Below are 57,671 nucleotides of genomic sequence, written 5' to 3' on the forward strand. Positions count from 1 at the left end.
ATCGTAACCAGTAACTTGCCGTTCTCTCAATGGTCGAATGCGTTCGCTGACGATACAACACTAACGGCGGCATTACTGGATAGGCTTCTTCATCACTCACACATCGTACAAATCAGCGGAGAAAGCTATCGATTACGAGGAAAAAAGGCGGCTGGAACCATACCAACTGTACTAGAAAATCTATCTGAAAGTAGAAGTTAATTACGTGGGTGGGTCAGTTTTACTTCGGCGATAACGTCGATAAGTGGGTCAATTTTAAACTGGCGTTGACAGGAGTATATGGAAATCTTATCAAGCGCGTTATTCACACGACAAGGTTAATCACTCATTATGAAACACGACATAAATAAGGAGAGGGAATGCCACACACGAGCAAAGTCGTGCCGTTGACAGCCCAGGTAAATGTTACCGATCAAGTTAGCGTCATTCATCATGGTGGTAAGTCGTCGGTCACGGGCTCTTGCCATGAGTTAACGATAAATGGGCACTCACTGTTGATTGATTGTGGTTTGTTTCAAGGTAGCGACGCGGCTAATCGCTCGCTCGATATTGAGTTTAATACTGTCCATATTCAGGCGTTAGTGCTTACTCACGCCCACATCGATCATATAGGCCGGCTACCTTGGTTAGTGGCGGCGGGCTTTCAAGGCCCGATTTATTGCACGCACGCGACGGCGCACTTAGTGCCGTTGATGCTAGATGATGGCTTAAAGTTGCAATTAGACTTAACGCGCCAGCAACGAGTGCGGATTCTAGAACGAATTAAACGCCAGCTACGGCCAGTGGATTACGCAACCTGGGTGCCAGTAAAAGCGCGGCGACAAGGCTATTTTACCTACCTGCGTTTTAGCCCTGCAGGGCACATTTTGGGGAGCGCGTACGTGGAAATAAAGCTCCCTAACCATGAAATAGCGGTGTTTTCCGGCGATCTTGGCCCGAAGAATACGCCATTACTGCCCGATCCTCTGCCGCCAAAGCGCGCCGATTATCTGTTTATTGAAAGCACCTATGGCAATAAAAAGCATGAAAGCGTGCACGCGCGAAGTGAGCGACTACTTACAGTGATCGCTAAGAGTCTAAAAAACGGTGGGGCGATCATTATCCCGGCGTTTAGCGTGGGACGAACCCAAGAGCTGTTGTATGACATCGAATCATTGCTGCATCAGCAGCAGTTATCTCAGTCGCTGCCAATCATCATTGATTCTCCCATGGCGGCAAAAATTACCACGGCGTATCGGCAGTACCGAAAATTGTGGACACGCGAGGCAAAAAGTAAGCGCAATGCGGGGCGTTATCCGCTTAATTTTAGTCAGTGCGTGGTAATAGATAGCCATAAAGCGCACGCCGCTTTGGTGAATCGGCTCGCGTCTACGGGCGAGCCTGCCATCGTGATTGCCGCGTCGGGTATGTGTATGGGCGGGTGCGTGATGGATTACTTACAAGCGCTTCTGCCCGATGCCCGTAGCGATGTTATTTTTACTGGCTACCAAGCGAAGGGGACATTAGGGCGGTCATTGCAAAAGGGCGAAACTGGCGTGTGGATAGAGAACGCGAAAGTGACTGTGCAAGCCAGTATTCACACTATGTCGGGGTATTCGGCGCACGCTGATCAGCGTGATTTGTTGGAGTTTATTATTGGCTGTAAAAGCCATTTAAAACAGCTGCACCTCATTCATGGTGAAACGCGGAGTAAAGACGCGCTGGTGGAACAGGTTGCGCCGCACTTAGCGCCTTCCGCAATTATCTTCAACTAGCGCCGTTTACGAACGTTTTTTTGCAAGCGTTTTTGTTCGCTTTTTTTCACTAGCGTGTGATGGAGGTATTTTTGATGAAGTGGCATGAAGACAGAGAGTCGCGCTGCGAAGCATTTAGTAGACGGCGTCTTTTTAGGTAGAACGTCTCTCTTAATCTAGATAAGACAGTACGCTAGAAATTTAGTTAGTGCTCGAACTATTGTGAGATCTTCAATGTTAGCGCAATGTCATGGCGTGGTGGTGTGTCCCCTTATTACGGTATTGTTCAAAAGGATGTTAGAGAGAATTTAGCTAAGGGGTTAGATTAAAGTTGCATTTAATCAATGCTTTAAATTGCGACTAATACAAGATAATGTTTTGTTGTGACAAGGTTTATGCAGTGCATGTGAATGATATACCTTGATTAACGAAGGTAAATTACTTAGAGTACTAACCGTTTATTTGCATGGAAACACCTTAAAAGGACAAACAATATGGATCCCATACTGGAAGTTAAGGGACTGTACAAAGTGTTTGGAGAAGACACTGACCGCGCATTTTCAATGATCAATGAAGGTGCCGACAAAGATGAAGTGTTTGAAAAAACGGGCTTAACCATTGGCGTTAATGACGTTTCTCTTAGCATTAATGAAGGCGAGATTTTTGTTATCATGGGGCTTTCTGGCTCTGGTAAATCGACGTTAGTACGCCTGCTTAATCGACTCATCGAACCTACTCGTGGCAACGTGCTACTTAAGGGCAAAGACATTGCCCACATCTCTGAAGATGAACTTCGCCAAGTCCGCCGTAACAACATCTCTATGGTATTTCAAAACTTTGCCCTCATGCCTCATATGACGGTGATTGAAAACGCGGCTTTTGGTTTAGAGCTTGCGGGAATTGAGCTTGATAAACGCCGTGTGTGCGCATTAAGTGCGCTTGAGCGCGTAGGGCTCGGCGCATACCCAGAATCGTACCCAGATGAATTATCCGGAGGCATGAAGCAGCGCGTAGGCCTTGCTAGAGCGCTGGCGTGCGATCCCGATATCTTATTAATGGATGAAGCGTTTTCTGCGCTCGATCCTCTTATCCGTACCGAAATGCAAGATGAGCTGATTCGTCTGCAAAACGATGACAAGCGTACCATTGTGTTTATTTCTCACGATTTAGATGAAGCGATGCGCATTGGTGATCGTATTGCCATTATGCAGCATGGTGAAGTGGTTCAAGTCGGTACGCCAGACGATATTCTTAATAACCCGGCCAATGATTACGTCGAAGCTTTCTTCCGAGGCGTCAATGTGGCTAGTGTGCTCACAGCCAAAGACATTGCCCGTAAAAAGCCGGCTGCGGTATTTAAAAAATCTGAACATGACGGCCCAGCATCAGCTTTGCAGATCCTAATGGATAACGACAGGGACTATGGCATCGTTGTTGAGAAGACCAGCCATTATTCTGGCATTGTTTCTGTGGATTCTTTGCGCTTAGCGCACAAAGAAAACCGTACGTTAGTGAGCGCTCAGCTTGAAGCAGGGTTAACCCTTAAGCCTAATCAGCCAATCAATGACATTCTAGGTGCCGTTGCAAGCGTGCCGTATTCGGTGCCAGTGGTGGATGAAAGTGGCCACTACTTTGGGGTTGTGACCAAATCACGACTGCTTCAGACATTAGATAAGGGATAAATCATGTCATCAGAAACAAGTAACGATCCGTGGTCACAGCCTGCCAGTCAGCCCGCTGCGGATCCTTGGGGTCAAACGGCGGAGTCTCCGGCAGCTAATGACTGGTTAAGCAGTGAAGTGGTAGAAGAAACCTCCTTCGACATCTTAAACCCTTTTGAAGAAGCCGTGCTTCCTGTCGATAACTGGGTTGAATCAGGATTAAACTGGCTGGTGGAACATGGCCGTCCGGTATTTCAGGCCATTCGCGTGCCGATCGATTTTATTCTAAGTTCATTTGAGACGGCACTTGTGTCTACGCCTGCGCCATTTATGTTGGTGTTGTTGTTTTTATTGGCGTGGCAATTTTCAAATTTAAGACTGGGTCTTGCAACCGCCGTATCGTTTATCTTTATTGGCTTAATTGGCGCGTGGTCTCAGGCGATGGTGACGCTCTCGCTGGTGATGACCTCGGTGTTTTTCTGCCTGCTGATTGGCCTGCCTTTAGGGATTTGGCTGGCTCGCAGTAATACCGCGGCTAAATTTGTGCGGCCTATCTTGGATGCGATGCAAACTACCCCTGCCTTTGTTTATCTGGTGCCTATCGTCATGCTGTTTGGCATTGGTAACGTACCGGGTGTGGTCGTGACCATTATTTTTGCGCTGCCACCTGTGGTTCGCTTAACGATTTTAGGTATTCAACAAGTACCGGAAGAGCTAATAGAAGCGGGTCACTCGTTTGGTGCCAGCAAGAAACAGATGCTTTATCGAATTCAGTTGCCACTCGCGTTGCCAACAATAATGGCAGGCGTGAACCAAACCTTAATGTTGTCGCTGTCTATGGTGGTGATTGCTTCTATGATTGCGGTGGGCGGTTTAGGACAAATGGTACTGCGCGGCATTGGTCGTTTAGATATGGGGCTGGCGGCCGTTGGCGGTCTTGGCATTGTTATTTTAGCTATTTTGCTGGATCGCATTACTCAAGTATTGGGCGTTAATGCAGGCAATACAAAGTTGCGTTGGTACCACACGGGACCTGCGGCAATCTTATTGAAAATTTTTACTCAGAAGCGTACTCAAAACACTGAAATTTTGGAGAAATAAATGAAGACTTCATGGAAGAAAAGCTTAGCGGTTGGCGTTGTGTCTGCCTTAGCGGTATCTAGCAACGTATGGGCTGAGAAGCTGCCGGGCGAGGGCGTAACGGTCCAGCCTGTACAATCGACGGTTGCTGAAGAGACGTTTCAAACCCTAATTGTTAACCGTGCACTTGAAGCGCTAGGTTACGATGTAAAAGACACCAAAGAAGTCGATTACAACGTGGGTTATACCTCTATTGCTAAAGGTGACGCAACGTTTCTAGCGGTGGGTTGGTTCCCACTCCATGGCGATAAGTACACGAAAGCTGGTGGTGATGAAAAGTTCTACCGTAAAGGTCAATACATCAGTGGTGCGGCGCAAGGTTACCTCATTGATAAAAAGACCGCCGAGCAATACGGTATTACTAACATCGGTCAATTAAATGATCCAAAAATTGCCAAGCTGTTTGATGCAGACGGTGACGGCAAAGCAGACCTGACAGGTTGTAACCCAGGTTGGGGCTGTGAAATGGTGATTGAAGAGCAGCTTACTGCGTTTAAATTACGCGATACCGTGAGCCACAATCAAGGTAACTATGCGGCGATCATCGCTGATACGATCTCACGTTACAAGAACGGCGAGCCCGTACTTTACTTTACGTGGACGCCGTATTGGGTAAGTGGCGTGTTGGTGCCAAATAAAGATGTGGTATGGCTTGAAGTGCCATTCTCGGCATTGCCGGGTGAGCGTAAGGGCGTGGATACCACATTACCAAATGGCAAAAACTACGGCTTTGAAATGAACGCGATGAACATTATCGCTAATAAAGAGTTTGCTGAGCAAAACCCAGCAGCGGCTAAGCTTTTTGAAATTATTAAACTCAACATCAATGATGTGAGTGCGCAGAATATGATGATGAGCAATGGCAAAAATAGCACTGCAGATATTGAATCGCACGTGAATGGCTGGATTAAAGCCAACCAAGCTCAATTTGATGCATGGGTAGCGGAAGCGAAAAAAGCAGCGCTGTAGTGCTTTATTATATGCTGTAAATGCAATCAGCGATCTAATATAAAAAGTACCACTTAGTAAAAAACCAGTGACGTAAGGTCGCTGGTTTTTTTGTGGACAACTTATAGAACTGGTCTTATTAACACGTTGTTTATCGTAAGTCGTTTTTTACTCGTGGTGTGTTTGCGTTCTATCCTAGGACCTAGGTTCCAGGAACCTAAAACCTAGTCCGGCATGGAGCGGCGCATGTCGTCAGACTTTTTGAAAAACCAAAATGATCCAATGCAAAAGAAAAGCGCACAAAGTGAAACGAGGATGATTTGGATATTTTCTGTAATCAGTAGTGAGCCAATAGCGAGCATGGCCATGGTAATCACGGCGAGTTCAATGAAGCGCCCTGCGCCTTTGTTTTTGTGACGAAATGATGCATAACGAAGTGTAAGTGCAAATCCCATGGGTGATAGACTCCTATTGTTTGTAACTGCTCACTTCCTTGGTGCAGCCTTTATGAGTGATTAATATTATTAATTAGTAACATTATTAGAATACGGCAGTCAGAATCGATTCATTAACTCAACTCGCTAAAAGTGGAATGAATCTCTAATTTATAACACTATCAGTTAGAGGTGCTGCACAATAAACAGACAAGACAATAGGTGGGTTGTGAGTGAACACATTGCTTGGTTACCAGTGCAGGTCGAGGTCTTGTCCTGCGATTATTCCCACCTCTATGGTTTGCCAGCGCTCAATGATCTGAGAGACGTCTTGGGCGCTTAATCGCTTCTGTTTGATTTGGCCCTGCTTTGTTTTGAGCTCAAGTACGAACTGGCTGGTGGTTGGCGTTGAGTCATTGTCGATGCTTTTCCAGCATACGCTAGACGCTTTAGGATCTTCTATTGGTCCCCAAGCAAGGGCAAATCGGGTATCGGGTAGGTTTACCCATAAAGTCAGAGAGCTACAATCCATAAATCTTCCTTGATAACGGTCTGTGATGAGGCGATGCGCTATCGCCTTTATTATATTGCCTATGCGGAAATGGCTATTCTTCGTGTTGTGTGTGTTAGATTTGTTGCGTAATTGTTAATGTAGCGCCTTTGGCTTTTATTGTCTAGTTAAGCAGGGTGTCAGAGTCATTTGACTCTGACACCAAAGTTGGGGTGGTTCTCGATAGCAAGATCAAAAAGGACATCATAGGCGAGGATTCTTTTGTCTTGGGTGTTTGCAAGTGCGAGATACTGGGAATGAGGCGTTAATATGGGTAATGACTGAGCGCCTTCCTTCAACTAAACTTATCTGGTAAATACTGGTGTTAAGCATCATTTTCGAGTTAGGGATAAGGTATCGCACTCCACAGTGAAGTCAGGTACAATTTGGGCAGTTTAACCTTAGTTTTTAGTGTTTAATCTAAACACTAAGGCTTAGTTTTTAATCGCTGGAATTTAGCCTTTGGGAGCGTAACCCAAGGGCGGTAGCGTGCTTAATGATAAGGTAGGGTTTGAGAGTATAGGTCACTGGCGGCACGGGTGCGGTCACGGAACATTCATGAAAGTGCCAATGTTTAAAGGCTTGCGTATATTGAAGAAGAGTAAATGACTATAGTTTTGCTCTTTCTAATCATTAGGTTTAAATAACAAATATTAAAATAGGATTTAAAATGTATTTATTTACGAGTGAAGTGGTTGCTCCTGGCCATCCAGACAAATGTGCAGACATCATTTCAGACTCTATTGTTGACGCGTTAATCATCCATGATTCGCAATCTCGAGTTGCGAGTGAGGTGTTTGTTGCGGGTAAAAATATCATTATTGGTGGTGAAGTAAAAACAACAGCAAATTTATCACAAGCCGACTATGAGAAGATCGTTAAGGATGCATTGGTAAAAATTGGCTACACAGGAAAAAGTGCTTTCACGAAAGAACAATGCTTACACCCCGATGATGTCAATGTGCAAATATTGTTAAATCAGCAATCTCCAGACATCAATCAAGGTGTTGACCAAGAAGATGGCGAAACAGGTGCCGGAGACCAAGGTATCATGTTTGGTTATGCTATTGCAGAAACGGCTGATTTTATGCCTTCTGCTATCTCTTATGCTCGTATGCTTAGTGATAAGGTATATCATTATGCGTTAAACCATGATCATAAACTTGGTGTTGATATTAAAACACAAGTAACGATTGATTATGGTAATAAAGAGAACTTTGAAAACGGTAAGCCTCAAAAAATCCATACTATCGTTGTATCTGCGCCATCAGTAGAAAATATGCCAATTGAAGAAGTGCGTAGCCTAATTCAGGGCTTAATTGATGATACCGGTTTGCCAACTGATCTTTACAACCCTCAAGATACTATTATTCATATCAACCCAACTGGTCGTTACGTGAACCATAGTTCACTTCATGACTCAGGGCTAACAGGTCGTAAATTGATTGTTGATTCATTTGGTGGCTATGCTCCAATTGGTGGTGGTGCGCAATCCTCTAAAGATTACACTAAAGTTGACCGCTCTGGCTTATACGCAGGCCGTTGGTTGGCAAAGCATATTGTAGCAGCAGGCCTAGCCACAAAATGTATTGTCCAGCTTTCTTATGCAATTGGTGTGGCCAAACCAACGTCAGTATCAGTTGATACCCAAGGTACATTCACAAAAGTCGATGATGATGTGTTGTCACAATTCATCATTGATACCTTCCCTTTAACTCCTAACTGGATTACTAAGAAATTCAATCTTGATAAACCAAGTGCTGAAACCTTCCTATATGCTGATGTCGCATCTCGTGGTCAAGTTGGTCAAAGTGACTATCCTTGGGAACAATTAGACGAACTGGATAAATTTCAGTCAATGTGATTCATATAATTATATAAAGGGTTTCGTAATGGGCGGAAATAAATCAGATGAATGGTCAGATATCATTACATCGGATCAGAAATTAATAGATTTAAAGCTGAAAGAGGTGTGGAAATACAGAGACCTACTTTTTATGCTGGTAAAAAGAGATTTTGTATCGGTTTATAAGCAGACCATTTTGGGGCCTCTTTGGTTTTTTATTCAACCGATTTTAACGACCATCACATTTACAGTTATATTTGGTAACCTAGCAGGGATCTCTACAGATGGGTTGCCGCATATTTTATTTTATTTGGCAGGTATAACTTTTTGGAATTATTTTGCAGTATGTTTAGAAAGGTCATCAACCGTATTTAGAGATAATCAATCGGTATTTGGTAAAGTTTACTTTCCTCGATTAGTAGTTCCTTTGGGTCTAGCTGTGTCAAATTTGATCAAGTTTTCAATTCAGTTTGGATTGTTTGCAGCTGTACTTTGTTATTACATTTTATTTACGGAGGTGGAGATAGATATCAATTATGTTGCATTCATGTTCCCACTGCTCGTGATTATGATAGCAGGGATAGCACTTGGAATAGGAATGATCATTACATCATTGACGAATAAATACAGGGATTTAGTCTTTTTAATTACCTTCGGTATCCAGTTGTTAATGTATGCCACACCAGTAATATACCCATTATCTTCGGTGCCTGAAAAAATGAAAATATGGTTGGTTTTAAATCCTTTAACTTCAATTATTGAAACATTTAAATTCGGATTTCTAGGTAAAGGTACGTTTGATATATTATATTTAACTTACAGTTTTGTATTTATGTTAGTGATAGTGTGTGTTGGTACTATAATTTTCAACAAGACAGAGAAAAACTTTATGGACACGGTTTGAATATGACTAATAATGATGATGCCGTAATTAAAATTGAAGGTGTAAGCAAGCGCTATAGATTAGGTGAAGTTGGTACAGGGACTATCTCCCACGATTTGAATCGTCTTTGGTGTAAATTAGTAGGAAAGGAAGACCCTTACTTAAAAGTTGGTGAAGTTAATGATAGAACAAAAAAGGGAACTTCTGACTATGTTCAAGTACTCAATGGAATAGATCTAGAAGTAAAAAAAGGTGAAATATTAGGTATTATTGGTAAGAATGGGGCAGGAAAATCTACGCTTTTGAAAGTGTTGTCCAAAGTTACTGGACCGACAGAAGGGACAATTAAGACTAAAGGTAGAATAGCCTCGTTATTAGAGGTTGGTACTGGATTTCACCCTGAATTAACAGGACGTGAAAATATCTATATGAACGGAACTCTTATGGGTATGTCACGTAAAGAGATAACCTGTAAGTTAGAAGAGATAGTTGAGTTCGCTGGAATAGAGCGTTATCTTGACACGCCAGTTAAGCGCTATTCATCTGGTATGACAGTTAGACTGGGCTTTGCAATTGCTGCGCATTTAGAACCAGAAATATTGATAGTTGATGAAGTATTAGCTGTTGGTGATGCTGAGTTTCAAAAAAAAGCAATTGGTAAAATGCAGGATGTTAGTGAGAGTCAGGGAAGAACAGTGTTGTTTGTTAGTCATAATATGGCTGCAATGAAAAAGATGTGTACGAAAGCAATTCTCTTAGAGCAAGGTCAAATAGTTGCTGAGGGTAAAGTTGATGATGTAATTGATAGATATCTTGCTAATCAAGTTTGCCAACTTGGGAAAAATAAACAAGTTGTTAAAAGTTCAAAATATATAAGAGATATTAGCTATTTATTAGATGGAAATGAATTAGATAACTATAGCTTAAAGGCTGATGACACTCTAGAGATTCTCGGTAAGTTTTATGTAGATGAAATACCGGATAGATTTGAACTAAGGATCTTAATTAAAAATAAGGCCGGAGAGGTTGTTGCTGCTTTGTCATCAGGTTTAATGAATGGTGTCTATTTCAAAAAAACAATTGATGATGAATTTCATGTCTCTATCGATATCTCTGGTCTAACGCTAGGGGTATACTCTATAGATATTGATGTATATATTCCATGGGTTGAAACATATGAGATATTAGAAAACATATGCTCATTTGAAGTGGCTAGTCATGATATAAACAATACGGGGTTCTCCTATTCGACTGTATGGGATCCAAAACTATTTTTAAAAAGCACCTGGACCAAAAATGATTAATAAAATTATAAATAGAATGAGAGGTTTTAATAAGCCTAATGCAAAAAGTAGTTATTCTCAGTGTGGAGAGGATATGATTGTTGCATTTGTTTTCGAAGTTCTTGGTATTGATACTCCATTTTATGTGGATATTGGTGCACATAACTCAGAGTTTATTAATAACACAAAGTATTTTTATGATAAAGGTGCAACTGGTATAAATATAGAGCCAGACCCAAGCCTATACAATTCTTTTTGCAAGGGAAGAGCACGCGATATCAATTTGAATATTGGCATTGGTCTCGAAAAATCAGAAATGAATTTTTACAGAATGAATGCAAGCGCCTTAAATACCTTTTGCAAAGAAACTGCATATTCTTATGCTGAGAAAGGAAAGTATGAGGTTGAAGAAGTAATTAAGGTGAACGTTGATACAATTAATTCCGTATTTAACCAATACTGTAATGAAAAAGGGATTGATTTTTTATCTGTTGATGTTGAAGGGCACGATGAATCAATCATTCGATCCATCGATTACTCTCGATACTCACCTAAGGTTATTATAGTAGAAACAGCTGAATTCTCAGAGTCAGGAGTTACAAAGAAAAATACAGATATCGGAGATTTTCTATTAAACAAAGGGTATTTCCTTTATGGCGATACTAACATTAATAGTATCTTTGTTTTGAGAAGTCTATGGGAAAGTAGATAAACACTAGGTTTAGAAATAGCATGGATAAAGTAGGATATAATGACATCATAATTCCAGCTATTGAATATATGTTTTTAATTCCAGATTTAAATATGATGATATAATTTAAACTTCGATTATCAATGGCCTACGGTTATTGTAATTTGTATTTCAGTCTATATGTTATGTGTTTAACTGTATTGTATTTTCTATATGACTTGCGAGTTCATGATTTCCCTCCGCTACAGTGAGTAAGTTAAGCTGGAGTTGATGACTTATTTATAGCACCTATAGGACAAGTGGGATATTTATTCAAGGCGCATAGGTTCTATGGTTTTATTAATTAATATGTTCTAAATTGCGAGTTGATCGATTTTCATGCATCCATGACCGACTGTGAGTGGTATAGTTATTCATTTTAGAATAATTGCCAAGTTTATATGATTACGTTGCGGGTGTTTTTTATTAAAAAACAGAACAGTAGATATTTGGTTAGATAAATGGTCATTACTAAAATAAAAAATCGCTTTATAGCAAAATTTAACAAAATTATTTTTGAAAAGTTTCCACTGTCAGTAGTTGAGAATGGTGAGGCTCGAGAGCGATGGCTTGAATGCCAATTAAAATCTCTTCCTGATGGTATTCGTATACTAGATGCTGGTGCTGGTGAACTAGACAAAAAAAAATACTGTGATCACTTAGAATATGTATCACAAGATTTTGCCCAATATGATGGTGTTGGCGATGGTAATGGCCTGCATATGGGGACGTGGGATCAGTCTAAAATTGATATAGTGTGTGATATTATAAGTATGCCTATTGAAAATGATTCGTTTGATGCCGCGATATGTATCGAGGTTTTGGAACACCTACCAAATCCTGTAGCTGCAATTACAGAGTTGGTTCGAATTCTAAAACCAGGCGGTATATTAATTATTACAGCACCTTTTAATTCGTTAACACATTTCGCACCCTATCATTATTGCTCTGGTTTTAATAAATATTGGTATGAAGAGCATTTCAAAAAGTTGGGAGTCTCTGAAGTGAAGATATCGCCACATGGTAATTACCATGCTTCAGTTTTTCAAGAACTTGGTAGAGTTCCAAGTATCTTAGATGAATATAACCTACCGCCTTTGAGTAATGTTGAAAGGTGGGCGCAAAGAATTTTATTGTCTCGTTTATCTAAAGTAGCGAATAGAGATATGGATAGTCATGCGCTAGCATGTTTTGGATACAATGTGGTTGTAAGAAAATGATTATTTCAAGTTTACAGGGTGGCTTAGGAAATCAGATGTTCCAGTACGCGGCTGCGTACTCTTTATCGATTGATAAAGGTTGTGACGTTGAGTTAGACTTGTCTTGGTTTGATAGCCAGCAAGCGACAACATATCGTTCTTTTGAACTGAATGTGTTCGGAGCTAAATTTGAAGAGGTCAAACACCAAGCTAAGAGGGGGTTTGTTGAGCACTGTATTTTTAAAATTAGGCAGTGTTGCTCTAAACATTCTTTGAAGGTTATCAATGAGCCACATTTTCATTATTGGCCGGATATTAACAATATCGCTCTCGGATCAAAGCTTGTAGGATATTGGCAGTCAGATAAGTACTTTTCACATAATAGGAAAAGTATATTAGATGAATTTACTTTTCCAAAGATTACGGAAGAACACAACGTTTATTATGCTGACAGGATTTCTAGTACATTAAATTCAGTCAGCTTACATGTTCGTCGCGGCGATTATGTGTCTGATGCTAGTACTAACGCACATCATGGATGTTGTAGTATGGGGTACTATCAGCGGTCTATTAGTAAACTCGATTCTCAGCTTGACGATACTCACTACTTTATTTTTAGTGATGATCCTAAATGGGTTCAAGATACATTTAAACTCGACAATATGACAATCGTAGTCGGTAACAACGACTCCCTTTCTTATCGAGACATGCAGCTAATGTCTATGTGTAAGCATCACATCATAGCTAATAGTTCATTCTCGTGGTGGGGAGCTTGGTTGGGTAATCAAGCAGGGTTAACAATTGCTCCTAAAAATTGGTTTTTGAAGTCGGATATAGATACCAGTGATGTCTACGCAGATTCATGGTTGGTAATATGAAAGGAATAGTCGATGTTTCAGTGATCATCCCTGCTTACAACGTAGAAAAGTACATTGAAGATTGCTTAAGAAGTGTTCTCTCTCAAACAGTAAAGCCCAAAGAGATAATTGTTGTAAATGATGGATCCAGCGATACAACACTCGCTCTAGTAAAACAGTATGAAAATGAATACGATAATATTAGGTGCATTAGTAAACAAAATGCTGGTTTATCAGATGCTAGAAATAGTGGCATTCGAGTAGCAACTAGCAAATATATTGCCTTTTTAGATTCTGATGACTTGTGGCACCCGACGAAGTTAGCTAAACAGTTAGATTTATTTGATGATGATAATCTTGAATTAGGTTTGGTCTATAGTGCCTATGAGCTCTGTGATCAAAATAGTCAACCTACTACCGGAATCATTATTGACCCTTGTATCAAGGGGGATGCGCTAGAACACTTAATTGAGAAAGGGAATTTAATTTCGGGTAGTGGTTCGGGTGTGTTAATTAAACGCTCTGTATTTGAAGATGTAGGTGAGTTTGATATTAGTCTCCGATACGCTGAAGACCTGGATATGTGGATTAGAATTGCTGAAAAGTACCACGTCGACTTTGTAGATGAGGTATTAGTTATTATTAGGACACATTCGGATAGCATGCAAGCTCAGTATACATCTCATTATACTAAGTTTTTAGCTAATTGGCCCCTGTATTCTAAACACTCTGGTTATTTTACACGTAAAGATATGCTAAAAAACCTTCGATTTAACGCGGTTAATGCAGCACTAGAGAGCACTTTACGAGGGGTACACTACCAAAAAATGACTCCCATCAGGCATATTAAAATGCTTATGCTTGGAAAGAATCGATTTTTCAATAGTTCATTTACATTGTATATTGTCTTGATGAAATGTCTTGCTAGAAGAGTTGCGAATAAACTCCACGTCATTAGGGAAATGTATTTTGCCAAAAATTAGTGTAATTCTTCCGGTATATAATGGTGAAAAATATTTATCTCAAGCTATCGAGAGTGTATTAAGTCAGTCGTTTTGTGACTTTGAATTGATCGTTTTAAATGATGGATCCACCGATAAAACTCAAGATATTATTGATAGTTATTGTGGTGATTCTCGATTAAAGCCCGTAGCTCATGATAATATAGGTTTAGTCAAAACTCTAAATAAAGGTTTAGAGCTTGCTAAAGGAAAGCTTGTTGCTCGAATGGACGCCGATGATATATGTCATGCCGAACGTTTTGAAGTTCAGTATATGAAGTTTTCTAGTGATTATTCATTGTCTGTTTTGGGTTCGGCAATTCAGCTAATCGATGAAGATGATGAGAGAATCAGATGTGTTGATTATCCTAGAACAGAGGGAATAGATTCTTTTATTAGAAAAGGTAGCCCTGTTGCCCACCCGGCAGTTATGATGAAACTTGAAGATATTAGAAGTATTGGAGGCTATAGAGAAGCCTTCGATTGTGCAGAAGACTATGATCTTTGGTTTCGATTACATGATGCTGGCTACAAAATTGACAATTGTCCTCAAGTTCTTATGGATTATAGACAGACGCAGTCGGGTATCTCTTTTTCTCAAAGTAGCAAGCAAGCAGTAGTTACTAGACTAGTAAAAATGGCCCATGATATGCGGATTACTGAGGGAAAGGATTCATTCGATAGCACCACGACGACGAGCATAGATTCTTTAAAAATAGGTTTGGGTAAGTATATTGGTATTGTGGAATTTGCACGATATGAGTTGATATGGTTTAAAACATATAACATAAGCTTTGAACATATGGAGGATGTAAATTCTCGTTTTAATAGGTGTTGTAAATCACTTCGACCTGAATCAAAATCTTTATTTTTATTAAAAAGATCAACTGTGTATTTCAATTCCGGATATTATACGAAGTTCTTTCTGGATTTTATAAGATCTTTTTGTTTTAGCCCAAAAATGTTTTTTTTACAATTGAAAAATAGGCTCTAATTGTTTATTGTCTGCTGGCCTAAATTAAGTGATTAGTTTGTATGAAAAATAAAATACCTTTAGTTTCAGTGGTTCTCCCTGTTTATAACTGTGAGGATTATATAAGCGAAGCAATTCAGAGTATATTGAATCAAACATTTACTCGATTTGAATTAATTGTTGTTGACGATGGTTCCAATGACCGCTCATTAGAGATTGTAAATGGCTATCTATGCGACCCAAGAGTTATTGTGAGATCCCGAAAAAATTTAGGACTAGTAGCCTCATTAAATGAAGGTATAGAGATTGCGAAGAGTAATTTAATTGCTCGAATGGATGCAGATGACATTGCATTACCGAATAGGCTGCAAGTTCAATATGATAACATGTGTAGCAATCAAGATATTGCTGTGCTAGGGAGTTTCATACAAGTTATTAGCGAGTCAGGTGATGAGCGAGAAATTATAACTTACCCAAATGGAGATGCGCTTAGCAAAGAAATAATGTTTAGCTCACCAGTTGCTCACCCTGCAGTTATTATGAGAAAAGATATTATAGTTTCTCTTGGTGGCTATCGAGAAGCTTTTATTCATGCAGAGGATTATGATTTATGGCTTAGGATCTATGATTCGGGTTATAAAATATCAAACTTGAAACAAGTATTGCTTCGTTACAGACAGACAGAAAGTGGCATCACTAGAAAATTCTATCAGTCTCAGGCTATTACGACTAGAGTTGCTCAGCTGGCACACCACATGAGGATAAAGTATGGCACGGATTCTTTTAATGGTAGTGAGCGAGTAGGTTTGAAGCAATTATCTGAATATGTAGGCGAGTTTATTTCAGAAAATGAATTCTATCACTACGAGTTATTGGCTAATGAAAATATGGTAAAAGAATATTCAGATATTTATGGATTAGCAATAAGCAATAAAGCTAAGTCATTATACTTCTGTCGACTAGCAAGAGATATCTACTCTAGTAATATACTTTATTCCATAAACTTTGCCATCCGTGCATTTTATTGCTCACCTTCTTTATTTATATCCAGGTTTCTTAAGTTAATTAATAATTAATGACTTATCACTGTAGCAGTACTTAGAGATAAATACAGTTGCAATATTATTTATATTAAGGTTTAAGATGCTTAAGAATGATACGAATAAATTTGTTGTTTTTGTAGATAGTGTTGGCGGTATGGGTGGAACGCGTAGTTTTCTCCTTAAGCTCCTTGATTACTATTACCAAAATGATTTTCAAACACTATTGGTGATCCAAAAGCAGCAACTGGATAGTCGTCTTCTTGATTATTGTGAAGATAGAAATATTCAGTTGTTAAAGCTTCCAACAAGAAGTGATATATTTAAGAAAACCTATTTTTCAGTATTATATGATGTATATGCATATTTTCTATTACGGTGTATATGCAAGCCTAAAGTTATTCTTGCAACGATAGGAACTCCTCGTCTTTTTAGTGGGCTATTCTTCTTTTCTTCACCCTTAATTTACTTCCTTCATACTTGCCCCAATCCAGCTACGATTAAAGTAAGTTTTATGGATAAACTAGTAAAGTTATTTGTCAGTAAAAAAAAGCGGTTTATAACAGTCTCCCAATACGCAAAGAGTAAAATTAATGCGAACATGCTGATTGACCCCAAATTTATAGATGTCATTTATAACTCTGCGCCGATAAGTCCTTCGATAGCCGATACTAAATTATGCAAGGTAGTTCTTAGTGTCGGTCACCTTAATGATTACAAGAACCCATTCACGTGGTACAAAGTTGCGAAGGAAATTGTAAAAACAACAGAAAATGTAAGATTTATTTGGGTGGGAGAAGGGCCTTTATTGACTACTTTAAATGAGCAGGTTATTAAAGATGGTCTTTCAGAGCACATCGAATTATGTGGTCTGAGACATAATATGAGCGAAATCTATCAGCAAGCTTCAATTTTATTTCATCCAAGTTATGTTGAAAGTCATGGTATTGCTATCGTCGAAGCAATGTCGTTCTCTTTACCTTGTGTTGCTTCAAATGCAGGAGGGATTCCGGAGTCTATAATTCATAACGAGACAGGTTACTTATGTGAACCTAATGATAGCGATGACTTTGTCATTAAGATTAAAGAACTACTTAGTAACGAAGATAAAGCTATTTTATTTGGAATTAATGGTAGAAGTAAAATGATGAACGAATTTAGTGAGTCAAGTCAAGAAAATGCAATTATTAATATTGTTTCTGATTTAAGTCGCACTTGATTTGTATTTATAGTAATTAGTCCACTGGATGTAGAGCCCAGAGCCCAGAGCCCAGAGCCCAGAGCCCAGAGCCCAGAGCCCAGAGCCCAGAGCCAGGGGGAATCCGCGAGCATACCCATGTCGGAAGGGGAGATGGCATATTAAAAAGTTCTACTAGCTGAAAATTTGAACTTTCAGATTAGTTAAGTTCGTAAGAATATTTAGTACTTAATAATATCAATGATTTATTATGTTGATGCGATTTTCCTATCGGTCAGAGATGATATTTTTGATTAGCTTTCAGCCCTATGTAGCAAGAGTATGCATGAATTTTACGAGATATGAACACATATATAAATGATCGTCAATTCGTCTACCGGTTAGTTCAACAGCGTTTGCGATCTTACCTGGGGCCGTGAGACGGATAAAATGTCTTTGAGCTTATCAAAGATGGGAAGCATAGTTACAGGTAGACTTAAACGTAAACGGATGAGCAGCGCTATGGATGAGAACTACTGGAGTAATGTTCTCGTAAGCCTTACGTGACGGAGATGTTCATGCAATGGTTCTGATATATTTCTAAATTATAGGTTAATAAAAATGATAACAGTGATTACATATGGGACGTTCGACTTATTCCATGTGGGCCATGTTCGCTTATTGAAACGGTTAAGTGAACTAGGGGGTAGACTAGTGGTAGGCCTTTCCTCTGATGAGTTTAATAAAATAAAAGGAAAAAAATCTTTCTTTTCTTATGAAGAAAGAGCGGAAATAGTGGCCGCTTGTAAATACGTTGACGATGTATTCCCTGAGCATAACTGGGAGCAGAAACTTGAAGATATAAATCGATACCAAGCAGATGTTTTCGCTATGGGAAACGATTGGGAAGGGAAGTTCGATTTTCTTAGTGATTATTGTAAGGTGGTTTATTTACCGAGGACAGAAGATATTTCTACGACAGAAATAAAACACAAGTTGGCGATGTTGGACTCCAAAATGTTAGATGACATCGAAGGAGCATTGCACGATGTTATAGACATTGTAAAAGCAATGTCTATAAGCAAGTAATATAATAATGTAAATATTATTATAAGAGGATTGGTTAATGTTTAATTCTGATATGGTTCAGGATGACCTAAAAAAACTAAAAGTTGACTTATTGATAGCTATTATATTCTTCCCTGTGTATTCTATTTTGTATACGCTAGCTAAGAATTACAAAAGCATCACTCCAAATGTTATTACATGTTTTGGTTTAACTGCATTTTTAATTGGTTTGGTTGTAAGTTGTTTAACTGGCAGTAATGTTTATACAGGAGTTGGGCTATATGTTTTTGCAGGTGCAGATATAGCTGATGGTTACGTGGCAAGAAAATTAAATATGGCGTCTCCTGTAGGAGCTATATTAGATTTGCTTTCAGATAGGTTGGTATTTGTTATTCTGTTTTTTTATGTGTTCTTAACGCTTGTCAATACAGATTCAAGTCTAAATAGTATGGTTTACTTTGTATTGTATTCAGTGTTGTTTTTATATCTGGACTCATTGCTTCTAACTAAGATATTAGCAGGTAAAGTGTTGAAAGAACACGTAAGAAAGAGCAAAGCTAATGATTTTAATAAAAGAGTTTCATTTATGGAATTTCTTTTTAGAGCAGATTTTAGATTCTCATCTTATGTACCTATGATAGGTTGGTTAGTTACAGGGAATGAGGTTTTTTTATTGTTCGCTGTTATCTTTGTATTGTTTTCTTATATGGTGTTTTTCGTTAACTCATCGAAAGAAATATTTAAGATTAAGAAGTGATGATTATGGATAGTGTCAATGATAAGTAAATGTAGTCCTTTGGTTTCTGTTGTTATCCCCAATTACAATAATGAGAGGTTTTTAAGCGATTCGATTTCAAGTGTGATTAATCAAACATATAAAAATATAGAGATAATTGTTGTTGATGACTTCTCTACTGATGATTCGATTAGAATTCTTGAGGGTTTTTCCAATAGATATGAAAATTTCAAATATGTTGTGAACGATAAGAATATGGGGGTTTCTTTCTCTAGGAATCTTGGTATTAAAGTTAGTAAAGGGGAATATATTTCCACATTAGATTCAGATGATATTTACTATCTTGATAAGATAGAAAAGGAAGTGGCAGTTGTTACTGGTAACTCAGGAAAAGGGAGAGATGTAATCGCTTTCTCTAATACATATATTGTTGATGAGGACCTTAAATACCTCTATAAAGTTATACACTGGGCGACCTTACATGAAGGTGATATATTTGAAAAAATGCTGTATCGTTCGATACCATTTGGACGGGATTTATTAATTAGCAGGGAAATTATTGATAAAGTCGGTACTTTCAATGAAAAAAGAAGCCTATATGAAGACTGGGAGCATAAGTTAAAGTTAGCTAAAGTCTGTGATTTTTATTTTAGTGGCTCTAATGGTGTTAAATATAGACAAATTGGAACAGGTTTGTCGTCTGCGGCACCTGAAAAACATAAGGAAGCAATGAAAAGTATATTTACAGATTCATCTTCTGGTGGAAACTTAAGTTTATTTACATTGATTAATAGTAAAGGCATAGGGTCTATTATAAAGCGCTTAATGCATTTGCGTTTTATAAATGAAGTGCTCATGAAATTGTTAAAATGGGTGGTATAAACTTTAAAGGTATCAGTTCTTGGATTTATAGCTAGTTTTATATGGTTCTCCCTAATTGTAGAAGCAATGAAAAAAAATGGGATTTGATTTTATGCTGTCAGGTTAGGGATATTTGTCAGGACTTCTAGCTGATAATTATCATGTGGTGCTTTGGTTGTTGCTAAGCGATACAAAAAGCTTTTATCTCTACGTGTTGGAAAAATCAAGTGAAAATAAATCTTAATCAGAGTCATAATTGTTCTATGAGTATAAAACCATCGGAATCAACCTGCCCATTAGTATCAGTAATTATTGCGGTATACAATGGTCAGGTGAATCTAGAAAGTACGCTAGTATCGATTTTTAACCAAACCTATCAAAATTTAGAAGTTATTGTTATCGATGGTGGAAGCTCTGATGGTACAATCGATATTATATCAAAATATCGACGTAGAATTAGTTACTATATTAGCGAGCCTGATAAAGGAATAAGTGATGCTTTTAATAAGGGGGTTAAAGCGGCCAGGGGGACATACATTAACTTTCAAGGCGATGGTGATGGTTTCTGGGAAAAAGACTCTTTAGATAAGGCCATGATGGAGGTGGATCCAAAACTCGATCTACTGGTGGGCTGCCGTATAGCAAGGGTCAGTGAAGATGGAGCGGTATTGTTTATTTCGAATCAAATGAATCACTTTTCTAAAACTTCACTACTGTTCCGGATGTCACTACCTCATCAAGGACTACTGACTCATAAAAAATTCTTCGAAGATTATGGGTTATTTGATGTGAATAATAAATTTTGCATGGACTATGAACATTTGTTACGTGCATATCATGATTTTCCGCGCGTTAAGCTACAAAATGTCATTTTGGCCCAGTGGCGAGCTGACGGATTAGGAAATAATCGTGAATTAGATATTTACAAAGAATATGATGCGATTAAAAGAAAACATAAATTGGCACCTAGTTGGGTTCTTTCATTAGTCAACTATTGGACACTGTTAAAGTATAATATAAAAATGTTATTACAGATGTTAAAAATATACAGAATGACATAGTAATGGTTTTCGGATTTTGCAGTGATGGTTTACTTGTTTTCTCACCATTTTGGTTGTCTGTTTATATGTCTGAATATAACCTATTATTCTGATGGATTTTCTTCACCCGTGATTGAGTTTTCTAGAGTGGCTTCTATAAATATTTTAGGAGTGTGCTCTTTAAGGTGGTTTTTTTAGTATGTTTGATTATCTTATTGTCACTCATCTGCCTGTATTTTATAAAGTTAATCTTTACAATAGATTATCAAATTACCTCAATATCCATGTGATATTTATTGGGGCTGATACTAATGAAAAAAGATCTGATGACTTTAACATCCTACGTCAATCAAGATTTTCTTACTCTCTGCTTCATAATGGTAGCTTTCAGAATAGAAATGTATTTAAGACATGTTGGAAGCTATTACGTTTGATGGCGTCAATAGAATTTAACAAAATTATTGTTGGTGGTTGGGACTTACCTGAATTTTGGCTGTCTACTATGTCCTCTAGAAAGCATAATAACTGCCTATCTCTTGAGTCCACTATTTTAGACTCTTCCATTAATGGTTATAGAGGTTCTATTAAAAGGTTTTTTCTATCTCGAATATCATCAGTATTTGCATCAGGTCAACTTCATATAGATCTGTTGAGTAGTCTTAATTATTCAGGGGTTGTCAAAAAAACCTTAGGTGTGGGTATTGTTAATGATATATCAGCATCTTTGAGAACTAATTTGTTAAAAGATAATTATGGCCGGAGGTTCTTGTATATAGGAAGGCTTACCCCGGTTAAAAACGTATCAGCTTTAGTTGATTTATTTAATGATTTGCCAAGCTTTCACCTTACAATTATTGGAGTCGGCGAAGACGATAATATGTTGAGAGCTGTTGCTGAGAAAAATATAGAATTTAAAGGTGCGGTAGATAATAACGCATTAGGTGCTTATTTCGCTAGTCATGACTTTCTATTGTTGCCAAGCTTACAAGAGCCTTGGGGGTTAGTTGTTGAAGAGTCTTTAAATTATAATACCCCTGTGATTGTCTCTGATCGATGTGGTTCTGTTGATTTAATTGATAATGGGCGAAATGGTTTAGTATTTTCACCTGTAAATGACTCTGAGTTAGAATCCTTGATTACCTCCATCGATCAAAGTTTGTTCATGAAACTTGTTGAGGGTGCAACGGAGTATTCGATTAAACAAAAAGATGACTGTCAAGTTAGGCAGTATGTAGAGTTAATATGACAAGGATCACTATTGTAAATTTTTCAGATTCTAGAGGTGGGGCGGCAATAGCTGTTAGCCAGTTAGTAAGTAGTTTAAGAAAAAGACAGGATGTTAATATACGGTTTGTTGTTGCCGAAAAAAACAGGGGCGATTCTCTCTCGGAAGGTCCTAGTTTTTTTGAATCTAAGCTACATTTTATAAAGAGAATTCTTGCACTTTTGTTCAGTAAGTTACAGAGATCTAAGAATAATATTAAGCATTCTCTTAACATTTTTGGAAGCTCTCATGTAGTCGATAAATTAAGGGAAGGAAGTGATATTATCCATTTTCATTGGATTAACAATGAAACTATTTCACTTAGTCAGCTTTTGTTTATCCTACGAAATAGATGCGACACAAAAGTGGTTTTCACTTTACACGATGAGTGGCTTTTTTGCGGTTCTGAACATTACGACTTGATTGGCAGTAATCGTTATAAGCAAGGCTATGAACCAAAGCAAGTTACAACTAGACTAGCTGATATTGATCGGCTTATCTTTTCTTTAAAGAAAAAACTCATACCGTATTTGTCTTCTCCTGGCGTGGTCATAACGGCCCCTTCTCGCTATTTAGTTGAAATGGCGAAAGACAGTTTTCTACTTTCTAAGTCGAATGTTCACTTAGTTCCTAATACCATTAACTTAGACGTTTTTCACAAAACGGAAAAAAGTGAGTGTAGAAGGTACCTTGGTATTCCCGAAAACAGATTCGTTTTGTTGTTTGGAGCCATAGGAGGAGGGAGTGTCATCAAAGGTAGTGATTTACTGGTTGCTACACTCAACTTATTGAAAGACTCTGTAGATTTTAGTGATATCTTACTTGTCACTTTTGGGGGGCAAACCGCCGGCGCCTATATGTTAAATGGCTATGAGGCGTTTGAGCTTGGTCATGTTTCAGAACGGAGTACTATGGCCGCCGTTTATAGTAGTGCAGACCTGACTATTGTGCCTTCTCGGAAAGAAGCTTTTGGTCAAGTTGCCGCAGAAAGTCTCGCATGTGAAACCGCAGTTGTTGCGTTCGATAATTCTGGGGTTGCAGACATCGTTCAACATGGTCTGAACGGCTATTTGGCAAAAGCATTTGATACGGATATGATGGCAGGATCAATTGTAAAGTTTATGGGCTTGAGTCACGAGCAGCGTCAACATATGGGCAGATTGGGTCGAGAACACATACAACGTAATTTCTCTGAACAAATTGTTTGTGAAAAGTGGCTTAAAATATATAAAGAATCATAGGGTACGAAGAATGCAAAAAATAGCATTAATTACGGGAATTACTGGCCAAGATGGCTCGTATTTAGCTGAACTATTGGTTGAAAAAGGCTATGAAGTTCATGGGATTATTCGTCGCGCTTCTTCTTTTAATACTGAGCGTATTGACTCAGTGATCGCACAATCGGATAACGTACATTTGCACTATGGAGATTTAACCGATTCTTCAAACCTTATTCGTCTAGTGAAAGAAATTCAACCAGATGAAATTTATAATCTTGGTGCGATGTCGCATGTCGCAGTTTCTTTTGAATCACCTGAATACGTTGCAGATGTTGATGGTATGGGGACCATGCGGTTATTAGAAGCGATTCGTATTAATGGTTTAGAAAAGAAAACTCGTTTTTATCAGGCATCAACGTCTGAGCTTTACGGAGAGGTAAAAGAGATCCCTCAGCGTGAAACCACACCTTTTCACCCTCGCTCTCCTTATGCGGTAGCAAAAATGTACGCCTACTGGATCACGGTAAACTACCGTGAGTCGTATGGCATGTATGCGTGTAATGGTATTTTATTTAACCATGAGTCACCTCGCCGGGGTGAAACGTTTGTTACCCGTAAGATCACCCGAACTTTGGCAAATATATCGCAAGGTCTAGAAAGATCATTAGAACTCGGCAATATGGATGCGTTGCGTGACTGGGGGCATGCTAGAGATTATGTTCGTATGCAATGGATGATGCTTCAACAAGATATCGCGGACGATTTTGTTATTGCAACGGGCAAGCAAATTTCGGTACGAGAGTTTGTGCGTATGTCAGCGAAGGAAGCCGGTATTGAGCTAGAATTCACCGGTGAAGGTGTTGATGAAATCGCGACTGTTATAAAAGTTGATGCAGACAAAGCACCGGCTGTGACCGTTGGCGATGTTATTGTTAAGGTTAATCCTAAGTTCTTCCGTCCTGCAGAAGTTGAAACACTACTTGGCGATCCAACAAAAGCAAAAGAAAAACTAGGTTGGGTGCCAGAGATTACTGTAGAAGAGATGTGCTCTGAGATGGTTCAAGCCGATGTGGTAAAAGCAAAGCAGCACGTAATCTTGAAGCAGCATGGTTTTGATGTGTCTATTTCCCTGGAAAGTTAAGCATTATGACGGAAGTAATGAAAAAGCGTGTCTTTGTGGCGGGCCATCGCGGAATGGTTGGTAGTGCGATATTAAGGCAACTTGAAGCACTGGGTGGGTATCAGCTTATTACTCGTACTCGTGACGAGTTAGACTTGCTGAATCAGCAAGAGGTCTATGAGTTTTTCCAAAAAAATGATATTGACCAAGTCTACTTGGCCGCAGCTAAAGTGGGCGGTATTGTCGGTAATAATACTTACCCTGCTGAGTTCATTTTTGAAAATCTTACCATTCAAAATAACATTATTCATGGTGCTCATTTAGGTGGCATTCAAGATTTACTGTTTTTGGGTTCTTCTTGTATTTACCCTAAATTAGCAGCGCAACCTATGAGCGAAAGCGCGTTGTTGACTGGTACTCTAGAGCCGACCAATGAGCCTTATGCTGTCGCAAAAATCGCTGGTATTAAAATGTGTGAGAGTTACAACCGTCAATATGGTCGAAACTATCGCAGTGTTATGCCAACTAACCTTTACGGTGAAAATGATAATTTCCACCCTAAGAATTCGCATGTTATTCCAGCGTTGTTACGCCGTTTTCATGAAGCAAAATTGAACGATGACGCCGAGGTTATCGCTTGGGGAAGTGGCACACCTATGCGCGAATTCTTGCATGTGGATGATATGGCGGCAGCGTCTATCTTTGTCATGAATTTGGACGACAAAACTTACTCAGAAAATACAGAACCAATGTTAAGTCATATTAATGTTGGTACTGGAGTCGATTGCACGATTCGAGAGTTGGTGGAAACCGTTGCAAATGTGATTGGTTATAAAGGAACCATTACATTTGATACTTCTAAGCCAGACGGTGCACCGCGTAAGTTGATGAATGTATCTAGGCTCGCAAGTTTAGGCTGGACTTATGACGTTGAACTTGAAGAAGGTCTCCAGAAAACCTATCAGTGGTTTTTAGACAATCAAAATGATTTCAGAAAGTAGTGATGTTAGAGTTTGATATTTTTAAATCAGTCGTTGCTTCTACACCTCTGATTTCAATGGATATGGTGGTAACCAATGATTCTGGGCAAGTATTACTTGGCTACCGCAATAATAGACCAGCAAAAGGGTATTGGTTTGTCCCTGGTGGTCGGATTCTCAAGGATGAGCGCTTTGAAATAGCGTTTGGTCGTTTGTCTGAAGCAGAATTGGGACAGCGCTATGCGCTCTCCCAAGCTCAATTTTTGGGTCCTTATGAGCATTTATATCACGATAACTTCAGCGGAGAAGCGTTCTCTACACATTATGTTGTTCTCGGTTATAAGGTCGCTTGGAATGGCGATATTTCTGACTTACCCACCGAGCAGCACTGTGACTATCGTTGGTGGGATGTCTCTGATTTACTAAGCTCTGATCAAGTCCATGAGAATACTAAAGCTTACTTTCGCTAGAATGATACTTTCGATTTGTAATCAGCGTAGCAGAGAGCACTCTTCCTATCTGTTTTTACCAACAGAGAACAGTGTGAGTTCGCAAGCGACGTCACTCAATTTTATACAACTGAGCATATCCTGAAAATATCAGTAATATGCATCGAGCGTGTACATGGCTTAATACCCGAAAGGTAATAATATGATACTTCCAGTAATTATGGCTGGCGGCTCAGGAAGTCGTCTTTGGCCACTTTCTCGTAGCCTTTTCCCAAAGCAGTTTATTAGCCTAGCAAGCGATTTGACCATGCTTCAGGAGACGATAAAGCGTCTCGATGGTGTCGAACATTCTGCCCCGATAATAATTTGCAATGACGAGCATCGATTTTTAGTGGCAGAACAGCTTCGTCAACAAAACGTTGAGTGCGAAGGTATCATCCTTGAACCTGTGGGTCGTAATACCGCACCGGCTATTGCTCTTGCCGCGCTTCAGGCGGTTCAGCGAGACGGGGACCCATTGCTATTGGTTTTAGCTGCAGATCATGTGATTCAAGATCCTGCAGCATTTATTGATTCTGTCGAGCAGGCGATTTCCCCAGCAAAAGAGGGCAACCTCATTACTTTTGGTATCGTGCCCAGTAAACCAGAAACAGGCTATGGTTACATTAAGCAAGGTCAGCGATGTGGCAAGGCTTTTAAAGTGGATCAGTTTGTGGAAAAGCCCGATCTAGAAACGGCGCAATCCTATTTAGATAGTGGGGAGTATTATTGGAATAGTGGCATGTTCCTATTTAGAGCCTCTCGTTACTTACAGGAATTAAAAGCCTTTCGTCCCGATATTTATCATGCTTGTGAAGCAGCGATAAATGGAGCGCGACATGATCTGGACTTTACTCGACTTGATGAAGAAGCTTTTTCAGCTTGCCCAGATGAATCGGTGGATTATGCTGTGATGGAAAAAACCAATAGTGCTCTTGTGGTTCCTATGGATGCAGGATGGAGCGATGTTGGCTCGTTTAGCGCTTTATGGGAAGTTTCCGCTAAGAACTCAGATGGCAATGTCACAAAAGGTGATGTGCTGACAGAGCAGACACGGGATAGTTACATATACGCTCAAAATAAGCTCGTATCTACTGTTGGCGTTAGTAACCTTGTTGTTGTGGAAACCAAAGATGCTATTTTGGTCGCTGATAAAGACAAGGTTCAAGACGTAAAGAGCATCGTCAATGCCTTGAAAAAAAATGGTAGAAGTGAAGCGCTTCAACATCGAGAGGTGTACAGACCGTGGGGGTCACATGACGAAATTGCCCAGGGTAACCGATATCATGTAAAACACTTGCGCGTTAAGCCAGGAGAAAGAACCGCACTTCAACTGCACCATCATCGGGCTGAACATTGGGTAGTCGTACAGGGGACTGCAAAAGTCAGTAACGGCGATAAAAGCTACTTGTTGAGTGAGAATGAATCGACCTATATACCTCTTGGAGCCGCGCACCGCATAGAAAATCCAGGAAAAGTTGATCTTCATCTTATCGAAGTGCGTTCTGGAAGTTATTTAGAAGAAGACGATATCGTACGTTTAGAAGAGTATGGGGTTGGTTATTGATGAAGGTTTCAATAATCACGGCGACTTACAATAGTAGCGATACAGTGCTGGATACGCTTCAATCTTTGAATGAGCAAACTTACGCGGATATTGAATATATTATTATCGATGGTGGCTCAACTGACAATACTTTATCAATTATAGAAGCAAACAGTAATAGAGTGGCGACTATCGTATCTGAAGAAGATAAGGGTATTTATGATGCCTTGAATAAAGGTATAAATGCGGCAACAGGCGACATTGTTGGCTTCTTGCATTCTGACGACTTGTTGGCATACCCTGATGCGATTAAGGAGTTGGTTGAAACGCTGGAACATGAAGGCACTGAAGCGGTGTATGCTGATTTAGAGTATGTGTCAAAAGATGATACTTCAAAAGTCATCCGTAAATGGATATCTGGAGAGTTCGACCAGCAAAAACTGCGTTCTGGCTGGATGCCACCGCATCCTACTTTTTTTATGAAAAGAGATTTATACCTTAAGTATGGCGTGTTCGATTTAGAACTTAAAATTGCTGCTGATTATGATTCACTGCTTCGTTATTTATGGAGCAATAATGTGACGGCTAGTTACTTGCCTAAGGTTGTGACTAAAATGCGTTTCGGCGGTGCTAGTAATGGTAGTTTAGTGAACATTATTAAAAAAACCAAAGAAGACATTCAAGCATTAAAAAATAATCAGCTTTTTTGGCCGTCGGCACTGCTGATTAAGAATGTCTCAAAGATCCCACAGTTTTTAAAGAGGTAATCAATGTTAGTTTCGAATGAGGTGATTGCCGGGTCTGGTATTCAGTTTGGTACCAGTGGTGCGCGTGGTTTGGTCGAGCAGTTTACCCCAAAAGTTTGTGCTGCATTTGCGCATGCATTTCTCGGAGGTATTAAAGAGCGTTTTGATTTTCAAACTGTCGCAGTCGCTATTGATAACCGTCCAAGCAGTCCTGCAATGGCTCAAGCAACTATTGCCGCCATCAACGCTATGGGGCTCGAAGCTGTCTATTATGGGGTGATCCCGACGCCAGCACTCGCATTCTCTGCGATGCAAGATTCTATTCCTTGCATCATGATAACTGGCAGTCATATTCCTTTTGATCGTAATGGTATTAAGTTCTATCGTCCCGATGGTGAGATAACCAAGGCTGATGAGAAAATGATTCTTAATGCCGAAATGGAATTTGACGCGCCAATACTACAAGCCCTAAAAACTTCAAATCGTGCAGCAGAACAGTATGTCCAAAGGTATACCGAACTCTTTGATAAATACTTACTTAATGGTAAACGAATCGGTATTTATGAGCACTCTAGTGCTGGTCGAGATTGGTATCAAGGGCTTTTCGAGGCGTTAGGTGCTGAGGTTATATCGTTGGAACGCACCGATGAGTTTGTGCCTATCGATACCGAAGCAGTTGCTGAAGTTGACAAGGAAAAAGCAAGAGCATGGTCAAAAGAGCATAGTTTAGATTTTATTTTTTCAACCGATGGTGACGGTGATAGACCTCTGGTCGCTGATGAAAACGGAGAGTGGCTGCGAGGAGATATTCTTGGCTTGCTTTGCGCAGAAGCGATGAAGATAGAAGCACTCGCATTGCCAGTGAGCTGTAACACGGTGATTGATTTGTCACCACAATTTAAAACTATCACTAGAACCAAAATAGGTTCTCCATATGTGATAGAAGCATTTAACGAACTGACGAAAAGCCACCAAAGTATCGCTGGCTTTGAAGCCAATGGTGGCTTTTTGCTTGGAAGTGATGTTGAAGTCAATGGTAAGGTACTAAAAGCGTTGCCTACGCGTGATGCCGTATTGCCTGGGCTGATGCTTTTGTCACTAGCAAAAGACACTGGAATAGCTGAGTTGGTTAAAGCGCTAAAGCCTCGCTATACAGATAGTGACCGTATTCAGAACTTTGCTACTGAAAAAAGTCGGGAAATCATTGCCATGGCTTCTGGGCAAGAGCAGCGTTTAGTTGATGCTCTGGGATTTGATGGTGTGGCTATAGTGAGCGTTGATACTACTGACGGTCTGCGTATTACGCTAGAGAGTAATGATATTATTCATTTACGTCCTTCTGGTAACGCGCCAGAGCTACGTTGTTATGCGGAGTCATCAACGGGAGAGAAAGCTCAGCAGTTAGTTGAGCAAGTACTGCTAAACATTCAGTGTATTAACGTGAGTGACTGGTAACAATTAATGGCAATTTTTAAGCTTACCAATTGTATTCAAAATTACGCTTGGGGCAGTATTACTGCTATGTCTGAATTGTTCGGATTTGAAAATATCGAGAACAAACCGCAAGCAGAGCTTTGGATGGGGGCACATCCTAATGGATGCTCGAGGCTTGAGCAAACAGATATTTTGTTGGCTGACTATATTAGCCAAAACAAGAACTTAGTATTAGGGAGTTATACTGCTGCGCGGTATGGTGAATTACCCTTCTTGTTTAAAGTACTTGCTGCTCATCGACCACTTTCAATCCAGGTTCATCCGAATAAAGCCAATTCAGAGCGTGGCTTTGAGCGAGAAAATGAACAGGGTATTGCACTTGACGCTGCGAAGCGTAATTACAAAGATCCCAACCATAAGCCTGAATTGGTGTATGCGCTAACGTGCTATAAAGCGATGAACGGTTTTAGACCGATAGAGCATATTCTTGCGCTGTTTGAAGAGGTTCACCTCTCAACGCTTTATTCTGAACTTTCTTCGCTAAAAGCTATGCCGACGGCTGATGGGCTACAAAAGTTCTTTACCTCACTGATGACCCTTTCTGGAAAGAGAAAAGCAACGGCGCTAAGTGAAGTTAAGGCTGCTTTTGGTCGTTCAGGTTTATCGGCGATGGCTCAAGAAGCTCTTATCTATAGCCATAGTTTCGCAGAACATTATCCGGATGATATTGGTATTTTAGCGCCACTGACCCTCAATATCGTGGAACTAGAGCCAGGAGAGGCGATGTTCTTGCACGCTGAAACGCCTCATGCCTATATGCAAGGTACTGCGCTCGAAATCATGGCGAACTCTGACAACGTTCTTCGTGCAGGTCTAACTGCAAAACACATTGATGTCCCCGAGCTTACAGCGAATACTTGCTTTGAACCGATTGATCCAGAGCAATTAAAACTGTCTCCCATCAATAGGGAAGATCGAGTAAACTTCCCTGTACCGATTGATGATTTTGCTTTTGATATACTTCATGCCGAACCTAACGTAAAAACGTTGTTTGTCCGAGGGGCAGAAATCGTGTTCTGTATTGAAGGGGATATTCAGATATGTTCTGCTGGAACGACCTTGATTATGAAAGCTGGCGAGTCGGTTTTTGTGCCATTTAGTGCGGTGTCATATCAGTTTAACGGGAATGGGCGGCTCGCACGTACATATAACTAGTTGAATATGAGTAAAAGAGATGAATCATGAACACATCCAAGCTTCAAGGGGATGTGTGCATCGGTCGCAACAGGGGTAAGTGCAGACTTCAAGAGTATTGTGGTGTTGATGGCTATGCTTGATTTTTTTGTCCTAATATAACAGTCATGTGCATGACTGTTATATTCTTATGGCACTAAGAAGTGAAAATTATAATTTGTCATCGGTTCTGCCGTTTTGTTTGTCTAATTTATTCAAAGCAATTAGGTATAAAATAAAGCAAATGACAAATAGCACAAACATGAGTGACTCTGATATTTGTAACCACTCCCCCGTAATACCTATACCAGCAAAGACACTTGCACATAAGCATATCAACATTAAAGTTTGAGTAGACGAATACCCACATCGCTGAAATAAATGGTGTAAGTGCTCACGATCAGGCTTGAAAGGCGAATCCCCTCTCTTTGTTCGCCTTATCATAACTGCTGCCATATCCATCAAAGGAATGGCGATAAGCCATAAGGCAGTTACAGGCTGCATTAAAGTATTTGGTTCGCCCTGGCTTGCGGCTAGAAGTAACCAAACAACAGAAAAGCCTATCATCATACTTCCCGCATCACCCATGAACACTTTTCGCTTCCTCTCAAAGTAACCCAAGTTTAAAGCAACATAAGGAATGAGCGCGGCAATAAAAACAAGGCAGAGAGCGGCAAATCTGCTTTGTCCATCGGCATACATGAGTATTGCTAAACCGCTAAAAGTAACGATGGACAACCCACCAAGAAGCCCATCAATACCATCAACCATATTAAAGGCATTGATAGCGCCAATGACGGCGATAACGGTAACGAAGACCCCTAAAAATGGACTGAGGTTCACATCACCAAAAGAGAGTAAGTCACCTAAGGTTCTAAGTTGAAGGTCTGAGAAGTAAACCATGCAGAGCGCAAGGACTGCCTGCACTAACAAGCGCAGCTTGAAACTGACGTCATATTTATCATCAAGGGCACCAAGTATGACAAGTGCGCCAAGTAATATCAGCAAGAGATTGCTGTTAGGGATGAGGCCTGGTTTTAAGTATAAATATTGCGATACGGCAATATACACGGCAATGCCACCGACGAGGGGGACTTTCCCTGTATGTTGCTTTCGTGCCGAACTGATATCGATTAAGCCAATTTTCCTTGCCCATTTTCTTAACACGAATAGGGCAGTTAACGATACAAAGCTAACGTAAAGCAAGTCAATCAGCATTCTGTTCTTCTAATTAAATCATCTTGTGGATATATTACACATGAATTGATAACGATTAAAGAGTGTTGGGTTGCGAGTATTAGTGACAACCTATAGAATTTTCGAATCAGGTTAAAATTAGAGAACTCAAATGAAAATTGCTGTTGCAGGAACTGGCTACGTAGGCCTATCTAATGCGATGTTGCTGTCTCAAAATCATGAGGTAGTGGCGGTCGATATTAATGAAGAAAAAGTGGCGCTGTTATGTAACGGTCAGTCTCCAATCGTCGATACTGAAATTGAGGCGTTTCTCAAACGTGATGATTTGAATTTTACCGCGACGTTGGATAAAACATTGGCTTACTCTAATGCCGATTATGTGATTGTCGCGACGCCTACGGATTACGATCCTCAAACTAACTACTTTAATACTGGTTCCGTAGAAGCGGTGATTAAAGATGTGCTTGCGGTGAACCCGAGCGCGGTTATCGTGATTAAGTCTACGGTGCCTGTTGGTTACACAGTGCGTGTGCGTGAAGAGTTGGGTTCCGAGAATATCATTTTCTCGCCAGAGTTTTTGCGTGAAGGCAGTGCGCTGTTTGATAACTTGAACCCTTCTCGAATTATCATTGGTGAGCGCAGTGAACGCGCAAAAATCTTTGCTGATCTCCTGGTTGAAGGCGCGCAGAAAGAAAACATCGATGTACTGTTTACTGACTCAACGGAAGCGGAAGCGGTAAAACTGTTTTCTAACACCTATCTTGCGATGCGTGTAGCTTACTTTAATGAGTTGGATTCTTACGCAGAAGCGGCAGGTTTAGATACTCGTCAAATCATTGAAGGGGTGGCGTTAGACCCTCGTATTGGCGGGCATTACTGTAATCCTTCGTTTGGTTATGGCGGTTATTGTCTGCCAAAAGACACCAAGCAGCTGCTAGCGAACTACCAAGAAGTGCCAAACAATATTATCGGCGCCATCGTAGACGCTAACCGTACCCGCAAGGACTTTGTTGCTGAATCGATTATGAAGCGCAATCCAAAAGTGGTGGGCGTGTATCGTTTGATCATGAAATCGGGCTCGGATAATTTCCGTGCGTCGAGTATTCAAGGCATCATGAAGCGTTTAAAAGCCAAAGGCATTGAAGTGATTGTTTACGAGCCGGTGTTAGAAGAAGAACATTTCTTCCATTCACGTGTGATTCGTGATGTGGCTGCGTTTAAGCAAGAGGCAGATGTCATCATCTCTAACCGTATGTTGCCAGAGCTTGAGGATGTGGCTGAGAAGGTATACACCCGAGATTTGTTTGGTAACGACTAGTTATTGCTAAAGAGACGACTAGCTATTGCTACAGAGATTAGCCGCTAGTTTCGACTGATATAAAAAACGAGAGCGATGTGCTCTCGTTTTTTTTGATTCAATTTTTATCATTTCTGCGTAGGCAGGGAGCTTGTACTTAGCTTTACGGCTTACTCTTCCGCGTCTTTTTCTTCTATCTCTAAGTTCACATCAAGCGGCTCTTGAGACAGGATGATCCCCGTGTTATCTGCGTACACATAATCTTCCGGTAGGAAGGTTACCCCACCAAAGTTAACTGGTACGTCAATCTCGCCAATTTCGCTCTGCGCCGCACCAACAGGGATAGACGCTAGGGCTTGTATGCCAAGGTTCATCTCTTCAAGTTCATCGACTTCACGGACGCAGCCATAGACAATGATGCCTTCCCACTCGTTATCTTCCGCCAGCGCTGCAATTTCTGCATCAATGAGTGCTTTACGCAGTGAACCACCGCCATCGATTAATAGGATTCGACCTACGCCATCTTGCTCTAGGATGTCGCGGATCACGCCATTATCCTCAAAACATTTTACCGATGTTACTTGACCAGCAAAGGAGGCACGACCGCCAAAATTGCTGAACATAGGTTCGACCACGTCGACTTGGTCTAGGTAGATATCACATAGTGCTGAAGTACTGTATTCCATGGCGATTCTTCTGTTCAGTTAGCAAAGGGTATGTTTCGAGTATATCGGGTGACTAAGTCAATGCAATGACAAGGCGCAATTAAGTCATCAGAGTTTGAGCTATAACAATTCCAGAAAACAAGATATTAGTGACAAGTGAACATTTTACCACGACTGGCATCATGGGGGCGATCTGAGCAGGCTCAGTGGCACGCCATACGGCACTGGCATGGCGCCCAACAACGATAGCGCTCAGCGCAAAGGGCAGAATCACCCAAAGCGGGGCAGAATGTGTCAGGGATTGGGCGATTAAATACAGAGCAAAGGCAATGATGGCGCTGCTGAGTAGCAAGGTATGGTAGCGCTTAGCTCGTTGTGCGCCCAAGCGAACGGCCACGGTGCGCTTTCCACATGCGTTATCATTGTCAATATCGCGCATATTATTGACGTTTAACACTGCGACCGCGAGCAACCCACAGCCAATGGCTGGCAGTGCTAACAACGAGTCGATGTGACCTGTGTGTAGAAAATAGGTACCAGAAACGCCTAGTAAGCCAAAAAAGATAAAAACAGAGATGTCCCCAAGGCCGACATAGCCATAGGGCTTATTGCCAACGGTATAAGCAATGGCAGCAATGATGGCCAGTACGCCAAGGGCGATAAAGGCGAGAATGTTTTGCAGTGAATCTAAGGCGTGAAAGATGAGCCCAAGACCGGCGAATACCGTGAGCACAATATTAAAGATGATGGCTTTTTTCATCTCTTGCTGTGTCACTTCACCAGATTGAATCGCACGCACCGGTCCTAAGCGATTTTCGTTGTCTGTCCCTTTAACAGCATCGCCATAGTCGTTGGCTAAGTTCGACAGTATTTGCAACAAGGTGGCGGTGACGAGCGCCAGTAAGGCGATACTCCAAGACATGCTACCCGTTGAAAAGGCGAGGGTACTGCCAGTGACGATGGAAACCAAAGCGAGGGGCAGTGTTTTTGGTCGGGCTGCATCGAGCCAGATTTGGACTGATTTATTCATAATTGCTTATTTCTGATACGCGTACAAAGGAGTATACGCAATTTTGGCAGAGCACCAAATTCTCAGCGACAAATAAAAAGTGAGGTTAACAGTATGCCGTTAACCTCACTCCATTATTTATTGCACTTGCAAGGATCTACATAAATTTAGATACCGTGCGCATGGTCGATATTTGAGATTAAAGAATGAATCGGCTCAGATCTTCATCATCAACAAACTCGCCAAGGCGTGAGGTGACGTAAGCGGAGTCAATGACTAAGCTTGCGCCAGATTTTTCTGTCGCATCGAATGAAATCTCATCCATTAAGCGTTCCATTACTGTATGCAGTCGGCGAGCACCAATGTTTTCTGTGGTTTCATTAACCTTCCATGCCGCATCGGCAATTTGCTGGATGCCGTCTTCGGTAAACGAAACATCGACGTTTTCGGTCTTCATTAGCGCGGTATATTGCTCGGTTAACGACGCTTTTGGCTCGGTAAGGATACGTTTAAAGTCGTTGCTGCTTAGTGCTTCAAGTTCAACACGAATTGGCAAGCGGCCTTGTAGTTCAGGGATCAGATCAGATGGCTTAGCCACTTGGAATGCGCCCGAGGTAATAAATAGGATATGGTCCGTTTTTACCATGCCGTGTTTAGTTGACACCGTGCTGCCTTCAATCAGTGGAAGCAGGTCTCGTTGCACCCCTTCACGTGACACGTCAGGGCCTGAAGCTTCGCCGCGCTTACAGATTTTGTCGATCTCATCGATAAAAACAATACCATTGTTTTCAACGTTATAGATGGATTGCTCTTTCAGCTCTTCTTGGTTAACCAGTTTTGCCGCTTCTTCTTCAGTTAGAGCTTTAAAGGCATCTTTGATTTTCAGCTTACGCTTTTTAGTGGTATCGCCACCTAGATTTTGGAACATGCTCTGTAGCTGGTTGGTCATTTCTTCCATACCAGGAGGCGCCATGATTTCCACGCCCATTTGCGAGGCTGCGACATCAATTTCAATTTCTTTGTCGTCGAGCTTACCTTCGCGCAGTTTTTTACGGAACGTTTGGCGAGTATTGGAAGCGGTGTTGTCTTGTTGTTCGTTTTGTCCCCAAGCATCGCGTGCTGGTGGTAGTAGGGCGTCAAGAATACGCTCTTCAGCTTGTTCTTCGGCGCGGAATGTCACCTTTTCCATTGCCTGCTGATGAGTCATCTTAATGGCCACATCGGTCAGATCACGAATGATGGTTTCGACTTCCTTACCCACGTAACCCACTTCGGTAAATTTCGTGGCTTCTACCTTGATAAAAGGCGCGTTGGCTAATTTTGCAAGACGGCGAGCAATTTCGGTTTTACCGACACCGGTAGGACCGATCATCAGAATGTTTTTTGGAGATACTTCAACACGCAGACTTTCTTCAAGCTGCATACGACGCCAGCGGTTACGTAGTGCAATCGCTACTGAGCGCTTTGCGTTATCTTGACCAATAATATGGCGGTTAAGTTCGTGAACAATTTCACGAGGGGTCATTTCAGACATCATTATTCCTTACAAATATTGGACACTATTTTTGTTTTTATGGCGTTACTTTTCGCCGCTTTCTAGTTCTTCAATAGTGTGGTTGTGGTTAGTGAATACGCAAATGTCACCCGCTATTTTGAGCGACTTCTCCGCGATTTCGCGAGCATCAAGATCGGTGTTTTCAAGCAAAGCCATCGCTGAGGCTTGAGCAAAGTTACCACCAGAGCCGATAGCAATAAGGTCATTTTCTGGCTGAACTACATCGCCGTTACCAGTGATGATAAGCGAGGCGGTTTCATCGGCAACCGCCAATAATGCTTCTAATTTACGTAAGGCGCGGTCGCTACGCCAATCTTTAGCCAGTTCCACCGCGGCCTTAGTGAGATGGCCTTGGTGCATTTGCAGCTTGCTTTCAAAGCGCTCAAATAGCGTGAAGGCATCCGCAGTGCTGCCAGCAAAGCCAGCAAGAACCTTGTCGTTGTAGAGGCGGCGAACTTTACGGGCATTGCCTTTCATTACAGTATTGCCAAGGGACACTTGTCCATCACCAGCAATCACAACTTTGTTATTTCGACGTACAGATACAATAGTAGTCACGGTGTATGCCTCATAAATTTTAGATTTTATTTCCAGTATGAAATGGATATGCGGACGAGCGAAATGAATTTCAAGGGAAGAGGTGGGGTTATTGGAAAAGCGGTTCTATGGTTCTATGGACCTGTGGTCCTTTTGTTAGTGTGATTTACGGTGTGCAACGGCTGGTTTATTCATTAGGAGTGATAGTTCTGTTTATAGCATCCCTCCAGCAGGGGGAGGGATACTTTTGATTAGGTTTTTTAGCTCATCACGGTTTGCAGTTCAAACCGTAGCGTGATTTGTTAGAACCATAGAACCATAGAACCATAGAACCATAGAACCATAGAACCATAGAACCATAGAACCATAGAACCATAGAACCATAGAACTACTGCGTTTCCTTCCAAATCGCGCACGGCTCTATCTTAGCGCGTTGTAATTTGTGTTTATCTCGCTCGGCATCGCGTTTGAGCTTGTATGGCCCAAGGACAACGCGGTACCAACTGCTGTTCTCTTTCTTTCTGATCTTACTAGAGAGACCTTGGAAGGCGATATCCAATTTACGAGCGTCAGCTTGCGCCATAGTTTTGTACGCGCCGCACTGCATGATGTAAGGGATAGCTGAGACGACTTGCTCTTTTGCTTTCACTTCCACTTCACGCTTTGGCAGGGTATCAACGTAATCCCACTTTTCTTCAGGAGGCGGCGGGATAGGCTTGGCCTGCTTTGCTTTAGGCTTGCTGACTGTTTTCGCAGGTGGTGTCGGCTTTGCTGGCTCGGGATCTTGATTGAGCAGATATAAGCCGTAGCCAAATCCGCACGTCAAAATGATGGCAAGCAGTCCGCTACGCCATGGTTTTTTGCCGGATGGTTTCTTTTTTGCAGGACGACGGCCAGTATTCGCACCTTTGCCTCGTCTAACGTAATCTCGGTTTGCCACTGATGACACTTCTAATGTTGAAGTAAATAACTGACCTCATGGTAAATACCACGAGGTCAACTTGCAAGTCAGCAAATGGTTGGTTAGATGATTCTTGGAGGAGCCGCACTGTCGCGTATCACAAGTTCGGTATCCAGTAGGCGAGAGCCTGCTCTAACGTCTACACCTTGCAGTACTTCTAGCATGGTATACATGGCTTGACGGCCAATTTCATATCTAGGCTGTGAAATGGTCGTCAGTGGTGGATCGCAGTATTGAGCGAACTGAATATCATCAAAGCCGACAAAGGATAAGTCTTGCGGGACGCGCAAGCCAAGCTTTTTGGCTTCTTGCATTGCGCCAATGGCCATAATGTCGTTGTGACAGAAAATAGCGGTGGGTGGCTCGGGTAGTGCTAATAACGTGCGAACAGACTTGGCGCCCGCTTCAAAGGTAAAGTCCCCTTTTACGGTGTAAGAAGGGTTCATTGGCACGCCTGCGCGACGCAGAGCCTGTTGGTAACCTTGTTGTCGGAAGCGACACAAAAATGCGGTGTCGGGTCCAGATATTTGCGCAATACGCTTGTGGCCCAGTTGCGATAAGTAGTTCACCGCCTCAAAAGCGGACGTCAGGTTGTCAATGTGAACCGTTGGCAACTCCAGTTCAGGCGCAAATTCGCACGCCATCACAATGGGAGGGAGGTTTTTTTGCTCTGGCTTACTAATGTCAAATGGAAGATCCGTTCCGAGCAATAGCATGCCATCAGCTTGCTTGGTGAACACCAAATTAACAAAGGAGTTTTCGCGTTTTTGCGATTGTCCACTGTCGCCCAATAGCACTAAATAGCCATGCTCGATTGCTGCATCTTCAATACCACGGATGATCTCTGAAAAATACGGGTCGCATATATCAGGTACAATAGTGACGATGGTTTTCGATTCGTTACGACGCAGGTTTCGAGCTAGGGAGTTTGGTGAATATCCAGCTTCTAATACCGCCTCTTCCACTCGCTTTCTCGTACTTGATGAGACCTTTTCAGGGTTCATTAGTGCACGTGAAACGGTGGCGGTAGAAACCCCTGCAAGCTGGGCAACATCCTTCATTGTCGCCATACAATACTTTCCTCATGTTTTGCTAATTTAATGAAATACCTATTTCACTGATTGCTTTTCAGTGCACTTTTTGGCGGTTTTCGCCATCACTTTGCTATTCAAGTTATCTTTCTTGTTATGCCATTTTACTGAGTTTTTAATCAACGAATTGTCGTCAATTAACTAGGATGGCTAGGATAAACAAAGCGAATAAACAGGTCTTGATTATCATGACGCATTAATGGAAATTATTCATTTCCAAACAAAAAGTTACGGTCCATTTAACAGAAATTGCATCATAGTTGTGAAGTGTATCACATCTAAAGCTGGTGATATTTTTAAAAGTAAACGTTTGCGATGGTCTAGCTAAGGTCTTGCGGCTCGATATCCATCGACCAGCGCACTTTTTTCGCTAATGGTAATTGAGAGATCACCGGCTTCGCACTGGAAATGATGTTTTGCATCACGCTACGTGACGGTACCTGCAAAATCAGTTGCCACCGTGACTTACCCGCTCGTTTGGCGATAGGGGCTGGGGTTGGACCCAGTACCAGGCAGCTATTATCAAACAGTGGATGCGCTTCAAGGGAGTAGCGAACCTGACGTAGAAACGTCTCCACATCTGCGGGGTTATTGGCTTCACAACGGATTAACGTAAGGAAGCTAAATGGTGGCAGGTGTGCCTGTTTTCTTTCTTGCAGAACGGTATCGGCAAAGTGTCGGTAGTCCTTGTTGAGTAATGACTGCAGTAAAGGGTGATCGGGGTGGTGGGTCTGCAGTAAGACTTCTCCTGGTTTGCTGGCGCGCCCAGCTCGTCCAGCCACTTGAATAAATAGCTGTGCTAAGCGCTCTGACGCGCGAAAGTCGCTGCTATAAAGTGATCCGTCTACATCAAGTAACGCAACGAGCGTGACGTTGGGGAAGTGGTGTCCTTTGGCCAGCATTTGCGTACCAATAAGGATTTGGTATTCGTTTTTCTTTATCGCATCTAGCGCTGCTTCAAGGCTGCCTTTTCGGCGCGTACTGTCTCTATCAATTCGAATGGTTTTGTATTCAGGAAACAGCTCGCCGAGTTGAGATTCCAATTGTTCAGTGCCTACACCGACTGTAACCAGTTGATGCGAGCCGCAGCCTTGGCATTGGTGGATAACGGGGTGTTGGGAGCCGCAATGGTGACAACGAATTTCATTGCTGGCCTGATGATAGGTGTAATAGGCATCACAGCGTTTGCATTCGGCGATCCAGCCACACTCATGGCACATTAAAGCCGGGCTAAAGCCTCGTCTATTGAGAAACAGCATTACTTGATTGCCAGCGTTTAAATGGCGACGCAATTGCGCAATCAACGGTGCGGAAAGCCCGCTTTCTAAATACTGACCTTTTACATCGATTACTTTATTAGTGGTGGGAACCGCAAGCCCTGCACGTTGACTCAATACTAAGTGGTGGTATTTACCACTTAACGCATTTTGCAGCGTTTCTAATGACGGGGTTGCAGAGCCAAGAATAATCGGGATCTGTGCTTTGTTGGCACGCATAACCGCCACATCGCGGGCATGGTAGCGTAGGCTGTCCTGCTGCTTATAAGAGGTGTCATGTTCTTCATCAACAATAATGATACCAAGATCCGCAAAGGGCGTGAGTAATGCCGAGCGTGTGCCGATAACAATACCCGCGACTTTATCTCTGGCGCTGAGCCAAGCATTTAAGCGTTCGGTATCATTAAGCCCTGAATGGATGACTTCTACGGGCACATTAAAACGCTTACGAAAGCGGTTTATCGTTTGTGGCGTTAATCCAATTTCTGGTACCAGTACGAGAGCTTGTTGGCCTCGTTCAAGCACGGGTTTGATCATATTTAGATAGACTTCTGTTTTCCCAGAGCCTGTCACGCCTTCTAGTAAGTAGCAGCCAAAGTCGGTTTGGCTGTTTACCGAGGCAATCGCGATAGCTTGTTCTTCATTGAGTCGAAGGTCGGGCGGAGTATTGGTCAAGTCGCTTGGCCACTTGAACGTTGGCGCCTGTTTTTCATGAGAGCGAACCCAACCTTTCTCATCTAGTGTTTTTAGCACTGTGCTGCCGATGTCATTATCTAATAGCGCTTGATGCGAACAGGGGCCACTTTCTAGAAAATGCATCGCTTTGGCTTGTTTAACGGCTCGGCCAAAACCATGCATTAATTGATTTTTGCCCGCTTCTGTCAACTGCCACTCAACGGTGGTGGCAAACTCAGCGGGTTTGCCTTTTCTCAGCGCCGCCGGTAGAGCGTTGTGTAACGTATCGCCTAATGGGTGCTGGTAATAAAGGCTGCACCAAGTAATAAGTTCGTATAAAGGTTGTGACCAAATCGGACGGCTATCAAGCGCGGCTTTTATCGGCTTGAGTTGGTCAATGGGAAAGTCCGACTGATGACTGAACTGAGTCACAATACCGACGAGTGTTTGACGTCCAAACGGCACAGATACGCGCCCTCCCACCACTGGAAAGAGGTGAGTAGGAACAATGTAGTCGAACTGTTTATCTAGTGGCACGGGTAGTGCGACACGAGCAACGTTTGGGCGCATAGTAAAATCGGTATTGATAAAATAGAGGGCTATTCTACCTAGCTATGTTGGGTTCGATAAACAGTTAATTGAATAAACTGAATGAAGCCACCTAAAGGTGGCGAAAAAAGTGGCAATTTTAGTTGATTCAATCTCGACTATTCATTACTATACTGCGCCTTGATGGTATGGCTTATTTGCTCCTTTGAGTGTAAAAAGCGGTAACACAGGTATTTTTTTCACTACGTGTGGTGTCCGGCAAAGATTCGGATAGCGACACGGCCTAAATTTGAGGTTTCCCATGAAAGTTGGTATCCACCCAGAATACAAAGCTGTAACAGCAACTTGTTCTTGCGGCAATACATTTGAGTTCAACTCTACGCTAGCGAAAGATTCAATTCACCTAGACGTATGTGACAAATGTCACCCATTCTACACTGGTAAGCAACGTATCGTTGATACTGGTGGTCGTGTTGATCGCTTCAACAAGCGTTTCGGCGCACTATCTAGCAAGTAATTATTTTACTTACGTAGATATAAAAAGGGCGCTTCGGCGTCCTTTTTTGTTTCTGTCATTTATCTTTGCTGTTTCTTTTTTCCCTTAGCTTGTCCCATCCCCTCTTTTATATCCCTTTAATGCATAGCGTGTTGTTATAGCTTGACTGACCACTAGTATAAATACCGATGTATCCGTTCAAAACTGCTGATAACTAGCGTAGTATGATTGGTTAAAGTTGCGACGCACTGAACATAACATGCGCGCGCTTGTCCCCCTTTTAGGCGAGCGAAATACGCTTATTAAGCGGGTTATACTAAAACAAGAAACCATCACACTCAGTCTTTCATACTCGAAAAAGCAGGATCACATACCATGTCCGATGACCACCAAATCGATGAATTCCGCCAACAAGCTCTGGATTATCATGCCTACCCAACCCCTGGGAAAATTGAAATCGCTCTAACGACTCCCGCAGATTCTGCCAAGGATCTTGCTCTCGCCTACAGCCCTGGTGTGGCTGAGCCGGTGCGAGAAATCGCGCAAAACGCGGAAAATGTGTATAAATACACGGCGAAGGGCAATATGGTCGCAGTGATTTCAAATGGTACCGCGATTTTAGGGTTAGGTAACTTGGGCCCGCTTGCTTCGAAACCGGTTATGGAAGGTAAGGCGTTATTGTTTAAACGTTTTGCTGGGTTAGATTCTATTGATATTGAAGTGAAGCATCGCACAATAGATGAGTTTGTGGATACGGTAGCGAATATTTCAGACACCTTTGGTGGTATCAACCTAGAAGACATTAAAGCGCCAGATTGTTTTGAAATTGAACGTCGCTTGATTGAACGTTGTGACGTGCCTGTTTTCCATGACGATCAACATGGTACGGCGATTGTCACTGCGGCTGGTATGCTGAATGCGATTGAGCTGCAAGGCAAAGAGCTAAGTGACGCTACGATCGTTTGTTTGGGGGCCGGCGCCGCCGCGACGGCGTGTATGGAGCTGTTGATCAAATGTGGTGCGATGCGTGAAAAGATCTACATGCTGGATCGTAAAGGTGTGATTCACACGCGCCGTGAAGGTCTAAACGAATATAAACAGATGTTCGCGAACAACACGGATAAGCGTACTCTTGAAGATGTGATTGAAGGTGCCGATCTTTTCCTTGGTGTATCGGGGCCTGATCTACTTCCTGCAGAAGCATTGACACTCATGGCAGAAAAGCCAGTTGTCTTTGCATGTTCAAACCCAGATCCTGAAATTAAACCAGAACTTGCCCATGAAGTTCGTGATGATCTCATTATGGGTACCGGGCGCTCGGACTACCCGAACCAAGTCAATAACGTATTGTGTTTCCCGTTCATTTTCCGTGGCGCACTAGATGTACGAGCCAGCGAAATTAATGATGCGATGAAACTTGCCGCTGTTGAGGCTATTCGTCAAATCGCCAAAGAGCCTGTACCTCAAGAAGTATTGGATGCGGCTGGTGTCTCGGCGTTGTCATTTAGCAAAGATTACATCATTCCAAAACCAATGGATCCACGTTTGTTACCGCGAGTAGCAAGAGCGGTAGCGGTCGCGGCAGTAGAGTCCGGCGTGGCAAGAATTGAAATGCCTGAAAATTATATGACTGAGTAGCTCGTTGAGACTTTGGAGATAGTAGGGTTTGGGGATATTAGGGCTTTGGGAAAAAAAGTACCTAGCTCCTAGAATTTGCTTCAAAAAAAACGTTGCTCGAGAGGGCAACGTTTTTTTTTTCTTCCTAGGTATTAGGACCCAGTTTCTAGATTTTATTCTTCATCAAACGCTTCGAACTCAATCCCCATCGCCGTCATCATCGCTTTTACTTCCGTAGGGATATCATCTGGGCGGTCTTTTCTCAGGTCTTCATCGGTCGGTAGTGGCTGACCGGTATAGGCATGCAAAAACGCTTCACACAATAATTCGCTATTGGTAGCATGGCGTAGGTTATTGATTTGGCGGCGAGTTCTTTCATCCGTCAATATCTTTAGCACTTTTAACGGAATGGATACCGTGATCTTCTTAACCTGCTCACTTTTCTTGCCGTGCTCCGCGTAAGGGCTAATGTATTCGCCATTCCAATCTGCCATTGCACACCTTCGTTTATTGATCGTAAATTTGTTTAATAAGAAAGGTGCAATTTTAGCGGCATTTACTGCCATAAGCAAAGACATATAGACGTCTAGAAGTGTTGACGTCTCACAAAATGGACAGTAAAGTGGGGCTTAGTTTAACGGACTGTTAATTTTTTCAAAGATTGATGCTTTTCCCTGTCGGTTCAAGCATGATGAAAACCCTATTTAGTCTTCACTTTGCGCGCGTTAATAAAGGATGTTTCTATGAGCAATCGGAAGCCAGCGACCATCGCGGTACGAACGGGTATCGAGTCAGATACTCAACACCACGCTGTCGTACCCCCTATCTACCTTTCTACCAATTATGGCTTTCCTGCTTTCGGCGACGTGCCTAAGTACGATTATACCCGTTCTGGTAATCCCAACCGTGGTTTGCTAGAGCAAGCATTATTTGAGTTGGAATCAGGCAAAGGGGCGGTGGTGACCAATTGTGGGACATCCGCATTGAATTTGTGGGCATCGGCATTTCTTGGGCCTGACGATCTTATTATCGCGCCACATGACTGTTATGGCGGCTCTTATCGTTTGTTTAATACTCGCGCTCAAAAAGGCGATTTCAAGGTTCAGTTTGTCGATCAAGGTGATGATGCGGCATTAGATGCGGCGATCGCTAAAAAGCCGAAGCTTATTTTACTTGAAACCCCCTCTAACCCGCTAGTTCGCGTGGTGGATATTGCTCGAGTATGTGAAAAAGCCAAACAAGTTGGCGCGCTGGTGGCCGTTGATAACACCTTTTTGACACCGGTATACCAAAAGCCTTTAGAGTTGGGCGCAGACTTTGTTATTCATTCAACCACCAAGTATATCAATGGTCACTCAGATGTGATTGGCGGTGTGGTGATCACCAAAACCGAAGAGCATGCCGAAGAGTTGGCGTGGTGGGGCAATTGCATTGGTGCCACGGGTACACCGTTTGATAGTTACATGACGCTACGTGGCATTCGTACTTTAGGCGCGCGTATGCGTGTTCATGAAGAGAGCTCACAAGTGATTCTCGATTATTTGCAAAATGAAGCCTTGGTGAAAGTTATCTATCATCCAAGCCTACCAGAGCACCCAGGTCACGAGATTGCTAAAAAGCAGCAATCGGGCTTTGGCTCTATGTTGAGCTTTGAATTTGCCGGTAGCTTTGAGCAACTCAAGTACTTTGTTGGTCAACTTGAGCTATTTTCTCTTGCTGAGTCATTGGGCGGCGTGGAAAGTTTGATTTGTCACCCTGCTTCTATGACCCATCGCGCAATGGGTGAAGAAGCGCTTGCAGAGGCGGGCGTGTCACAACAACTCTTGCGTTTGTCTGTAGGCTTGGAAGATGCGCAAGATTTAATTGAAGACTTACAACAGGCTTTTGATAAAGCAAGAACGTTTGAAGGGTAACGACGGCAATGAGTAATACTAACGTACCAACAACGAAGCAATTACATAAATTTGGTGGCAGCAGTCTTGCTGATCCTGAGTGCTATCGCCGTGTGGTATCGATTCTAAAAGATTATTCTCACTCTGATGACCTTATTGTGGTGTCGGCCGCAGGAAAAACCACTAACCGTTTAATCGACTTTTTAGACGCGTTAAACAAAGACGGTCGCGTGGCTCATGAACATCTCCAAGCGTTACGACAATTTCAATTGGAGTTGGTTGAGGCGTTGATTGAAGGTGAAGATGCCGAGGCGTTACGCGCCCAGCTAGCGGATGAATTTAGTGCACTAGGTGAACAAGTTGCGCCATTAACCGAAGCTCAAAAAGCCGCCGTGTTAGGTCATGGCGAGGTGTGGTCCTCTCGATTGCTAGCTGCATTGTTGAGACAGCATGATTTACCGGCCGTCGCGCAAGATGCCCGCGCATTTTTGCGTGCTGAGTTTGGCGCTCAGCCTGAGGTGGATCGCGCTCAATCCTATCCACTGATCAAAAGTGTTTTAGCTCAGCATGCGCATCACCGTGTGGTGATTACTGGCTTTATGGCACAAAACAGTGATGGCGAAACGGTGTTACTGGGTCGCAATGGCTCGGATTATTCGGCGACCGTGATTGGTGCGTTAGCGGAAGTGGCGAGCGTGACTATTTGGAGTGACGTGGCTGGTGTCTACAGTGCTGACCCTCGAGTGGTGTCTGATGCGTGTTTGTTGCCGTTATTACGACTAGATGAAGCGAGCGAATTGGCGCGTCTAGCGGCGCCAGTATTGCACAGCCGTACCCTTCAACCCGTGGCGCAAAGCACCATGGATCTGAACTTACGTTGCAGTTATTTACCTGAATCTGGATCCACGCGAATTGAGCGTGTTTTGGCATCAGGTCGCGGTGCCAAAATTATTACTTCATTAGAAGAAGTGCTACTCATAGAGTTGTCATTTGGTAACGGTCATGATTTCGAACGTGCCAAAGCGGAAGTATTAAATGGCTTAAAGCGAGCGCAACTCGAACCGTTAGCCTTTGAAGCGCAGGCCGACCAATCGCGTTTGCGTCTAGCGTACACCCCAGAGATTGCCTCAGGGACGCTCAATGAATTGCAAGATTTGGCGATTGAAGCGGAAATTAAGCTGAAAGAAGGCTTTGCCATGCTTGCGGCGGTTGGCGCTGGTGTGACGAAAAATGCCAATCATTGCTTTGGCTTTTACCAACAGTTGAAACACGCTCCGGTGGAATTTTTCTGTGAAGCGGATTCAGGCCTGAGTTTAGCGGCTGTACTGCGTCGATCCGATGTGATGCCGATGGTGAAATCGGTTCATACTCAACTCTTTCAAGCTCAGAAGCGTGTTGCCGTTGCCTTATGTGGTAAAGGTAATATCGGTTCTTCATGGTTAGAGCTTTTCAAGCAGCAAAAACCTGAACTCGAAAAACGTCGCGGCATGAGCTTTGATCTCGTGGCGGTGGTCGACAGTCAAAGCTATTGGTTTGATGAAAACGGTCTGGATGAACTTACCGTGCTCGAGCGTTATAAAGATGAAGCGATAGCCCATGAAGGCGATCGCTGGCTCAAGCAAATTGCCGCACTGCATGGTTATGATGAAGCCGTCGTACTGGATGTGACGGCGAGTCCAGTACTGGCACAAAAATACGTATCCATTGCAGAACATGGCGTTCATCTGATTTCTGCAAACAAAGTTGCGGGCTCAGCACCAAGTGCTGATTATCATCGCGTGCAAGATGCTTTCGCGAAAACTAGCCGTCATTGGCTATATAACGCGACCGTAGGTGCGGGTTTACCTATTAACCATACCGTGCGTGATTTGCGCGAAAGTGGTGATGATATTGTGGCGCTGTCGGGAATTTTCTCTGGCACCTTATCTTGGTTGTTCCAGCAATTTGATGGCAGCGTGCCATTTGCTGAGTTAGTCGACTTAGCGTGGCAGCAGGGGTTAACTGAACCCGATCCTCGCTCGGATTTAGATGGCTCTGATGTGATGCGAAAACTGGTTATTTTGGCTCGTGAGTCGGGCTTGGATATTGAACCCGATAGTGTTGTGGTTGAGTCTTTAGTTCCAGAGGCACTACAAGAGCTGACACTGGATGGTTTCTTTGAGCAGTCTGGGTTACTGAGCGAATTGCTTCAAGAGCGTCTAGACAAAGCACAGAGAGAAGATAAGGTGCTACGCTATGTGGCGCGCTTAGATCGCTTTGGTAAGGCTCGTGTCGGCATTGAGGCGCTATCTAAAGAGCATGCGCTTGCTAACCTTTTGCCGTGTGACAACATTTTTGCGATTGAAAGCAAGTGGTATAAAGATAACCCATTAGTGATTCGAGGTCCTGGCGCAGGACGAGAAGTGACGGCGGGAGCGATTCAGTCGGACTTAAATTTAATATCGAGTTTCTTCTAAATCCGGTGTTGCTGCTTCTCAATAGGGAGTTGCTTCTCCTAAATTGATTGTTGCTGTTTCTAAATTAATTGTGCTACTTCTAAATTAATTGTTACCTCTGTTCAATCCCCCCTTTTATTTTCGTATACAGGGGGGATTTTGTTTCTAACGTCACGCATCTTCAATTTCCCTAACGTTCAACATGAAAAAAATTCATTGTGATGCTATTGACTTTAAATGCCATTCATTTCATTCTACAGACATATAGACGTCTAAACGTCAAAAAATTACAAATTTAGATTTATCACTTTTAATGACAGACAGGTTTTAGTCTAAGGTTGGCTGGGATAACCAACTTTGGCAATTTAGGGAGAGAACCATGGGATACACGCATGCTGGGCACATTGATGCCTTAAACCAAAATATTGCTGAGCTTTCGGACAATATTAATGTTTCTTTTGAATTCTTTCCGCCAAGCACACCGAATATGGAAGAGACGCTTTGGAAGTCTGTCCATCGTTTGAAAGCGCTTAAGCCTAAGTTTGTTTCTGTAACTTATGGCGCTAACTCAGGTGAGCGAGATCGTACGCACTCCATCATTAAAGAGATAAAAAATGAAACGGGTTTAATCGCTGCTCCTCACTTAACGTGTATTGATGCTTCTCGCAGCGAGCTGATTGATATTGCTGATGACTACTGGGCGAATGGTATTCAGAGCATTGTCGCTTTGCGTGGTGACATCCCAGAAGGCGGCGGTCAGCCGGATATGTATGCTTCTGATCTAGTTGAGCTACTTAAGTCGCGTCATGATTTTGATATTTCGGTGGCAGCCTTTCCGGAAGTACACCCAGAAGCCAAAAGTGCTCAATCTGATTTGCTGAACCTAAAGCGTAAAATTGATGCGGGTGCTAACCGTGCGATTACTCAGTTTTTCTTTGATGTTGAGAGCTACCTTCGATTTCGTGACCGCTGTGTGGCCGCTGGCATTGATGCTGAAATCGTTCCAGGTATCTTGCCGGTGTCTAACTTTAAGCAAGCGTCTCGTTTTGCGGCAATGAATAAAGTAAAAGTGCCTGGCTGGATGCAGAAGCAGTTTGAAGGTCTAGATGATGACCCAACAACGCGCCAGTTAGTGGGAGCAAGCCAAGCGATCGATATGGTTAGAACGTTGAGTCGTGAAGGAGTAAAAGATTTCCACTTCTACACGCTTAACCGCTCAGAGATGACGTATGCACTTTGCCATACATTAGGTGTGCGTCCACAAGGGGCATAGTGCACGTAAGCATTGCCAATTAATCGTAGAGTCATTGGCAAAAGTAGGTAGAAAAACAATAAAAAAGCGCGGGATGCAAATCCAGCGCTTTTTTTGTTTTTAGTAGCCTAGGCTTAAAGGCGTTGACCTAACCAAGTACTAGCTTCAAAGCATTGCATTAAGCGATAGCTTCAAGCTCAGCCAGTGTCTCTTCTGCCCAGTCTAACCAAGCTTGACGTGAGAATAGGTTACGACGCAGTGTTAGGCGCTCTAAACGAGCATGAGTATCTAGCGTGCTTGGTGTTGCGTAGTACGCCGCTTCAATTTCACGGTAGTGCGCAACCAGCTTTTTAGAGTCTTCAATCAGCTCTTCTAGTTGTAGACGAAATGCGGCTGAAGGTTGAACCGCACAGGCTGCGAGTTTCGCTGAGAACTCGTCACGGACTGTAGGATGAACGGTTGGTTGTTCAAACCAATCACTGAGGGTTCCACGTCCAGATTCGGTAATGGAGTACACCTTACGATCAGGCTTGCCGTCTTGTGGCTCTAATTTGCAAGTCACAAGACCTTTGTCTGCCATTTTGTTTAATTCACGGTACACCTGTTGGTGGCTCGCTTTCCAAAAATATCCGATGCTTGCAGAAAATTCCTTAGTGATGTCGTAGCCAGTCGCGTCGCGAGTGCTTAATACAGTAAGGATAACGTGTGGTAGTGACATGATAAAAATCCAGATCAATAACTTAATAGTAATTATGGCGCTTGTTACCGTCATCTAAGTTGTGACGCGGCCAAAGCTAACGTTCATCAGTTGAAAAGTTAGAATGGTCTTGTGTAAGAAGCATGGTCTGTGTGGTTAACACAGTCGCCTTTATAAGCCTTTGTCACCTAGGAGGTTGTATGAACACACAACCCATGTCGCCGATAGTTACTTTTATTATTTTTATCGGACAACAGGATTTAATTATATAGAACTTTATAAGCATTAAGTGGAATAGAGGCTGGTATCACTAGAAAAGAACTAACAAAAGACTCAGTAAGGCGCTTTGGCAAAATAAAAGGCCGCAAAATGCGACCTTTTGTCTTTATTTTGAAATATTACACTGCCTATCCGGTGTTTCGCATGCCGGCTGCGATGCCAGCAATGGTCACCATAAGCGCTTCTTCTAGCTCAGTTTCTGTCTCTTCGCTCTGACGTGTGCGATAGAGAAGTTCGGCTTGCAGCATGTTGAGGGGCTCAACATAGGTGTTACGTAGACGAATAGACTCTTGCCCCCAAGGGTCACTTTGCATGAGGTGATCGTTATTTTCTACGTTCAGTACCGCTTTAATATCTTGCTGCAGTTGTGCGCGTAGTTTGTCGCCTAATGGTAGTAACTCTGGGTCAGCCAAACGTTGGTCATAGTAGCGTGAGATTTCCATGTTGCACTTGGTGTACACCATCTCTAGCATGCCTAAGCGAGTAGAGAAGAATGGCCACTCGCGGCACATTTCTTCTAACAGGGCTTGATGACCTTTATCGATAGAGTACTGAATCGCTTCACCCGCGCCTAACCAGGCAGGAAGCACAAGACGGTTTTGGCTCCAAGAGAAAATCCATGGGATAGCGCGTAAGCTTTCTACACCGCCGTTAGGGTTACGCTTTGCAGGGCGAGAGCCTAGTGGAAGTTTACCCAGTTCTAGTTCCGGCGTCGCTTGACGGAAGTAAGGAACAAAGTCTGGTTCATCACGAACAACACGACGATAGGCATCACAAGAGACTTGCGACAACACTTCCATGAGATCGCGCCAATCTTGTTTTGGCTTCGGCGGCGGTAGCAAGTTTGCTTCTAGGATCGCACTGGCATACAGGTTGAAACTGTTAATAGCAATTTCAGGGAGTCCGAGTTTAAAGCGGATCATTTCGCCTTGCTCAGTGACTCGTAGACCGCGTTTTAGACTCTTTGGTGGCTGGGATAATAGTGCGGCATGTGCAGGCGCACCACCACGACCAATCGAACCGCCACGACCGTGGAAGAGGGTGATTTCAATGCCTGCTTGTTCGCTGACTTCAACCAGAGATTCCATTGCACTGTATTGCGCCCAGCCTGCGGCCATCACGCCTGCGTCTTTCGCCGAGTCAGAGTAGCCAATCATCACCATTTGGTGATTTTGGATATAACCACGGTACCAATCAATCTCAAACAGCTGCTTCATTACCGCTTCTGAGTTGTTTAAATCTTCAAGCGTTTCAAACAGTGGGCACACATCCATACGGAATTTACAGCCACACTCTTGCAAAATTAGGTGAACCGCTAGAACGTCTGATGCAGTGCGCGCCATTGAGATGACGTAGGCACCAAAAGCATCACGTGATTGAGAGGCAATAACACGACAAGTATCTAACACTTCTTGTACAGATTCTGACGGCTCCCAGTCACGAGGTAGTAGTGGACGTTTAGAGCTGAGTTCGTTGATAAGGAAAGAAACTTTATCTTGCTCGCTCCATTGGTCGTAGTCACCAAGACCCAAATGACGAGTCAACTCAGAGATCACGTCTGAGTGGCGGGTGCTTTCTTGACGAATGTCCAAGCGAACCAGGTGAACGCCAAAGGCTTTCACGCGGCGGATAGTATCAAGAAGTGACCCATCAGCAATAATGGCCATGCCGCTTTCGCGCAGTGATTGGTAACACGCTAATAGGGGTTCCCACAGCTGTGCACTGTCTTCAAGAATCGGCTTGTTTGGCACATCTTGGTGATTGATTTGCGCTTCCAGTACTTCCAGCGTATTCACCAGCAACTTACGGACTGGTTTTAGAATCGCTCGGTAAGGTTCGTGTTGCTCACCTGCAAGATCTCTAACGTGGTCGTTACATTTCACCATAGACAGCTCAGTGATGAGCTCTTGGAAGTCTTGTAGGTAAAGTTCTGCTGCTTTCCAGCGAGAGAGTAGCATGACTTCACGAGTAATCTTGTGCGTTACAAACGGGTTTCCGTCGCGGTCGCCACCCATCCATGAAGAAATATGCACTGGGCGAGCATCAATGGGTAATCCTTCACCTAAATAGTTCTTCAGGCGATCATCCATTTCACGTAGGAATTCAGGAATGGCCTCCCATAGGGAGTTTTCGACAACGGCAAAGCCCCACTTAGCTTCATCAAGCGGGGTTGGGCGTTGCTGGCGAATAACATCAGAGTGCCAGCTTTGCGCGATAAGTTGCTCTAGGCGGCGCTCGATTTTGCTGCGTTCTTTATCTGATATTTCACTGAGTTCAAGCTTAGAGAGACACTCGTTGATTTTCACCAGTTTATTGATCATGGTACGACGGGTGATTTCTGTTGGGTGCGCGGTCAGTACCAATTCGATATTAAGATCGCGAACCGCTTGTGCAGTATCAAGCTTGCTGATGTTTTCTTGGCTTAATTTCGAAAACAACGTATAGATTGGGTCGGGTTCACAGACATCAGCCTCACAGCTTCGTGAGATCGTATGATATTGATCGGCGATGTTGGTGAGGTTTAGGAATTGGTTAAATGCACGAGCGACTGGCGTTAATTGCTCATTAGGCAGGCTTTTAATCTCATCGATTAAAATCTCACGATCGGCCTCATTGCCTGCACGTACAACGGATTTGGAAAGTTGACGAATTTTTTCAACTTTCTCTAAAATCGCCTCTCCGTGTGCTTCCTTGATGGTATTCCCCAGCAAGTGCCCAAGCATCCTAACATTGCTTTTCAATGGGGCGTATTTTTCGTTCATAGTCATCCTGCCTTGTAATTTAACTACATCCATTATTCCGTTTCAGCTTAACAATCTAGCGAAAAATGCTAGGCGTAGTCAAATAAAGTAATCCATGTTTGCAATAATCGCATTGGAATGAAAAGCGCACGCAAACCTTTAACTGCTTAATGTAGCATGCCTTTTTTCATAGAATTCGTTATTGATTTAGGGTAATGATTTTGTTGATTGTTGCGACGCTGAAGTGTTGCTGAATAATTGTACAGCAACACCCAGCCAATCGGCAATGTTGAAAATTTATTACATTGTGTGAGTGAATTGAGTCAAATTTCGTTACTCAAAGCAATACTTATTGATGGCTTTAGCAAGAATATTGATGGTTGGGTCGACAAAGTCTAGGCTAAGAAACTCATCGGGCTGGTGCGCCTGATCAATCGAACCAGGGCCTAACACCAGAGTTGGGCACAACGCCTGTAAAAATGGCGCTTCAGTACAGTAGTTCACGGTGTCTGATGGCGTGTCACATAAGCGCTCCATACCACCAACAAAAGGATGTTGATGATCGCACTCATAGCCTGGAATTGGTTCATGCAGTGCGGTGATGGTTAAGCGCCCTGGCCACTTTGCTTCCACCTCTTTCAGCGCACTTCTTAGCATGTTGTCTAAGCCATCCAGGCTGATTCCTGGCAGTGGGCGGACATCGTAATGTAATTCGCAGCAGCCACAAATTCTATTCGCGCTATCACCACCGTGGATGTGGCCGAGATTCAGTGTGGGACTAGGGATAGCGAATCCAGGGTGGTGATACTCTTTCACCAATTTATCACGCAGTGTCATCATCGCGTACATCACTTCGTGCATGATTTCGATGGCGTTGACACCGAGTGCAGGATCAGACGAGTGACCTGACTTACCTGTGACTCTGATGGCGTTTGCGACGTGCCCTTTGTGTCCGCGGATAGGCACAAGGTTAGTGGGTTCACCAATAATGCAATAATCTGGTTTGAAGGGCGCGGTGTCGGTAAAGTGACGCGCACCCAGCATGGTGGTTTCTTCGTCACAAGTGGCGAGAACATAGAGGGGCTTGGTTTGTTTGCTCCAGTCGATTTTTTTCACGGCTTCATAAATAAAGGCAAAGAAGCCTTTCATATCCGCCGTGCCTAGGCCGTAAAAGCGATTGTTTTTTTCTGTGAGGTCATGAGGGTTGAAGCTCCAGCGTCCTTCATCAAAAGGCACGGTATCACTGTGACCAGCTAGAAGCAGTCCCCCTTCACCTTGGCCTTTTTTGGCGATCATATTGAATTTGTTCGGTTCCACTTCTTCAACTTCGACCTCAAAGCCAAGATCTTTCATCCAGGTGGCCAGTTTTTCTATGACTTTTTCGTTGCCGTGATCCCAGCTTGGGTCAGTCGAACTGATAGAAGGGGTGCTGATTAGGCCCTTGTAGACCTCTAAGAACGTTGGCAATTGCATATTATCTTCACTTCTACTGTTGACAGATTAACTATAAGACGGTAAAACACATATTAAATCAAAATTAATGAATAAAAAATCATTTATTGACTGTTTTTTTAGATTTATAGTCAATGGTTGATATGTTCAAGTCTAACGGAAATGGATGTAGATAGATGCTAAAAACCACCATTATTGGCGCCACCGGTTACACAGGAGCAGAACTGGCTCTGATGGTCACGAAACACCCGGAGCTTACGCTATCAGGTTTATACGTGTCCGCCAATAGTGTCGATGCAGGTAAATTGGTTTCACAGGTACACGGCAAATTAGCAGGCATAGTGGATGACGGTATCCAACCGCTTGTCGATGTCGACAAAGTCGCCAGTGAATGTGATGTGGTGTTTTTAGCAACCGCCCATGAAGTGAGTCACGACTTAGCTCCAATATTTCTTGAGCAAGGTTGTCAAGTGTTCGATTTATCTGGTGCGTACCGTGTGAAAGGCGATGATTTCTATACCACGTACTATGGTTTTGAGCATCAGCATGCTCAGTGGCTTGATAAAGCCGCCTACGGTCTCGCTGAATGGAACGCTGCGGACATTCAAGCGGCGCAGCTGGTGGCAGTGCCTGGTTGTTATCCAACGGCCTCGCAGTTGGCGATTAAACCACTTGTTGAATCGAAATTGATTGATACGCAAGTTTGGCCTGTCATTAATGCCACAAGTGGTGTAACTGGGGCTGGTCGTAAAGCGACAACAGGTAATAGTTTTTGTGAAGTGAGCTTGCAGCCTTATGGATTGTTTACCCATAGACATCAGCCTGAAATGGCGACGCATTTGGGTTGCGAGGTGATTTTTAACCCGCACTTAGGCAACTTTAAACGTGGTATTTTGGCAACAATTACCATGAAGCTAGCGGATGGCGCCACGGCGGAACAAGTACAACACGCCTTTGAGGAAGCGTATGCCGACCAACCTTGTGTACGCATTAAAGGTGACACGATTCCAAGAATTCAAGACGTAGAGAACACGCCGTTTTGTGATATCGGTTGGAAGGTACAAGGTCAACATATTATTGTCGTATCGGCGATCGATAATCTACTAAAAGGCGCGTCAAGCCAAGCGATGCAGTGCCTAAATATTAAAAACCAATTTTCCCAGCTGACATCGCTGGTATAGGGCGAGGAGAGGAAGCATGAGTATGATGGAACAACAATCTACGCCATTACCATTGGTGATTAAATTAGGCGGTGCGGCACTTTCTTGTACCAAGACGTTGAATCAACTGTTTGTAGCGATTTCAAACTATAAAAAACAAGCTCAACGCGACATCGTGATTGTACATGGCGGCGGCTACCTTGTTGATGAACTGATGCAGAAACTTAATCTGCCAACAGAGAAGAAACAAGGGTTGCGCGTGACTCCTTATGATCAAATCCCGTTGATTGCTGGTGCCCTTGCGGGGACGGCGAACAAATTACTGCAAGGTGACGCCATTAAAGCGGGTTTAAATGCAGTGGGTTTAAGTCTTGCAGATGGCGGCCTATGTGAAGTGGTCGAACTCGACCCTGAACTTGGTGCCGTTGGCAATGCCAAACCAGGAAACCCTGCGGTATTGCAAGCCATCTTAAAAACAGGTGCGCTACCTATTATTAGTTCGATCGGCTTAGACAACCACGGTCAACTAATGAATGTGAATGCCGACCAAGCAGCGGTTGCGGTTGCGGGCGCTCTGGATGCAGAACTCGTGTTACTTTCTGATGTGAGCGGTGTATTGGATGGGAAAGGACATTTATTACCAAGCCTGACTCAAGAGCAAGCCGATGCCTTAATTACCGGGCATGTGATTACTGACGGCATGATTGTGAAAGTTCAGGCGGCGTTGCAGGCCGCCAGTGAATTAGGTCGACCTATCGAAGTCGCCACATGGCGTTACCCAGAAAAATTAAATGATTTGTTTGCAGGTAAAAGCATCGGTACACAATTCGTCCCGAATTAAGACTGAGTGGCCATTCGCCGCGCAGTAACATGAATAAAGAAAAAACTATATTTAAAACCCGAGATACTGACCGCCAATTCAGGCTCGGACATTAGGAGAAAGAACCATGAGCAAGAAAAGCGTAAAGAAAGTTGTTGTAGCCTATTCTGGCGGTCTTGATACTTCAGTGATCATTCCGTGGCTAAAAGAGAATTACGACTGTGAAGTTGTGGCGTTTGTCGCCGACGTGGGCCAAGGTGAAGAAGAGCTTAATGGCATCGAAGAAAAAGCCAAGGCATCAGGTGCTTCTGAATGTTATATCGCTGACCTAAAAGAAGAGATGGTTGCTGAGTACATTTACCCAACACTAAAAACGGGGGCGTACTATGAAGGTAAGTATCTACTAGGTACGTCAATGGCTCGTCCGATTATTGCCAAAGCGCAAGTGGAAGTGGCGCGTAAAGTTGGCGCGGATGCGTTGTGCCATGGTTGTACGGGTAAAGGAAATGACCAAGTACGTTTTGAAGGTGCGTTTGCTGCGCTTGCCCCTGATTTACATGTTATTGCGCCATGGCGTGAGTGGGATCTGGTGAGCCGTGAAGAGTGTTTAGACTATCTAGCTGAGCGTAATATCCCGTGTAGTGCTTCATTAACTAAGATCTATTCTCGTGATGCTAACGCATGGCATATTTCAACAGAAGGCGGCGTGTTAGAAGATACTTGGAATGCGCCAAATGAAGATTGCTGGGCGTGGACCGTTGACCCTGAGCAAGCACCAAATGAATCTGAAACGGTGACACTACAAGTTGCTAAAGGTGAAGTGGTT

The 57,671-nt window shown here is 42.6% G+C and carries 51 protein-coding genes (1 of these 51 running past the window's edge); 37 read left to right on the forward strand and 14 right to left on the reverse strand.

The window, feature by feature from the left end; all coding sequences use genetic code 11:
* The 5 genes from L4D74_RS18710 to proX all read left to right on the forward strand — a co-directional run.
* Window positions 1-201 (forward strand): ATP-binding protein (locus L4D74_RS18710; RefSeq protein ID WP_428753927.1); only part of this gene is annotated, 201 nt, incomplete at its 5' end.
* Window positions 202-359: 158 nt separating this feature from the next.
* Window positions 360-1,754: an MBL fold metallo-hydrolase RNA specificity domain-containing protein gene (locus L4D74_RS18715; RefSeq protein ID WP_428753929.1), complete on the forward strand. Its 1,395-nt coding sequence runs from the start codon at window positions 360-362 to the stop codon at window positions 1,752-1,754.
* Window positions 1,755-2,227: 473 nt separating this feature from the next.
* Entirely contained in the window at window positions 2,228-3,415 is a 1,188-nt protein-coding gene (gene proV, locus L4D74_RS18720; protein ID WP_428753930.1) for a glycine betaine/L-proline ABC transporter ATP-binding protein ProV, read from the forward strand.
* A gap of 3 nt (window positions 3,416-3,418) precedes the next feature.
* Window positions 3,419-4,495, forward strand: coding sequence for a glycine betaine/L-proline ABC transporter permease ProW (gene proW / locus L4D74_RS18725; RefSeq protein WP_428753932.1), 1,077 nt, complete (start codon window positions 3,419-3,421; stop codon window positions 4,493-4,495).
* Window positions 4,496-5,503, forward strand: coding sequence for a glycine betaine/L-proline ABC transporter substrate-binding protein ProX (proX, locus tag L4D74_RS18730; protein ID WP_428753934.1), 1,008 nt, complete (start codon window positions 4,496-4,498; stop codon window positions 5,501-5,503). It begins immediately after the preceding gene.
* 203 nt (window positions 5,504-5,706) lie between these two features.
* On the opposite strand, the gene L4D74_RS18735 is transcribed toward proX, so the two are convergent.
* Together L4D74_RS18735 and L4D74_RS18740 are read right to left on the reverse strand one after the other, a co-directional pair.
* Window positions 5,707-5,937 (reverse strand): hypothetical protein, encoded by a 231-nt coding sequence (locus L4D74_RS18735; RefSeq protein WP_428753935.1) that lies wholly within the window; start codon window positions 5,935-5,937, stop codon window positions 5,707-5,709.
* Between the two features lie 229 nt (window positions 5,938-6,166).
* Window positions 6,167-6,448: a hypothetical protein gene (locus tag L4D74_RS18740; protein ID WP_428753937.1), complete on the reverse strand. Its 282-nt coding sequence runs from the start codon at window positions 6,446-6,448 to the stop codon at window positions 6,167-6,169.
* Window positions 6,449-7,136: 688 nt separating this feature from the next.
* On the opposite strand from L4D74_RS18740, the gene metK reads away from it, so the two are divergent.
* From metK to manA, 23 genes are all read left to right on the forward strand, one after another.
* Window positions 7,137-8,330 (forward strand): methionine adenosyltransferase, encoded by a 1,194-nt coding sequence (metK, locus tag L4D74_RS18745; protein ID WP_428753939.1) that lies wholly within the window; start codon window positions 7,137-7,139, stop codon window positions 8,328-8,330.
* 28 nt (window positions 8,331-8,358) lie between these two features.
* Complete coding sequence (locus tag L4D74_RS18750) at window positions 8,359-9,216, forward strand: ABC transporter permease (RefSeq protein ID WP_428753941.1); 858 nt, start codon at window positions 8,359-8,361, stop codon at window positions 9,214-9,216.
* Between the two features lie 2 nt (window positions 9,217-9,218).
* Window positions 9,219-10,499 carry an ABC transporter ATP-binding protein gene (locus tag L4D74_RS18755; RefSeq protein WP_428753943.1) on the forward strand — a complete coding sequence of 427 codons (1,281 nt, stop codon included), beginning with the start codon at window positions 9,219-9,221 and terminating at the stop codon, window positions 10,497-10,499.
* Entirely contained in the window at window positions 10,492-11,190 is a 699-nt protein-coding gene (locus L4D74_RS18760) for an FkbM family methyltransferase (RefSeq protein WP_428753944.1), read from the forward strand. Before L4D74_RS18755 ends, L4D74_RS18760 begins: the two co-directional genes overlap by 8 nt.
* A gap of 479 nt (window positions 11,191-11,669) precedes the next feature.
* The gene (locus tag L4D74_RS18765; RefSeq protein ID WP_428753945.1) at window positions 11,670-12,428 is read left to right on the forward strand and encodes a class I SAM-dependent methyltransferase; all 759 of its coding nucleotides are present in this window, start codon (window positions 11,670-11,672) and stop codon (window positions 12,426-12,428) included.
* Window positions 12,425-13,285: an alpha-1,2-fucosyltransferase gene (locus tag L4D74_RS18770; RefSeq protein ID WP_428753947.1), complete on the forward strand. Its 861-nt coding sequence runs from the start codon at window positions 12,425-12,427 to the stop codon at window positions 13,283-13,285. Before L4D74_RS18765 ends, L4D74_RS18770 begins: the two co-directional genes overlap by 4 nt.
* Window positions 13,282-14,247: a glycosyltransferase family 2 protein gene (locus L4D74_RS18775; RefSeq protein ID WP_428753948.1), complete on the forward strand. Its 966-nt coding sequence runs from the start codon at window positions 13,282-13,284 to the stop codon at window positions 14,245-14,247. The genes L4D74_RS18770 and L4D74_RS18775 overlap by 4 nt, the downstream gene beginning before the upstream one ends.
* A complete protein-coding gene (locus L4D74_RS18780; protein ID WP_428753949.1) occupies window positions 14,234-15,259 on the forward strand; it encodes a glycosyltransferase in 1,026 nt (341 codons plus the stop codon). The genes L4D74_RS18775 and L4D74_RS18780 overlap by 14 nt, the downstream gene beginning before the upstream one ends.
* A gap of 41 nt (window positions 15,260-15,300) precedes the next feature.
* The gene (locus tag L4D74_RS18785; protein WP_428753950.1) at window positions 15,301-16,314 is read left to right on the forward strand and encodes a glycosyltransferase; all 1,014 of its coding nucleotides are present in this window, start codon (window positions 15,301-15,303) and stop codon (window positions 16,312-16,314) included.
* A 67-nt stretch (window positions 16,315-16,381) separates the two neighbouring features.
* Window positions 16,382-17,497 carry a glycosyltransferase gene (locus L4D74_RS18790; RefSeq protein WP_428753951.1) on the forward strand — a complete coding sequence of 372 codons (1,116 nt, stop codon included), beginning with the start codon at window positions 16,382-16,384 and terminating at the stop codon, window positions 17,495-17,497.
* A 579-nt stretch (window positions 17,498-18,076) separates the two neighbouring features.
* Window positions 18,077-18,544: a glycerol-3-phosphate cytidylyltransferase gene (gene tagD / locus L4D74_RS18795; protein WP_428753952.1), complete on the forward strand. Its 468-nt coding sequence runs from the start codon at window positions 18,077-18,079 to the stop codon at window positions 18,542-18,544.
* A gap of 37 nt (window positions 18,545-18,581) precedes the next feature.
* Window positions 18,582-19,280 carry a CDP-alcohol phosphatidyltransferase family protein gene (locus L4D74_RS18800; protein WP_428753953.1) on the forward strand — a complete coding sequence of 233 codons (699 nt, stop codon included), beginning with the start codon at window positions 18,582-18,584 and terminating at the stop codon, window positions 19,278-19,280.
* 18 nt (window positions 19,281-19,298) lie between these two features.
* Window positions 19,299-20,141 carry a glycosyltransferase family 2 protein gene (locus L4D74_RS18805; RefSeq protein WP_428753955.1) on the forward strand — a complete coding sequence of 281 codons (843 nt, stop codon included), beginning with the start codon at window positions 19,299-19,301 and terminating at the stop codon, window positions 20,139-20,141.
* A 206-nt stretch (window positions 20,142-20,347) separates the two neighbouring features.
* Window positions 20,348-21,181, forward strand: coding sequence for a glycosyltransferase family 2 protein (locus L4D74_RS18810; RefSeq protein WP_428753957.1), 834 nt, complete (start codon window positions 20,348-20,350; stop codon window positions 21,179-21,181).
* 178 nt (window positions 21,182-21,359) lie between these two features.
* Window positions 21,360-22,406, forward strand: coding sequence for a glycosyltransferase family 4 protein (locus L4D74_RS18815; protein WP_428753958.1), 1,047 nt, complete (start codon window positions 21,360-21,362; stop codon window positions 22,404-22,406).
* Window positions 22,403-23,665 carry a glycosyltransferase gene (locus L4D74_RS18820; RefSeq protein WP_428753960.1) on the forward strand — a complete coding sequence of 421 codons (1,263 nt, stop codon included), beginning with the start codon at window positions 22,403-22,405 and terminating at the stop codon, window positions 23,663-23,665. Before L4D74_RS18815 ends, L4D74_RS18820 begins: the two co-directional genes overlap by 4 nt.
* Before the next feature lie 10 nt (window positions 23,666-23,675).
* Entirely contained in the window at window positions 23,676-24,785 is a 1,110-nt protein-coding gene (gmd, locus tag L4D74_RS18825; protein ID WP_428753961.1) for a GDP-mannose 4,6-dehydratase, read from the forward strand.
* A gap of 17 nt (window positions 24,786-24,802) precedes the next feature.
* A complete protein-coding gene (fcl, locus tag L4D74_RS18830; protein WP_428753963.1) occupies window positions 24,803-25,765 on the forward strand; it encodes a GDP-L-fucose synthase in 963 nt (320 codons plus the stop codon).
* A 2-nt stretch (window positions 25,766-25,767) separates the two neighbouring features.
* On the forward strand, window positions 25,768-26,214 hold the full coding sequence (locus L4D74_RS18835) for a GDP-mannose mannosyl hydrolase (RefSeq protein ID WP_428753964.1): 447 nt from the start codon (window positions 25,768-25,770) through the stop codon (window positions 26,212-26,214).
* 181 nt (window positions 26,215-26,395) lie between these two features.
* The gene (locus tag L4D74_RS18840) at window positions 26,396-27,799 is read left to right on the forward strand and encodes a mannose-1-phosphate guanylyltransferase/mannose-6-phosphate isomerase (protein WP_428753966.1); all 1,404 of its coding nucleotides are present in this window, start codon (window positions 26,396-26,398) and stop codon (window positions 27,797-27,799) included.
* Complete coding sequence (locus L4D74_RS18845; protein WP_428753968.1) at window positions 27,799-28,545, forward strand: glycosyltransferase family 2 protein; 747 nt, start codon at window positions 27,799-27,801, stop codon at window positions 28,543-28,545. Before L4D74_RS18840 ends, L4D74_RS18845 begins: the two co-directional genes overlap by 1 nt.
* 3 nt (window positions 28,546-28,548) lie before the next feature.
* Window positions 28,549-29,979: a phosphomannomutase gene (locus L4D74_RS18850; protein ID WP_428753969.1), complete on the forward strand. Its 1,431-nt coding sequence runs from the start codon at window positions 28,549-28,551 to the stop codon at window positions 29,977-29,979.
* Between the two features lie 6 nt (window positions 29,980-29,985).
* Window positions 29,986-31,173 (forward strand): mannose-6-phosphate isomerase, class I, encoded by a 1,188-nt coding sequence (gene manA, locus L4D74_RS18855; protein ID WP_428753971.1) that lies wholly within the window; start codon window positions 29,986-29,988, stop codon window positions 31,171-31,173.
* A 189-nt stretch (window positions 31,174-31,362) separates the two neighbouring features.
* Here manA and wecA read toward each other — a convergent pair whose 3' ends face one another.
* Window positions 31,363-32,409 carry a UDP-N-acetylglucosamine--undecaprenyl-phosphate N-acetylglucosaminephosphotransferase gene (wecA, locus tag L4D74_RS18860; protein WP_428753972.1) on the reverse strand — a complete coding sequence of 349 codons (1,047 nt, stop codon included), beginning with the start codon at window positions 32,407-32,409 and terminating at the stop codon, window positions 31,363-31,365.
* 130 nt (window positions 32,410-32,539) lie between these two features.
* Between wecA and L4D74_RS18865 the strand changes: the two genes are divergently transcribed.
* Window positions 32,540-33,706: a nucleotide sugar dehydrogenase gene (locus tag L4D74_RS18865; protein WP_428753973.1), complete on the forward strand. Its 1,167-nt coding sequence runs from the start codon at window positions 32,540-32,542 to the stop codon at window positions 33,704-33,706.
* A gap of 149 nt (window positions 33,707-33,855) precedes the next feature.
* On the opposite strand, the gene rraA is transcribed toward L4D74_RS18865, so the two are convergent.
* The 7 genes from rraA to priA form a co-directional block, all read right to left on the reverse strand.
* On the reverse strand, window positions 33,856-34,371 hold the full coding sequence (gene rraA, locus L4D74_RS18870; RefSeq protein ID WP_428753974.1) for a ribonuclease E activity regulator RraA: 516 nt from the start codon (window positions 34,369-34,371) through the stop codon (window positions 33,856-33,858).
* 79 nt (window positions 34,372-34,450) lie between these two features.
* Window positions 34,451-35,380 (reverse strand): 1,4-dihydroxy-2-naphthoate polyprenyltransferase, encoded by a 930-nt coding sequence (locus L4D74_RS18875; RefSeq protein WP_428753975.1) that lies wholly within the window; start codon window positions 35,378-35,380, stop codon window positions 34,451-34,453.
* Between the two features lie 178 nt (window positions 35,381-35,558).
* The gene (gene hslU, locus L4D74_RS18880) at window positions 35,559-36,893 is read right to left on the reverse strand and encodes an ATP-dependent protease ATPase subunit HslU (RefSeq protein WP_428754067.1); all 1,335 of its coding nucleotides are present in this window, start codon (window positions 36,891-36,893) and stop codon (window positions 35,559-35,561) included.
* A gap of 45 nt (window positions 36,894-36,938) precedes the next feature.
* Complete coding sequence (gene hslV / locus L4D74_RS18885; protein ID WP_428753977.1) at window positions 36,939-37,472, reverse strand: ATP-dependent protease subunit HslV; 534 nt, start codon at window positions 37,470-37,472, stop codon at window positions 36,939-36,941.
* A gap of 367 nt (window positions 37,473-37,839) precedes the next feature.
* Window positions 37,840-38,391, reverse strand: coding sequence for an SPOR domain-containing protein (locus L4D74_RS18890; protein WP_428753979.1), 552 nt, complete (start codon window positions 38,389-38,391; stop codon window positions 37,840-37,842).
* 83 nt (window positions 38,392-38,474) lie between these two features.
* Window positions 38,475-39,482, reverse strand: a complete 1,008-nt coding sequence (cytR, locus tag L4D74_RS18895) for a DNA-binding transcriptional regulator CytR (protein WP_428753981.1) — start codon at window positions 39,480-39,482, stop codon at window positions 38,475-38,477.
* 341 nt (window positions 39,483-39,823) lie between these two features.
* Window positions 39,824-42,025, reverse strand: coding sequence for a primosomal protein N' (gene priA, locus L4D74_RS18900; protein ID WP_428753983.1), 2,202 nt, complete (start codon window positions 42,023-42,025; stop codon window positions 39,824-39,826).
* A 280-nt stretch (window positions 42,026-42,305) separates the two neighbouring features.
* Here priA and rpmE point away from each other — a divergent pair, with 280 nt between their 5' ends.
* Window positions 42,306-42,521, forward strand: coding sequence for a 50S ribosomal protein L31 (gene rpmE / locus L4D74_RS18905; RefSeq protein ID WP_265676727.1), 216 nt, complete (start codon window positions 42,306-42,308; stop codon window positions 42,519-42,521).
* A 354-nt stretch (window positions 42,522-42,875) separates the two neighbouring features.
* Complete coding sequence (locus tag L4D74_RS18910) at window positions 42,876-44,138, forward strand: malic enzyme-like NAD(P)-binding protein (RefSeq protein ID WP_428753985.1); 1,263 nt, start codon at window positions 42,876-42,878, stop codon at window positions 44,136-44,138.
* A 152-nt stretch (window positions 44,139-44,290) separates the two neighbouring features.
* On the opposite strand, the gene metJ is transcribed toward L4D74_RS18910, so the two are convergent.
* On the reverse strand, window positions 44,291-44,611 hold the full coding sequence (gene metJ, locus L4D74_RS18915; RefSeq protein ID WP_250617880.1) for a met regulon transcriptional regulator MetJ: 321 nt from the start codon (window positions 44,609-44,611) through the stop codon (window positions 44,291-44,293).
* Window positions 44,612-44,860: 249 nt separating this feature from the next.
* Between metJ and L4D74_RS18920 the strand changes: the two genes are divergently transcribed.
* The 3 genes from L4D74_RS18920 to metF all read left to right on the forward strand — a co-directional run bounded on the left by L4D74_RS18920 (window position 44,861) and on the right by metF (window position 49,717).
* Entirely contained in the window at window positions 44,861-46,030 is a 1,170-nt protein-coding gene (locus L4D74_RS18920) for an O-succinylhomoserine (thiol)-lyase (RefSeq protein WP_428753986.1), read from the forward strand.
* 8 nt (window positions 46,031-46,038) lie between these two features.
* The gene (locus L4D74_RS18925) at window positions 46,039-48,465 is read left to right on the forward strand and encodes a bifunctional aspartate kinase/homoserine dehydrogenase II (protein WP_428753988.1); all 2,427 of its coding nucleotides are present in this window, start codon (window positions 46,039-46,041) and stop codon (window positions 48,463-48,465) included.
* A gap of 358 nt (window positions 48,466-48,823) precedes the next feature.
* The gene (gene metF / locus L4D74_RS18930; protein WP_265676731.1) at window positions 48,824-49,717 is read left to right on the forward strand and encodes a methylenetetrahydrofolate reductase; all 894 of its coding nucleotides are present in this window, start codon (window positions 48,824-48,826) and stop codon (window positions 49,715-49,717) included.
* Window positions 49,718-49,874: 157 nt separating this feature from the next.
* Here the strand turns inward: metF and L4D74_RS18935 are convergent, their stop codons facing one another.
* From L4D74_RS18935 to argE, 3 genes are all read right to left on the reverse strand, one after another.
* Window positions 49,875-50,414 (reverse strand): PadR family transcriptional regulator, encoded by a 540-nt coding sequence (locus tag L4D74_RS18935; protein ID WP_265676732.1) that lies wholly within the window; start codon window positions 50,412-50,414, stop codon window positions 49,875-49,877.
* A 386-nt stretch (window positions 50,415-50,800) separates the two neighbouring features.
* Window positions 50,801-53,434, reverse strand: coding sequence for a phosphoenolpyruvate carboxylase (gene ppc, locus L4D74_RS18940; protein ID WP_428753989.1), 2,634 nt, complete (start codon window positions 53,432-53,434; stop codon window positions 50,801-50,803).
* Between the two features lie 312 nt (window positions 53,435-53,746).
* Window positions 53,747-54,886 (reverse strand): acetylornithine deacetylase, encoded by a 1,140-nt coding sequence (argE, locus tag L4D74_RS18945; protein WP_428753991.1) that lies wholly within the window; start codon window positions 54,884-54,886, stop codon window positions 53,747-53,749.
* 155 nt (window positions 54,887-55,041) lie between these two features.
* Here argE and argC point away from each other — a divergent pair, with 155 nt between their 5' ends.
* The 3 genes from argC to L4D74_RS18960 form a co-directional block, all read left to right on the forward strand.
* Window positions 55,042-56,046, forward strand: coding sequence for an N-acetyl-gamma-glutamyl-phosphate reductase (gene argC, locus L4D74_RS18950; RefSeq protein ID WP_428753992.1), 1,005 nt, complete (start codon window positions 55,042-55,044; stop codon window positions 56,044-56,046).
* A 25-nt stretch (window positions 56,047-56,071) separates the two neighbouring features.
* Complete coding sequence (gene argB / locus L4D74_RS18955) at window positions 56,072-56,866, forward strand: acetylglutamate kinase (protein WP_428754068.1); 795 nt, start codon at window positions 56,072-56,074, stop codon at window positions 56,864-56,866.
* Window positions 56,867-56,972: 106 nt separating this feature from the next.
* Window positions 56,973-57,671, forward strand: the 5' portion of a protein-coding gene (locus tag L4D74_RS18960) for an argininosuccinate synthase (protein WP_428753994.1). The gene runs 522 nt beyond the window's last position; the window shows 699 of its 1,221 coding nt (coding positions 1-699); the start codon lies at window positions 56,973-56,975; its stop codon lies beyond the right edge, outside the window.

Source organism: Vibrio cionasavignyae, from assembly GCF_050337155.1.
Lineage (GTDB): Bacteria > Pseudomonadota > Gammaproteobacteria > Enterobacterales > Vibrionaceae > Vibrio > Vibrio nomapromontoriensis.

Coding starts and splice junctions, on each gene's coding strand:
- L4D74_RS18715 (WP_428753929.1), top strand. CDS start 360: ATGCCACACACGAGCAAAGTCGTGCCGTTGACAGCCCAGGTAAATGTT.
- proV (WP_428753930.1), top strand. CDS start 2,228: ATGGATCCCATACTGGAAGTTAAGGGACTGTACAAAGTGTTTGGAGAA.
- proW (WP_428753932.1), top strand. CDS start 3,419: ATGTCATCAGAAACAAGTAACGATCCGTGGTCACAGCCTGCCAGTCAG.
- proX (WP_428753934.1), top strand. CDS start 4,496: ATGAAGACTTCATGGAAGAAAAGCTTAGCGGTTGGCGTTGTGTCTGCC.
- L4D74_RS18735 (WP_428753935.1), bottom strand. CDS start 5,937: ATGGGATTTGCACTTACACTTCGTTATGCATCATTTCGTCACAAAAAC.
- L4D74_RS18740 (WP_428753937.1), bottom strand. CDS start 6,448: ATGGATTGTAGCTCTCTGACTTTATGGGTAAACCTACCCGATACCCGA.
- metK (WP_428753939.1), top strand. CDS start 7,137: ATGTATTTATTTACGAGTGAAGTGGTTGCTCCTGGCCATCCAGACAAA.
- L4D74_RS18750 (WP_428753941.1), top strand. CDS start 8,359: ATGGGCGGAAATAAATCAGATGAATGGTCAGATATCATTACATCGGAT.
- L4D74_RS18755 (WP_428753943.1), top strand. CDS start 9,219: ATGACTAATAATGATGATGCCGTAATTAAAATTGAAGGTGTAAGCAAG.
- L4D74_RS18760 (WP_428753944.1), top strand. CDS start 10,492: ATGATTAATAAAATTATAAATAGAATGAGAGGTTTTAATAAGCCTAAT.
- L4D74_RS18765 (WP_428753945.1), top strand. CDS start 11,670: ATGGTCATTACTAAAATAAAAAATCGCTTTATAGCAAAATTTAACAAA.
- L4D74_RS18770 (WP_428753947.1), top strand. CDS start 12,425: ATGATTATTTCAAGTTTACAGGGTGGCTTAGGAAATCAGATGTTCCAG.
- L4D74_RS18775 (WP_428753948.1), top strand. CDS start 13,282: ATGAAAGGAATAGTCGATGTTTCAGTGATCATCCCTGCTTACAACGTA.
- L4D74_RS18785 (WP_428753950.1), top strand. CDS start 15,301: ATGAAAAATAAAATACCTTTAGTTTCAGTGGTTCTCCCTGTTTATAAC.
- L4D74_RS18790 (WP_428753951.1), top strand. CDS start 16,382: ATGCTTAAGAATGATACGAATAAATTTGTTGTTTTTGTAGATAGTGTT.
- tagD (WP_428753952.1), top strand. CDS start 18,077: ATGATAACAGTGATTACATATGGGACGTTCGACTTATTCCATGTGGGC.
- L4D74_RS18800 (WP_428753953.1), top strand. CDS start 18,582: ATGTTTAATTCTGATATGGTTCAGGATGACCTAAAAAAACTAAAAGTT.
- L4D74_RS18805 (WP_428753955.1), top strand. CDS start 19,299: ATGATAAGTAAATGTAGTCCTTTGGTTTCTGTTGTTATCCCCAATTAC.
- L4D74_RS18815 (WP_428753958.1), top strand. CDS start 21,360: ATGTTTGATTATCTTATTGTCACTCATCTGCCTGTATTTTATAAAGTT.
- L4D74_RS18820 (WP_428753960.1), top strand. CDS start 22,403: ATGACAAGGATCACTATTGTAAATTTTTCAGATTCTAGAGGTGGGGCG.
- gmd (WP_428753961.1), top strand. CDS start 23,676: ATGCAAAAAATAGCATTAATTACGGGAATTACTGGCCAAGATGGCTCG.
- fcl (WP_428753963.1), top strand. CDS start 24,803: ATGAAAAAGCGTGTCTTTGTGGCGGGCCATCGCGGAATGGTTGGTAGT.
- L4D74_RS18835 (WP_428753964.1), top strand. CDS start 25,768: ATGTTAGAGTTTGATATTTTTAAATCAGTCGTTGCTTCTACACCTCTG.
- L4D74_RS18840 (WP_428753966.1), top strand. CDS start 26,396: ATGATACTTCCAGTAATTATGGCTGGCGGCTCAGGAAGTCGTCTTTGG.
- L4D74_RS18845 (WP_428753968.1), top strand. CDS start 27,799: ATGAAGGTTTCAATAATCACGGCGACTTACAATAGTAGCGATACAGTG.
- L4D74_RS18850 (WP_428753969.1), top strand. CDS start 28,549: ATGTTAGTTTCGAATGAGGTGATTGCCGGGTCTGGTATTCAGTTTGGT.
- manA (WP_428753971.1), top strand. CDS start 29,986: ATGGCAATTTTTAAGCTTACCAATTGTATTCAAAATTACGCTTGGGGC.
- wecA (WP_428753972.1), bottom strand. CDS start 32,409: ATGCTGATTGACTTGCTTTACGTTAGCTTTGTATCGTTAACTGCCCTA.
- L4D74_RS18865 (WP_428753973.1), top strand. CDS start 32,540: ATGAAAATTGCTGTTGCAGGAACTGGCTACGTAGGCCTATCTAATGCG.
- rraA (WP_428753974.1), bottom strand. CDS start 34,371: ATGGAATACAGTACTTCAGCACTATGTGATATCTACCTAGACCAAGTC.
- L4D74_RS18875 (WP_428753975.1), bottom strand. CDS start 35,380: ATGAATAAATCAGTCCAAATCTGGCTCGATGCAGCCCGACCAAAAACA.
- hslU (WP_428754067.1), bottom strand. CDS start 36,893: ATGTCTGAAATGACCCCTCGTGAAATTGTTCACGAACTTAACCGCCAT.
- cytR (WP_428753981.1), bottom strand. CDS start 39,482: ATGGCGACAATGAAGGATGTTGCCCAGCTTGCAGGGGTTTCTACCGCC.
- priA (WP_428753983.1), bottom strand. CDS start 42,025: ATGCGCCCAAACGTTGCTCGTGTCGCACTACCCGTGCCACTAGATAAA.
- rpmE (WP_265676727.1), top strand. CDS start 42,306: ATGAAAGTTGGTATCCACCCAGAATACAAAGCTGTAACAGCAACTTGT.
- L4D74_RS18910 (WP_428753985.1), top strand. CDS start 42,876: ATGTCCGATGACCACCAAATCGATGAATTCCGCCAACAAGCTCTGGAT.
- metJ (WP_250617880.1), bottom strand. CDS start 44,611: ATGGCAGATTGGAATGGCGAATACATTAGCCCTTACGCGGAGCACGGC.
- L4D74_RS18920 (WP_428753986.1), top strand. CDS start 44,861: ATGAGCAATCGGAAGCCAGCGACCATCGCGGTACGAACGGGTATCGAG.
- L4D74_RS18925 (WP_428753988.1), top strand. CDS start 46,039: ATGAGTAATACTAACGTACCAACAACGAAGCAATTACATAAATTTGGT.
- metF (WP_265676731.1), top strand. CDS start 48,824: ATGGGATACACGCATGCTGGGCACATTGATGCCTTAAACCAAAATATT.
- L4D74_RS18935 (WP_265676732.1), bottom strand. CDS start 50,414: ATGTCACTACCACACGTTATCCTTACTGTATTAAGCACTCGCGACGCG.
- ppc (WP_428753989.1), bottom strand. CDS start 53,434: ATGAACGAAAAATACGCCCCATTGAAAAGCAATGTTAGGATGCTTGGG.
- argE (WP_428753991.1), bottom strand. CDS start 54,886: ATGCAATTGCCAACGTTCTTAGAGGTCTACAAGGGCCTAATCAGCACC.
- argC (WP_428753992.1), top strand. CDS start 55,042: ATGCTAAAAACCACCATTATTGGCGCCACCGGTTACACAGGAGCAGAA.
- argB (WP_428754068.1), top strand. CDS start 56,072: ATGGAACAACAATCTACGCCATTACCATTGGTGATTAAATTAGGCGGT.